This window comes from Clostridium sp. NSJ-145 (assembly GCF_021044725.1).
Classification (GTDB): domain Bacteria; phylum Bacillota; class Clostridia; order Clostridiales; family Clostridiaceae; genus Clostridium; species Clostridium disporicum_B.
On record NZ_JAJNOS010000010.1, the window covers coordinates 115,343 to 164,030 of the forward strand.

A 48,688-nucleotide genomic window follows, 5' to 3' on the forward strand; every position below is an offset into this window, starting at 1 on the left:
AAACCCCTTTCTTTATTAACACTGGAAACTATACTACTGGGGAACAATTAAGTAAGCTTGGTGATTTTTATGCTGAAGCTATAAAGAAACATTTTAATAATGATGTAGATGTTTTATTTGGACCTGCATACAAAGGAATTCCACTAACAGTAGTTACTGCAGTATCAATGAATAAGCTTTACGGAGCAAATGTTCAATATTGTTCAAATAGAAAAGAAGTAAAGGATCACGGTGAAGGTGGAATATTACTAGGAGCTAAGATTGACTCTGATAAGAAAGTTGTAATAGTAGAAGATGTAATGACTGCTGGAACTTCAATATATGAAACTGCACCAATATTAAAAGCGCAAGGAAATCCACAAATACAAGGATTAATAATTTCTGTTGATAGAATGGAAAAAGGTAGAGGTGAAAAGTCAGCTCAAGAAGAAATTAAAGAGGTGTTTGGAATTCAAACTTACTCAATAGTTACAATGAAAGAAGTTGTAGAGTACTTATATAACAGAGAATTGAACGGAAAAGTATATATAGACGACAAAATCAAAGTTGCAATAGAAAAATATTATGAAAAATATGGTGTATAAAAAAATTACAACCGAAACTCTCTAAAAATATTGACAGCATTAAAAAAAAATGGTATCTTAGATTAAAATAAAGAACCTTTAATGAAATCCAGAGAGATTTAAAAGGAAGTGTAATTTTTATTAGACAACGGGATTATTATGTCTTCCTTTAGATAAAGGAAGACATTTTTTTATTATTTCTTTAAATTTAGCCCAGAGAGGTTAAGAAGGAGAGGAAAATTATATGATGAATAAACATTTAATAAATCCAATGGACTTTACGATAGAAGAATTAAATGAAATCTTTGAATTAGCACATCGAATTATATCAAATCCAGAAGAGTATTCACACGTATGTGAAGGAAAAATACTAGCTACTCTGTTTTATGAACCAAGTACCAGAACAAAATTTAGCTTCGAAGCTGCCATGATGAGATTGGGCGGAAAGATATTAGGGTTTTCAGAACCAAATTCAAGCTCAGCAGCAAAAGGTGAAACTTTAGCAGACACTATAAAAATGGTATCTATATACTCAGATATTATAGCAATGAGACATCCTAAAGAAGGATCAGCTAAGGTCGCAAGTATGTACTCATCAGTACCTGTTATAAATGCAGGGGATGGAGGGCACCAACACCCAACTCAAACACTAACAGACCTTTTAACGATAAAGACTTTAAAAGGTAGATTAGACAATCATGTTATTGGTATTTGTGGAGACTTAAAATATGGTAGAACAGTTCAATCTTTAATAACAGCCATGTCAAGATATAAAAATATCAAGTTTGTTTTAATATCACCAAAAGAATTAGGAATACCTCAATATATAAGAGAAGAGGTTTTAAATAAAAATAATATAGAATTCAGAGAAGTAGAAAAGATAGAGGATGTAATAGAAGAATTAGATATCCTTTATATGACTAGAATTCAAAAAGAAAGATTTTTTAATGAAGATGAATATATGAGATTAAAAGATAGCTACATTTTAGATGCAGAAAAGATGAAATTAGCTAAAGAAGATATGATAATAATGCATCCACTTCCAAGAGTAAATGAAATAGATGTTGAAGTTGATAAAGATAAAAGAGCAGCATACTTTAAGCAAGCAGAGTTTGGTATGTATGTAAGAATGGCTTTAATGGCTAAGTTATTGGGGGTAGCGTAATGTTAGAGATTACAAGTATAAAAAATGGATTTGTATTAGATCATATTAGAGCTGGGGTAGGAGTTAAGATATTTAAATATCTTAAACTTGAAGATGGAGAAAATGAAGTTGCATTAATAATAAATGCAAAAAGTATGAAGAATGGTAGAAAAGATATAATAAAGATAGAAAATGCTACAGAAATAGATTTTACAGTTTTAGCGTTATTATCGCCAGGAATAACTATAAATCAAGTTAAAAATGAAGAGATAATAGCAAAGATAAAACCAGAATTACCAAAGCAAATTAAAGGAATAATTACATGTAACAATCCAAGATGTATAACAAGTGATGAAAAATACTTAGAGCATGTTTTTGATCTTGTTAACGAAGATAAAGGATCTTACAAATGTCAGTATTGCGATACAATAATTAATCCAAGTGAGGTATAAAAATGAGCAACTTATTGATAAAAAACGTTAATGTAGTAGATGCGTTTCAAAACTTCCATGGAGATGTATATATAGAGAACGGAATAATAAAGGAAGTTGGACAAGATATAAAAAAGGATAATGTTGAAATTATAGATGGAAACAGCCTAACTTTAATGCCAAGCTTCATAGATACTCATGCACACTTTAGAGAACCAGGATTCACTCAAAAGGAAGATATTGAAACTGGATCTAAAGCAGCAGTAAAAGGTGGATATACAGGAGTTTGTTTAATGGCTAATACTTGGCCAGTATGTTCAAACTATGAAGTATTAAATCATGTAAGAAATAGAGCAAAAGAAGTTGGATTAACAGATATACACCAATGTGTTTCAATAACTGAAAACTTCAAAGGTAGCAATATAGAACATTTAAATATGTTTAAAGATGATAAAGAAGTAAAAGCTATATCAGATGATGGTGTAGGAGTTATGGATTCAAGCGTAATGATGAAGGCTATGGAAGTAGCTAGAGAAAATAACTGGATAGTTATGTCACATGCTGAAGATAAGACATTTTCAAAGATAGATATGAGAATGGCAGAAGATTTAATGACAATAAGAGATTTATATCTAGCAAAAGTAACTAAAGCACATCTTCATATGGCTCATGTAAGTACAGTAGAATCAATAAATGCTATAGAGAGAGCTAAAGAAGAAGGTGTAAATGTAACTTGTGAAGTAACACCTCATCACTTAGCTTTAGATAGTAGCATAAGTAATTATAGAGTAAATCCTCCAATAAGAGAAAAAGAGGATGTAGAAACTTTAATAAGAGCTATAAGAAAAGGTGTTGTAGATTGCATAGGAACAGACCACGCTCCACATACTGAAGAAGATAAGAAAAATGGAGCGCCAGGAATGGTTGGATTAGAAACTGCTTTTTCAATATGCTACACGACGCTAGTTAAAGAAAATAATATCTCATTAAATAAATTAAGCGAATTAATGTCTAGAAATTCAGCTAATATTTTAGGAATGAATAAGGGATTAATAAGTGTTGGAAAAGATGGAGATATGGTACTTGTAGATTTAAATCAAAAGGTTACTGTAGATAGAGATAAATTTGTATCAAGAGGTAAGAATACACCTTTCCACGGAAGAGAATATTACGGTGAAGTTAAGATGACAATAAAAGGTGGAAATGTAGTTTATAAAGCTTAAGTAAGGAGAATTTTAAATGGATAAATTAATAATAGATAAATTATATGAAAGAGTAGAAGAAAGAGGAGTAGTTTGTTTAGGGTTAGATACAGCTGTTGAGTATCTTCCAAGCCACGTATTAGAAGGAAGAACTTTAAGTGAAGCATTATTCCACTTCAATAAGGAAATAATAGATGCAACTTTAGATGTTGTAGCTTGCTTTAAAGTTCAAATAGCTTACTATGAAGCTTTAGGAATTGAAGGATTAATAGCTTACAAAAATACACTTCAATATTTAAGAGAAAAAGATGCAATAATAATTGCAGATATAAAAAGAGGAGATATAGCTGCGACAGCTTCACAATATGCAAAGGCGCACTTTACAGGAGATTTTGAAGCGGATTTTATAACTCTAAGTCCATACATGGGAATGGATAGTATCGAACCATACCTACCTTACATGAAAGAAGGAATAAAGGGAGTATTCGTACTAGTTAGAACTTCAAATCCAGGTGCAGAAGATTTTGAAAATCTTGATATAGTAGGTGGCAAAAAGTTATACAACGCTGTTGGTGATAGATTAACTGAAATGGGTCAAGAAGTTAAAGGTAAGTACGGATATACTCAAATCGGTGGAGTAATAGGATGTACTCATGTTGAAGAAGGTAAGGAAATAAGAAGCAGATATAATGATATATTCTTCTTAATACCAGGATATGGAGCACAAGGTGGAAAAGCTGAAGATGTAGCTCTTTACTTAAAGAATGGAAATGGTGGAGTAGTAAATTCATCAAGAGGAATATTATTAGCGTATAAAAAGGAAAATAGAGAAATGGAATTTGCAGCTTGTGCAAGAGAAGAAGCTATAAAGATGAGAGATGAAATAAGAAGAGCTGTAGAATCTAAGTAATGGGGGACAATATCATGAAGTATACGAAAGCAAAGATATTATCTAATACAGAAATAGTAGATGGAATATATAAAATGGTGGTTGAAGACCATAATAAAGTAAATGCAGGTCAATTTTATATGTTAAAGCATCAAGGTGCAACACTACTTCCAAGACCTATAAGTGTTTCTGAAAAGGAAGAAGGAACAGTAACATTTTTATATGCTACTGTAGGTAAAGGTACAAAAGAGTTTGCGAACCTTAGAGAAGGGGAAACTATAGAATTAACAGGTCCTCTTGGAAATGGATTCGATATAGATAAGAAATATGGTAATGTTGCTTTAGTTGCTGGAGGTATTGGAATAGCACCTATGGTGGAACTTGCCAAGAAGCTAAGAGAAAAGAATAAAGGTATGAAGATGGATCTTTATGCTGGATTTAGAGATGACATATATTTAACTGATGAATTATGTAAGTACATAAATGATGGATATGTTTCAACTAATACTGGAAAGTATGGTCATAAGGGATTTGTAACAGATTTATTAGAAGTTGATAAATATGATACAGTATTATGCTGCGGGCCAGAAGTTATGATGAAAAAAGTAGTTGAAATGTGTAAAGAAAAGGGAGTTCAAGTATATGTTTCAATGGAAAAACATATGGCTTGTGGGGTTGGAGCATGTTTAGTATGTACATGCAAAACTAAAGATGGAAATAAAAGAACATGTAAAGACGGTCCAGTTTTTGATGGAAACTATGTTGAACTATAGGAACTAAGGAGTACGTGATATGTTGAAGGTTAATATAAATGGAGTAGATTTTAAAAATCCTGTAATAGCAGCATCTGGAACATTTGGCTTCGGAAGTGAATACAATGAGTTTTACGATGTTGGGATGCTTGGAGGAATATCATCAAAGGGATTAACATTAAATCCTAAGGATGGTAATAATGGAATAAGAGTTTTTGAAACACCATCAGGAATGATGAATTCAGTTGGACTTCAAAACCCAGGTATAGAAAGATTTATATCAGAAGAACTTCCAAAGATGAGAAAGTTAAACACTAACATTATAGCTAATGTTGGTGGAGGTTGTATCGAAGATTACGAAACGGCAGTTGAAAAGCTAAGAGGAACAGATATAGATATGATAGAACTTAACATTTCTTGTCCTAATGTTAAATCAGGGGGAATGGCTTTTGGAATTAAATCAGAAGTAGCTTATGATGTTGTATCAAAGATAAAGAAAATAGCAGATAAGCCATTAATGGTTAAGCTATCACCTAATGCTGAAAATATAGTAGAGATGGCATTAGAATGTGAGAGAGCTGGAGCGGATTCAATTTCATTAATAAATACACTTAAAGGATTAGCAATAGATCCATATAAGAGAAAGCCAGTATTCGATAATGTTTATGCAGGGGTTTCAGGGCCAGCAGTTAAACCAGTAGCACTTAGAATGGTTCATGAAGTAGCAAAGGCTGTAAGCGTACCAGTAATAGGGCTAGGTGGTATAGTTTCAGGAATTGATGCTATAGAGTTTATGATGGCTGGAGCAAGTGCAGTTCAAATAGGAACAGTTAATTTCTTTAATCCTAATGCAGGTAAAGAGATTATAGAGCAAATGGAACAGTTCTGTAAGGAACAAGGTATAAAAGATATAAATGAAATAATAGGAATTATATAAATATTAGATAGAGAAATATGGTACACCTATTGAAGTTAATTTAGTAGGATTACTTAAAGCGTATTATTTACGTGAATAAAGTAAAGAAAAATCTGACTAAATTAGGATAAGGGGTAAGGAAGCACCTACTAACATATGTTGGTAGGTGTAAAACATATATAGGTTAGATTTCTAAAATTAGAGACTTAGAATCTTACTTAACGTCACCTAGCTAAATTAAAATTTAGAGGTTCGCTTATGGGAGGAAACATAAATATGAAAGCAAGACTTATACTTGAAAATGGGATGATATTCGAAGGAAATGCATTTGGACACTTAAAAGATAGTGTAGGAGAAGTAGTATTCACTACTGGGATGACAGGATACCAAGAGGTATTAACAGATCCATCTTATTACGGACAAATAGTAACTATGACATATCCACTAATAGGGAACTATGGAATCAACTTAGAAGATAATGAATCTGAGACTCCAAATGTAAAAGGATTTATAGTAAGAGAGAAGTGTAACTTCCCGAATAACTTCAGATGTGAAATCGGATTAGAAGATTACTTAAAGCAAAACAAGATAATTGGGTTAGAAGGAATAGATACAAGAGCTTTAACTAAGGTATTAAGAAATAATGGTACAATGAGAGGAATAATATCTTTAGAAGCAGAAACATTACAAGATGTTGAAGGAAAGATTAAGGCTTTCTCAAATAAAGAAGCTGTTAGTATAGTTTCAACAGAAAAACCTTATACAATAGAAGGAACTGGTAAGCACGTTGCAATAATGGACTTTGGAATAAAAACAAACATTATAAGAAATTTCAAAAAAAGAGGTTGCAAAATTACAGTATTCCCAATGAACACAAGGGCAGAAGAAATATTAGCAGTTAACCCTGACTTAGTATTCTTATCAAATGGACCTGGAGATCCAGAAGATTTAGGAAGCGTAATAGAAAATATTAAGAAGATAGTTGGAGTTAAGCCGATAGTTGGAATATGTTTAGGACATCAATTATTAGGGTTAACACTAGGTGGGAAAACTACTAAGTTAAAGTTCGGACACAGAGGATGTAACCATCCAGTAAAAGACTTAGAAAGAAATAAGGTACACATAACTTCTCAAAACCACGGATATGTAGTTCATGAATTACCAGAAGGTGTAGTTGCAACTCATATAAATATAAACGATGGAACAATAGAGGGAATGAAACATACTACTTTACCGATATACTCAGTTCAATTCCATCCGGAGGCTGCAGCAGGTCCAAAGGATAGCGAATATATATTTGATAGATTTATGGAATATGCACTATAGGAGGAATTAGAGAATGCCATTAAATAAAGATATTAAAAAAGTTTTAGTTATAGGGTCAGGACCAATCATTATAGGACAAGCGGCTGAGTTTGACTACTCAGGAACTCAAGCATGTCAAGCTTTAAAAGAAGAAGGTGTAGAAGTTGTATTAGTTAACTCTAATCCAGCTACTATAATGACAGATAAAGAAGTAGCAGATAAAATTTACATAGAGCCATTAACAGTAGAGTTTGTTGAAAAGGTAATAGCCAAAGAAAGACCAGATAGTCTTTTAACAGGTATGGGAGGTCAAACAGGACTTAACCTTGCGGTAGATTTAGCTGATGCTGGAATTTTAGATAAATATAATGTTAAAGTTATAGGTACTTCAATAGCATCTATTAAAGAAGGGGAAGATAGAGAATTATTTAGAGATATGATGAACAGAATAAACGAGCCTGTTATCACATCTGAAATAATAACTGATATGGAATCAGGAATATCTTTTGCTAACAAGATAGGATATCCAGTTATAGTAAGACCTGCTTATACATTAGGAGGAACTGGTGGTGGAATAGCTGAGAATGAAGAGGAGTTAAGAACTATTCTTGCATCAGGATTACAATTAAGCACAATTGGACAAGTTTTATTAGAAAAATCAGTTAAAGGTTGGAAAGAGATAGAGTACGAAGTAATGAGGGACTCTTACGGAAACTGTATAACTGTATGTAACATGGAAAACATTGACCCAGTTGGTATTCATACTGGAGATAGTATAGTTGTAGCCCCATCTCAAACATTATCAGATAAAGAATACCAAATGCTTAGAACTTCAGCTATAAACATAATAAATGCTGTAGGAATCGAAGGTGGATGTAACGTACAATTTGCTTTAAATCCAAACTCATTTGAATATGCAGTTATCGAAATTAACCCAAGAGTTTCAAGATCTTCTGCACTTGCATCAAAAGCTACAGGATACCCAATAGCTAAGCTTGCAGCTAAAATAGCTTTAGGATATGGATTAGATGAAATCAAAAATGCAGTAACTCAAAAGACATATGCATGCTTTGAACCAACATTAGACTACGTAGTAGTTAAGATTCCAAAATGGCCATTTGATAAGTTCTTTACAGCAGATAGAGCTTTAGGAACAAAGATGATGGCAACTGGAGAAATAATGGCTATAGGTGCTAACTTAGAAGCAGCATTATTAAAAGGTATAAGAAGCTTAGAAATAGGAAAATATTCTTTAGATCATCCAAAGTTTAAAGAAATGAGTATACAAGAATTAAAAGAAGCTGTAATGAAGCCAGATGATGAAAGATTATTTGCTCTTACAGAAATGATAAGAAGAGACTACAGAATTGAAAGTATCGCTAAGATAACTGGAATTGATATATTCTTCTTAGAAAAATTCAAGTGGATAGTTCAGGAAGAAACAAGATTAAAATTAAGCAAGATAGATGATTTAGATAAAGAATGGTTATTAAATCTTAAGAAGAAAGGTTTCTCAGATAAGGCTATAGCTGATATGTTAAAAGTTAAGCCAGACGATATCTACAGATTAAGAGACATATGGAACATAAAGCCAGCTTATAAGATGGTTGATACTTGTGGAGGAGAATTCGAAGCATTATCACCATACTACTACTCAACTTATGAGCAATATGATGAAGTAGAAGTATCAGACAAGAAGAAGGTTATAGTTATAGGTTCAGGACCAATCAGAATAGGACAAGGTATTGAATTCGACTATGCTTCAGTTCACTGTGTAATGGCATTAAAGAAGATGGGAATAGAAACTATAATAGTTAACAACAACCCAGAAACAGTAAGTACAGACTTCAATATTTCAGATAAGCTTTATTTTGAGCCATTAACTGAAGAAGATGTATTAAACATAATAGAAAAAGAAAATCCAGATGGAGTAATTCTTCAATTCGGTGGTCAAACTGCAATCAAGCTTGCTAATTTCTTAAAGGAAAAAGGAATTAAGACTTTAGGAACTACAGCAGACCAAATTGATATGGCTGAAGATAGAGAAAAGTTTGAAGAGTTATTAGAAAAGTTTGACATAGCTAGACCTAAGGGGAAAGGTGTTTGGACTTTAGAAGACGGTATAGAAGAAGCTAGAAGATTAAGATTCCCTGTACTTGTGAGACCGTCATACGTTCTTGGAGGACAAGGTATGGAAATAACTCATGATGAAGAAGAGTTAACATACTACTTAAAGAATGCATTTATGAAGGATAAGAAAAATCCAATACTTATAGATAAATACTTAATGGGTAGAGAAATCGAAGTTGATGCTATATCTGATGGAGAAAACATATTAATCCCAGGTATAATGGAACACTTAGAAAGAGCTGGAGTTCACTCAGGAGATTCAGTTACTATGTACCCAAGCCAAAACATCTGTGATGAAATTAAGGCTAAAGTATTAGATTACACTAAGAAGTTAGCATTAGCTATAGGAATAAAGGGAATGATAAACATTCAGTTCATTGAATTTGAAGGAAATCTTTATGTAATAGAAGTTAATCCAAGAGCTTCAAGAACAGTTCCATATATCAGTAAGGTAAGTGGGGTTCCAATAGTTGATTTAGCTACTAAGGTTATGCTTGGAGAAAAGCTTGTTGATTTAGGATACGGGGTGGATGTATATCCAGAGCCAGAATTAGTTTCAGTTAAGGTTCCAGTATTCTCAACTCAAAAGTTACCAAAAGTTGAAGTGTCTTTAGGTCCTGAAATGAAATCTACAGGAGAAGTTTTAGGTGTAGGTAGGGATGTTAAAGAAGCTTTATACAAAGGATTTGTTGGTGGAAGTATGTATCCTTCAATGGAAAAAGGAAAGATATTAGCTACAATCAATAAGCACGATAAAGCTGAATTCTTACCAATAGCAAAAGATTTAGCTAAAGTAGGATATAAATTTATTGCTACAGAAGGAACTTGTGAACTATTAAGAAAAGCAGGAATAGACTGTGAAATAGTTAGAAGACTTAATGAAGAGGAACCAAACATATTAGATGTAGTTAAGAATAAAGAAGTAGATTTAGTTGTAAATACTCCAACTAAGGGTAACGATTCTAAGAGAGATGGATTCTTAATTAGAAGAGCTGCTATAGAAAGAAATATAGGAGTTATAACAGCTCTAGATACATTAAGAGCTATAGCTGATGTTAAGGTAAATGAAATAGATAAGAAAAACTTAGAAGTATTTGATATAGCTAATATTTAGTTGAAACTTAGAGTGCAAATCAGGAATGGTTTGCACTCTTTTTAGGTTATTTATAATGATGTATAGCAAATATTTTTATATAGAATTTAATGATAATAATGAATAAAAGGCTGCGTAATTGCATCATTTTATTTTTTTAGATGTTAGTATGGAACCTTTTTACATATATAATCGTCTATTATACGAATCGATTCGGAGAGGGGAGTTATAAGTGGTTAACGAACTATTATTCAAAAAAGCAGTTGAAGGTGATATGGAGAGCTTTGTTAAATTAATAGAGCCAATTAAAGAAAATTTATATAAAGTATCTTTTATGTATTTAAAAAATGAAAATGATGCTTTAGATTGTATTCACGAAGCAATCATAAAAGCTATAAAATCATTAAAAAACTTAAAAGAGCCACAATATTTTAATACTTGGATTACTAGAATCACTATAAATGTTTGTAAGGATTATATAAAGAAAAATAGTAAAGTTACTTTGGTAAATATAAATGATTATGAAAATAATTTAATTATAGAAAATACTAAAAGTGATTTTGAGGAAGATATTGCAATTGCTTTAGATAAGTTATCACCAAAAGAAAGAGAACTAATAGTAATGAGGTATTTAGAAGATAAATCATTAAAAGACATATCACATAAAACTAATGTACCATTAGGAACAGTAAAAAGTAGATTAAATAGAACTTTAAAAAAGTTAAAAATATATATGGAGGTATAAATTATGAAAGATATAAATATTGATGATATAAAAGTTTCTTCAAAATTAGATGAAGTTATTAAAAATGCTGCAACTGAAGGATATAAGGATATAAAATATAAAAATACGAAACGAATTAGAAAAAGTGCAATAGCTGCAACTATAGCTGCGTCTTTTTGTATAGCTATAGTTGGAACAGTTTTCTCTAATGAGATAAGTGCAACAGTTAAATTAGCAATGTTTGATATTAGAAATTATTTAGGTATTAATAGAAATTTAGATGATTACAAAACAGTAGTAAATAGTGCAATAAGTAAGGATGGAGTAACAGTTCAGTTAAATGAAGTTATTTTAGATAAGGATGAGATTATTGTATCAACAACAATAAAGTCAGATGAGAATCTAGATAATAATGGGCATATATCTTTACATGGAAATGTGTACATTAATGGCAATAGAATATCTAGTGCAGCAGGTGGTTCAAGTAAACAAATTGATGAATATACTGAAGAAGTTGTTTTAACATATAAATTAGATAAGGAACTACAAGCTGGTGATTTAGATATAGAAATAAAATATGATTCAGCATATTTATATATTAATGATAGAGAAAATAAGGTTAACGGACCATGGAAATTTGAATTTACAGCTAATGGAGATACTTTAGCAGCGAATAGTAAGAGTATAAAAATAGGTAATTCATTTGTTTTAGAAAATGGACAAAAGATAACTCTTAACGAATATAGAAGTAATGATATAGGACAAAAAATTTATTACTCAATCGAAAATAAGGATAAGAATAATGTATATGATTTGGTATTAAAAGGTCATGATGACTTAGGAAATGAAGTAGAGTTTTATAGTTCTTATGAAGAAATCACTAGTGGTGTGATGAAAAATCAAATAGAAATTTCTTCAGAGGCAAAAATATTAACATTAACTCCATATGCAGTGGCATACCCAAAAGAAAGTGGTAAAATGAGCCATGATTATAAAATAACTGGGGAAGAATTTACTATAATAATAAAATAATATTAGTTTTGATATTTGATGATAAATATAAATTTGAAAATTAGATTTACATGAACAGATTTAACATATTATGTAGCATTAAGGGTAGGCAAGTGCCTACCTTTAATTTTATTTATCTAATCCAGCTTAATGCGAATAATATACATAGAACTTGGTTTTCATTTGCTTTGTCGATAATATCAACTAAATAAGTACCTCCTGATTCTTCTTTTTGCACATTAACCGAAGCCAATACTTTTTCATTTTTGGAAATATTAAATTGTGGACCATCCCAATTACCGCTAATCGAAAAATTACTTCCTTTAATCTCATAAAATTCTTTCAATTCTTTCATATCTTTTTGTATTTCAATTTTATCATTATTTACAGATATAATTATTTGAGGTAAATCAACTAACCCAAAATTATATCTCCTTTTTTCTATCCTTCCTATTTTTTCATGATTAGCGTTAACAATAGAATAGCATGCACGTGTAGGTAATGCTTTTACTTTTTCAAAATTAATAATTTCTTTTCCGTTAGCATCTGTTACTTTTGAATCATTAAAACCTTTAAAATTTTTAAAGTTGATTCTAATCATTTAAAATTCTCCTTTATTAAATAATTGGATATAATACTATCTTATACATTACAAGATATTAATAGAACAGAAGGCTTGGGAAATTGGATTAAGATTAGAAATAAATTAAAGATAATAATATAATAAGAGCTAACTAAAAAAATATTTAGTTAGCTTGCTTACGATTATGTTTTTTTACTTCCAAAGTATGTCTTGAGGCATAACTTCAAGGATATTATTTAAAAGAGGCACTAAAGTTTCTCTTTTTACATTTGATGAAGAAATTAATTGTTTAAATTTTCTACTACCAGGTTGACCTTGGAATAAGCTTTGAAGTGGAGCAGCTAGTGAGTGAACATTACTTCCTCTTTCAAGCTCTTCTTCTACATAAGGAATATAAGATTTAATTATATCACCTCTAGAAATAGGCTTTATATTTTCATCATTAAGTTTATTTAAGTTAGCTAAAAGATAGCAATCTTCGTATGAGGCCCTACCTATCATAACTCCATCAATCTTAGTAAGTGCATCTTTAATTGAATCTAATGTCTTAAAGCCGCCGTTAATTTCAATATTTAAATAATTAAAGTCATTTTTAAGTTTATATACCATCTCATAATCTAGAGGAGGAATCTCTCTATTATCTTTTGGGCTTAAGCCTTTCAATATAGCAGAACGAGCATGAACTGTATATCTATCTGGTTTTGCTTTAGAAACTGTATCTAAGAAGTCTAATAAATCTTCATAGCCTTCCATTATTATTTTGCTATTATTATCAGTAATAACTCCAGTTCCATCAATACCAATTCTATGTTTAATAGTTACAGGTTTATTTGTTGCTTCCTTCATAGCAGAAAGAATTTCATATACTAAATTTTTGTCAGACATTAAAGCAGCACCCATTAGGTTTCCTGAAACTCTATCAGATGGACAGCCACAATTTAAATTTATCTCAGTATAATTAAAACCTTCCGCAAGCTTTAAAGCTTTATAGGCATCTTCAGCATTAGATGCTGCTATTTGTAAAGCTATAGGACCTTCTTCTTTTCTAAAATATAATATTTTATCTAAGTCACCATTTATTATTGCTTGAGCTGTAACCATTTCAGTATAAAGTAGAGCTTCTTTATTCATGATTCTGCAAAAATATCTAAAATGCCTATGAGACTTATCAACCATAGGAGCAATACTAATTTTAGGGGTAGGTATATTTGAAGTATATTTTTCCATCTTTTGTTTCCTTTCTTTTATCAGATTATTTATGATTTATTATATCACATTAAAATATTCATAATAATAAATTAAGCTTTCGCAATAATTACCATTATATATATTGAAAGAAAGGGATAATTAGTAGCAAAGTGACAATATCAAAGTTAGTGTATATAATTATAAGTGACAAAATGAAAGGTAAGGAGTCTTAATATGGGTGAGAGAAAAAATAAAGCAATAGAATTACACAGCAATAGATACACTTGCTCACAAGCTGTAGCATGTGCCTTTTGTGATTTAGTAGATGTTGATGATGAAACTATGAAAAGTATAGTTAGAAAGTATAGTGGTGGGGCGTACAATGTATGTGGAGCCGTTATGGGAGCTTATGTTATAGTGAATTATTTAAAAGGTAATATAAATCCTGATAATCCAGCAGAGTGGATTAAAGAAGATGAGGAACTTTTACATGAGATTGAGAGAAGATTTAAGGAGAAAAATACTTCTGTAATGTGCAAGGACTTAAAGGGTATTACAACAGGAAATGTATTACGTTCTTGCAGAGGGTGTGTAGAAGATGCAGCTGAAATACTAGAAGAACTTTTAGCAGAATAGAAATAAAGTGCGAAGCACTTTGGACAAAAGTTTGACTTCGTCAAAGTCCAAGATATCGCTTTGTGATGGCCAAGAGATTTACAATATCCATGAGTAATAATTTAGAATTAAAGGAGCCATTGGATATTTACGAAGTAAATCTCTTGGACTGCCGTAGGCACTCTTGGACTCGACGAAGTCGACTTTGGGACTGTGCACTTAGTATGCAATTTATTTATTCTGCTACTGGTATAAATTTGAATTTTTCAACATCAAATATACCTTTATCAGTAATTTTTAGTGAAGGAATTACTGGAAGTGCTAGGAATGATAAAGTTAAAAATGGATTAAAATCTATATCTGGAGAGATTATGTCTATAGCATCATGAAGCTTAGCTAAGTCTTGAATAACTTCTTCAGCTTTTCTACCTGTAATTACTCCACCAATTTCAAGTTTTATAGAAGATAGTACGTTCCCATTTTGAACTACAATTATTCCTCCACCTAATTTCTTTAATTCTTCTACTGCAAAGATCATATCTGAATCATTAGTTCCAGCAACTATTAAATTATGAGAGTCATGAGTAATAGTTGTTGCAATAGCTCCAGAGTTTAATTTAAGGCCTTTTAATACTCCTAGACCAATATTTCCAGTGTTATTATGTCTTTCCATTACAGAAACCTTTAATAGGTCATTTTCATCTACTAGCGGAGTAAACTCATCTTTTAAATTTAAACTATCTATTTTAATCTTTAAATGATTGCTCTCTAATTTATTAGGAATTAGCTCTATTACATTTATAAAGTCTTTATTACTTATATCTATTTTTAAGTCTTCAGATGCTAACTCTTTTATATTCATTGCTGTTGGAAGATTTACTTCTTCAACAATTTCATCAGGCATATTAAATAATTCGTTGTTTTTAACAACAAGAGTTCCATTCTTATAAACTGATTCTATTGAGAAATCTTCTAAGCTATCTAATATCAAGAAATCAGCAACATAACCAGGGGCTATAGCACCTTTATTTCTTAAGTTGTAGCATTCTGAAGGATTTAGAGTAGCCATTTGAATCGCTATTTCAGATTTTAAACCATTGTTTACACAAAGCTTTATTGAATTATCAATACTTCCATTCATAACTAAATCATCTATATGCTTATCATCAGTGCAAAGGCAAAGACGTCTACTATTAAAAATTGAAGCTCCGTGAACTAAGTCCTTTAAATTTTTAGCAACAGTACCTTCTCTTATAAGCACGTACATTCCACGTCTAACCTTTTCTATTAATTCCTCATAAGTAACACTTTCGTGGTCAGTTCTAATATTAGCAGTAGCATAGATATTAACCATGTCATTATTAAAACCAGCACAGTGACCATCTATTACACCATTATTCTCCTTAGCATCCCAAAGCTTTTGAATCATATCTTCTTCACAGTTTAAAACTGCAGGATAATTCATAACTTCTGCTAATCCAAGAATGTTTTTATTTTTATAGTATGGCTTTAAATCTGAACTATTTAATATAGCACCAGAGTTTTCAAAAGATGTAGCTGGTACACAGGATGAAAGCATAAAGTAAAAGTCAAAAGGTATATCCTTGCTAGAGTTAATCATAAAATCAATACCTTTTTTGCCAAATACATTTGCAATTTCATGAGGGTCTATAACCATAGAAGTAATACCATGACGTAATGCACATTTATAATATTCCTTTGGAGTAAGTAGTGATGATTCGATATGAGCATGACTATCTATAAGGCTTGGACATATATATTTACCTGTACCATCAATCTCAGTAGTACCAGAGTATTCTCCTAATCCAACTATATATCCATTAGATATTCCAACATCAGAAATGAAAGTAGAACATTGAAAAACATCTACAACAGTAATATTTTTAATAACTAAATCGCAAGGTCTTCTTTTAGCTGAAGACTCAATCGTTTTTACAAATAAATCTTTATTCATTAAATCCACCTCGTAAATTATTCTTAACCTTCGTGGATCCAGAGACTTCATAGTTATATCATTTACGGTGATATAGTAGAGACGCTTAAACCTTATTATTAAGCTTATACGAAGGTTATTGTTAACCATTATATTCAGATAAGAAATTAATGTCAAAGAAAAATTTTAAAAAAATATCCACGATTAATAATATATATTCAAAAAAATGTGAATATATAATAAGTTAAACGGTTTCTTAAAAGAATATTTTAAATTAAGAAAAATAATAGGAAATGTCTAACTTTGAAAAAGTATCATAAAAGTTATATTATAAAATATGTGCGAAAAAATATAGGGGATATAAATAGCACAGATAAAATTTAGTAAGAGGTGCGGATATGTATTCAAAGGAAATTGATAATTTAGCTCATTCTGCAGAAGTGAAAATTGGACTGTATAAAGACAGTAAGTTAAAGTACATAGTAGCAGCAATGATGGGAAGTTTCTTAGTAAGCTTAGGAATTATGCTAATTTATTCTATAGGTGGAATTATGCATCATGCTGGAAATGAAACTTATAAGATATTAATGGGAGCTTCATTTGGTGTTGCTTTAAGTCTTGTATTCATGGCTGGTGGAGATCTTTTTACAAGTAATGCAATGATTATGACTGTGGGAGCATTAAAAAAGAAAGTTACATGGTTAGATGCAGTTAGAATATGGATTGCAGTTTGGATTGGTAATCTTTTAGGCGGGATTATGGGGGCATTCTTATATGTACAAGCTGGTCTTGCTACAGGGAAAAGTGAATATATTGGAGAGTTTATAGTAAGCAATGTTTCTGCTAAAATGGCAACTCCAGGAATGCAATTATTTTTAAGAGGATTATTATGTAACGTTTTAGTATGTCTTGCAACTTGGATGTGTTACAAGTTAAAAGAGGAAACTGCTAAGATTTTAATGATATTTTGGTGTTTATTTACGTTCATAACAGCAGGATTTGAACATAGTGTTGCTAATATGGGATTCCTAGCTATGGGGTTAATGTTACCTCATGGAGTTGATGTTAACATTATGGGATATATACATAATATAGGTTGGGTTTCACTTGGAAACTTTGTTGGTGGAATATTGTTTGTAGGATTACCATATTACTTTATAAGTATGAAGAAAAAAGAAAAATAAAATAAATATAAAAGAAAATGACTGTATGCAATAAAAGCAACAGTCATTTTCTTTTATATTTATCTTCTTGTGTTATCGAAGCTTGGTGGTGTAGGATTAGGGTTATCAAAATGTCTTCCAGGAGATGAAAGATCAAAATATAATTTAGAATCTTCTGTAACACCAAAATCACGGTTAGATCCAGTATCTTTAACTTTATTTAATGCCTCTCTAAATAAAGCATTATGAGCTTCTTCTCTATTTAAAAGGAAGTCTATAGTTTCTCTTACATGTTTATCATAAATTTGTCTATATAAGTACTCATAAACTGTTTTAGCTCTTTGTTCAGAAGCGATATTAGAAAGTAAATCAGCTACTAAATCACCAGTTACAGTAACGTAGTTTGCAGTCCAAGGAGCTCCAGATGAATTAACTAGTCCTGGAGTTAAACCAAACATAACATGAGTTTGAATTTCTCCAACGTCTACTCTTTTATAATCAACATCATGACCGTTTAGCAGATTGATAGTTTGAGCAACCATTTCCATGTGACTTAACTCTTCTGCGCCGATGTCTAAAAATAAATCTTTAATTGCAGGGTCTTTAATTCTAAAGCTTTGAGATATATATTGCATAGCAGCTTTAAGCTCACCATTACCTCCACCAAGTTGTTCTTGCATAAGAACAGCATATTGAGGATTGGGTTTTTCAATTTTTACTTCATGTAATAATTTTTTTTCATGTTTAAACATAAGATTATCAGCTCCTAAATTTATATTTTATATATCAATAATTAGTATCCTCATAAGAAATATTTTTATGTAGAAGCATCTCATAATAGATGAGCTGCAAAATGATTCATAAAAAATAAAGTTGACTAAAATAGTATGGATTGATATTGACAAATAATCATTATTAATAGATAATTATTATGAAAATAGAATTTAATAGGAGGACTTAAAAAATGAGAGCATTTGTAGATGAAAATACTTGCATAAGCTGTGGTTTATGTGAAGGACTATGCAGTGATGTATTCTCACTAGATACTGGAGTTGCAGTAGCTATAGAAGGTGAAGTAGAATCAGGATTAGAAGATTCAGTTAGAGAAGCTTGTGATGGATGTCCTGTACAAGCTATATCAATAGAAGAATAAGATTTGGAGGTATTATAAATGTCAAAAGTATGTCTATGTAGAGGAATAACAGAAGAACAAATCGTTGAAGCGGTAAAGAATGGAGCTACTTCTTTTGAAGAAGTTAAAGAAGCTACTGGTGCAGGTGCTGGTGGATGCCGTGGTGGAAGATGTAAAGGTAAGATTGAATTAATAATCGAAAATAATAAATAGTAATTTACATAAAGACTAATTTAACTTTTAAAGAAAGTTAAATTAGTCTTTTTTCTATAAGAATAGATAAGCTACTAATTGTATAAAAGATATAATTTCTCCAAAATATTTATAAATTATGAATATGATATTAATAATAGTTAACTTCATTGTAGAAGGAAAATAAGTATTGTATACTTAAATATGTCGTATGATAAAGTTATGCATGGAGGGGAAACTTATGAGTAATTACATTGAATTTAAAGATGTAAAAAAGGTATATAAAATGGGTGAGGTTGAAATTGAAGCGTTAAGTGGTGTAAACTTTTCCGTTGATAAAGGTGAATTTGTTGTAGTTGCAGGTGCTAGTGGAGCTGGTAAGAGTACTATACTAAATATTTTAGGGGGAATGGATACTGTATCATCTGGTAAGGTAATAGTAGATAACAATGAGGTAAGTAAATATTCTCAAAAAGAACTAGTTACTTATAGAAGAGATGATATAGGATTCGTGTTTCAATTTTATAATCTAGTTCAAAATTTAACTGTAAGAGAAAATGTTGAACTTGCAATTCAAATTTGTAAGAACCCTCTTGATATAGATAAAGTTCTAGATGCAGTTGGATTAAGTGAGAGAAAAAATAACTTTCCATCTCAGCTATCTGGTGGAGAACAACAAAGAGTTGCTATAGCTAGAGCATTAGCTAAAAATCCTAAATTGTTACTTTGTGATGAGCCAACAGGAGCATTAGATTACAATACAGGAAAAGCGATATTAAAGCTTCTTCAAGATACTTGTAGAGAACAAGGAATGACGGTTATTATAATTACTCATAATTTAGCCTTAACGCCGATGGGAGATAAAATCATCGAAATTAAGAGTGGTAAAGTAAAAAGAATGAGTATAAATGAAAATCCTGTCCCAGTGGAAAGGATTGAGTGGTAAAAATGAAAAATGCATTATGGAAAGATATATTTAGAGATATCAAGAAGACTAAAGGTAGATTTATTTCTATTGTATCTATTATTGCATTAGGAGTAATGCTTTTTACAGGAGTTAAGATAGCTCCATTAGATATGAAAGGATCTGCTGACAAATATTATGATGATTATAACTTAATGGATTTAAGAATAATATCAACATTAGGATTAACAGATGAAGATGTAAAAGATATAAAGAAAATAGATGGTGTATTAGGAGCATATCCTGAATATACAATGGATGCTTTAACAAAGGTAGGAAATGATGAATTTGTTATTAGAGTTCAAAGTATGCCTATATCTAATTTAAGTGATAGTAATGATGACTATATTAATAGATTAAATGTAGTTGAGGGAAGATTGCCAGAAAAATCAGGAGAGTGTGTTGTTGCTAAGGGAAAGTTTAAAGATGGAAAAATTAATATTGGAGATACGCTATCTTTAAAGTCAGGAAAAGAAGAAGATATAACTAATTCTTTAAATGTCAAAGAGTATAAAGTAGTAGGTATTATAGAAACACCATATTATTTATCTGACCAAATTGGTAGTACAACTATTGGTAGTGGAAGTGTTAGTACATTTATGTATATTCCAGAATCAGATTTTAATATGGAGGTATATACAGATATATACGTCACTGTAAGAGATGCAAAGGAGCTTAATTCATATAAAGATGAATATTTTGATGTAGTAGATAAAGTTAAAGAAGCTATTGAAGATAAATCAGACGTAATAGTTGATAGAAGATACAACGAGATAAAAGATGTAGCTATTGAAGAATTAAATAAAGGTAAAAAAGAATATGAAGAAAAGAAGGCTGAAGTAGAAAAGCAGTTAAGTGATGCTAAATCTCAAATTGAAGATACAAAGATTCAATTATTAAATGCAGAAACTGAAATAGATAATAAAGAGGAAGAGTTAAATACAATGATAGCTAATGGTGAATCTCAATTAGCTAGTGGAGAATCCCAATTAATTAAGAAAGAAGCGGAGTATGAAGCTGGATTAAAAGTGTTCAATGATGCTAAAGCAGCAGCGGAAGAAGGCTTCAATCAAGCTGAAGCAGCTTTAGTAGAAGCTGAAAATAAAATAGCGATTTTGGTTGAAAAAAAATCTGAAATTGAGAATAAGTTGAATGATCCTAACATTAGTGAAGTAGAAAAAATAATGTTAGAAACTGCATTATCAGCTATAGACCTTATTGTTACAAATTCTTTAGATAAAATAAATACAGGTAGAGCAGAGCTAGAAAGTAAAAAGGCAGAGTTTTATAATCAAGAACAGGCATTAGCAGATGCAAAGATTCAGTTAGATACTGCAAGAGCTACATTAGATGCAACAAGAGCAACACTTCAAAGTGCAAAGAGCGAAGGTGTAATCCAGCTGTCAAATGCTAGAGTAGAAGTAGAAAATGGTAAAGTTCAATTGGCAGAGGGGGAAGCTGAGTACGAGAAAAATAAAGCGCTTGCAGACGAAGAACTCTTAAAAGCAGAAGAAAAGCTTAAAGATGCAGAAAATCAAATAAATAAAATAGAAAAACCAAGTCTTTATATATTAGATAGAAATTCTCATTATTCATATGTTGATTATGAAAATAGTGCAAATAGTATAGATAAGGTATCAAATGTATTTCCTGTATTCTTTTTAGTAGTAGCTGCATTAGTATGTTTAACTACTATGACAAGAATGGTAGATGAACAAAGAATAAATATTGGTACTATGAAAGCTCTTGGATACAGTAATGGAAATATAGCAAAGAAATTTATTGTATATGCTTTATTAGCAAGTTTAATAGGATCAGTTTTAGGTATCATAGTAGGCTTTACATTTTTACCAAAAGTAATATATGATGCGTATAATATTATGTATATAATGCCTTCTATGACTTTCTTTACAGATATTCCGCTAGCAATTATAACAGCAGTTGTTGCAGTTGGATTAACTACATTAGTTACTTATTCTGCATGTAGGATTGAACTTAGAGAGACACCTTCAGTTCTTATGAGGCCAAAAGCTCCTAAGGAAGGAAAAAGAATATTACTAGAAAGAATACCTTTTATATGGAATAGATTTAATTTTACTGGAAAGGTTACAATCAGAAATATATTTAGATATAAAAAGAGATTTTTGATGACTGTAATAGGTATTGCAGGAAGCACAGCTTTATTACTTGCAGGACTTGGATTAAAAGATTCCATAAAAACTGTAGTAGAAAAGCAATTTGGAGTAATAAATAAGTATGACATATCAGTTAATTTAGAAAATAATATAAATACTCTTAAGAAAAATGATTTAACATCTTATATTAATAATCAAAAGGATATTAAAGATTTATTATTTGTTAAAGGTGAGATGTGTAAGATTGAAGCTAATGATGTAAGTAAAGATTTAGATGTTATAGTCCCAGAAGATATAAATGCATTTGATAAATTTGTTCATCTTCAAAATAGAACTTCTGGAGAAGCAATAGAGTTAAATGATGATGGAATAGCTATTACAGAAAAGATTGCAAAGACGCTTGGTGTAAAAGTTGGAGATAAAATAACTATAACTAACAGTAATGATGTAACAGGAACTGCTAAGGTAGCATCAATAGTAGAAAACTATATACAACACTATATTTATATGACTCCTGATTATTATGAAAAAGTATTTGATAGAAAAGCTACTCCAGATGAAGTTTATATTATATTAAATAACTCTACTAGTGAAGTGGCTGATGCTGTATCTAGTGGATTAGTAAATCAGGATGGTGTATCAGGAGTTGTAAGTAATACTGGAGTAAGAGACAATTTTAATAACACTATAGAATCTTTAGATTTTATTGTATTAATAATGATTATATTTGCTGGTGCATTATCATTTATAGTTCTATATAATCTTACAAATGTTAATATTTCAGAGCGTATTAGGGAAATAGCTACAATAAAAGTTTTAGGGTTCTATGATAAAGAAGTAGCAGCTTATATATTCAGAGAAAATGTATTATTAACAATAGTTGGAATGTTTGCAGGACTAGTACTTGGTGTAGTATTGCATCAATTTATTATGGTTACTGTAGAAATGGATTATGTAATGTTCGGTAGAAGTATTAATACAATCAGCTATGTATATGCAGGATTACTAACAGTAGGATTTGCTTTATTAGTAAACTGGGCAATGTACTTTAAGCTTAAAAAGGTACAAATGGTAGAATCATTAAAATCAGTAGACTAAAATAAAAAAAGTTGCTTTAATAGCAACTTTTTTATTTTAACTTTTAAACTTCAAAAATCCAGCCTTCCGGTCCTTCAATATCACCAAATTGTATTCCAGAAAGGATTCTATAAAGTTCTTTTATTACAGGACCAACTTCTGTTTCACTATAGAATACGTGAAGGTGACCATTATATTCAATACCACCAATTGGAGTTATTACAGCAGCAGTTCCACAAGCGCCAGCTTCTTTAAATTCATCTAGATTATCTATTGGAACGTTCCTTTCATAAACCTTCATACCTAAGTAATGTTCGGCAATATGCATTAATGAATACTTGGTTATACTTGGAAGTATAGAAGATGACTTTGGAGTAACAAATTTATTGTTTCTAGTTATTCCAAAGAAGTTAGCAGCCCCAACTTCATCAATATTTTTTCTAGTTGCAGGGTCTAGATATATACAATCTGCAAAACCCCTATCAACAGCTACTTTATGAGGCTGAAGAGATGCAGCATAGTTTCCACCTACTTTGTTAGCTCCAGTACCATGTGGAGCAGCTCTATCATAGTCAGCAATCATAAAGTTACATGGAGTCATACCACCCTTAAAATAATTACCTACAGGTAAGCAGAATACAACGAATATATATTCCGTTGCAGGTTTAACACCTATATTATCACCTACTCCGATTACGAAAGGTCTTAAGTATAAGGTCCCACCAGTACCATAAGGTGGTACAAAGTGCTCATTTGCTTTTACTACTTGCTTACAAGCATCTATAAACTTATCTACAGGTATTTCAGGCATAAGTAACTTACTTAAGCTGTTATTCATTCTTTTAGCATTTTCATCAGGTCTAAACAATTGTATTTTTCCTGATTTTGTTCTGTAGGCTTTTAGTCCTTCAAAACATTGTTGTCCATAGTGTAATGCAGTTGATGCTTCGCTTATTGTTAACATATTATCTTCTATAAGATTGCCGTCATCCCATTTTCCATCCTTCCAATATGAAATGTAACGATAGTCAGTTTTAATATAATTAAATCCAAGATTGCCCCAATCAATGTTTACAGTTTTATTCATTTAAATCGCCCCTTTATTTATTTTATTCATCATTTTATCATTAATAACGAATAAGCGAAATATTAACATAAAAGTATTTATTTATACAAAATTATACTGACTATATGATAAAAAATACTATATTAATTGAAAAAATATTAAGGGTTTAATATTAGTATATAAAGAATAGAGAAATAGAATAACTATATGAGAATTTTATTGAAGAATATGGTACAATAATAAGTGTAAATATGATTTATATCATGGAGGTAAAATTTATGAAGAGAGAAATTATTTCAACAGCAAAAGCCCCATCTGCTATAGGACCTTACTCACAAGGAGTTAAAATTGGTGAGCTAGTTTATACATCAGGTCAAATACCAGTTAATCCTGCAACAGGAGAAATGGAAACAGATATTAAAAAAGCAACTGAAAGATCAATGAATAATGTTAAAGCTATTTTAGAAGAAGCTGGTACATCTTTAAAAAATATAATTAAGACAACTATATTTTTAAAGGATATAAATGACTTTGCAGCAGTAAATGAAGTATATGCAACATTCTTTAATGCAAATCCTCCAGCAAGAAGCTGCGTAGAAGTTGGAAAGCTTCCAAAGGATGCATTAATAGAAATAGAAGCAATAGCACATTTATAAAAAACAAAGCTATATTTATATAGTTAAAGTTTAAATGATAAACTCATTCTCATATTGTAGGATGAGTTTAATTAATAATTAAGAGGGGGTGGAGAAATGGACATATTAGAAATTTACAGTGCTTTAGATGCTTTAGGGATATTTTTAGGAATAGTTTTCATATTTTTATTAGGATTCCTATTATTTGGAGTAATAGTTTATATTTTTACGGGTATAGCTTATTATAAAGCTGCTGAAGTTGAGAGTATACCTAATAATTGGTTAGCTTGGATACCAGTAGGTAATAGTTATATAATGTTAAGATTAGCTGAAAAGAATATGAATTTTTTATTTGTTTTTATTGCATCAATGGCAAGTACTGTTATCAGAAACTTTTTTGATACAGGAGTAATATTTAACCTAATATCATTTGCTATAAGTATAGTATCAATTATTATATCTATACAATGCTATTTAGTTATAGGTAAAAAGTATGAAATAAGTCCAGCTTGGTTCATTGTTGGGTGTTTTATAATACCAGTAATGATTGTTCCAATGGTAATGCTATATAAGAAAGCAAAAAAGATATCTAGAGGTGAAGCTACATTAAATAGCATAGAAAATGATGCAGATAATGAATTTTGATAAAAAAGCCGTATAGGCTTTTTTATTTTTAAAAAATATAGTAAATTATAAAGTTGTATAATATTATATTAATAAGTTTTAAAAAATAAGATACAAATGGAAGGGAAGAAAAATGAAGAAAAGAAAAATTAAATTACTATCAATTTGTGCTACTGCTATACTTTCAGTAGGGCTATTTGCTGGATGTGGCTCTTCAGGATCTAAGCAAGAAATAAATGTTTTAAACTACGGAGCAAATGCAGCAGAAGGTGTATTTGAAGAGTTTGAAAAAGAAACAGGTATAAAAGTTAATGAGACTACTTTTGATGATATGCAGTATATGTATCAAGAGGTGTCTAGTGGTAAGGTAAACTATGATGTAATATTAGTTTCAGATGATATGGCTGAAAAAATGATAAAGGAAGATATGCTTCAAAAAATTAATAAAGATAATATTCCAAACATAGTAAATATGAATGAGGGGGATATGGGTAAACCATATGATCCTAATAATGATTACACAGTACCATATATGAATGGAACAATAGGTTTAATATATAACACTGAAACTGTTGATGAAGATATAACTAGCTGGCAAGCATTATTTGATCCTAAATATAAGGATGAAATATTTATGTTTGATAATATAAGAGATACTATTGGAGTTGCATTAAAGACTTTAGGGTACTCATTAAACTCAACAGATCCTGCTCAATTAGAAGAAGCAAAGGAATTATTAATTAAGCAAAAGCAAGAAGTAAATCCTATTTATGGGGCGGATGAAGTTTTAGACCTAATGAGAAGTGGTGAAAAGAAAATAGCTATGATATGGTCAGGTGAAGGATTAAACTTAGAAGCTGAAGATGGAAAGTTCAAATATGTTATCCCAGTTGAAGGTGCAGACTATTGGCTAGATTCATGGGCTATACCAAAAGATGCAAAGAATGTTGAAGGTGCAGAAAAGTTTATAAACTTTATGTGTGATAAAGATATAGCATTTAGAACTGCTGATGAAATTGGATATACATCTCCACAAAAGCAAGCTATTGATGAACAAGAAGATGAAGTTAAGAATAATCCAAATGCATATATGCCACAAGAGATATTAGATAAATGTGAAGGGTATAAGTATTTAAATCAAGATGAATTAAAATTATATCAAGATGTGTGGATGGAAGTTAAAAACTAACTGCTTATAGCAAAGGGAAAAGGTCAGTATAGAAATTATTCTTAAAAAGTATAATAATAAATGTGAATAAAGTGTTATATATATAGTAGAAATAAATATTTTAGTATATAATATGTATTAAAATTGATTCACTAAGGAGGTTATTATGGATAGGGTAATTGATTTTAATGAATTAAAAAATAAAGTTAACGATAAAGATATAGATAAATTTGAAAGCTATATTTATGATTTATATTATAGAATGGCTGAAGGTAAAATAAATATGGCTGACTTCAATAGAGAGATTTCATCTTATATGGAGAAAAATAATATATCTCAAGATAAATTTATGAAGATACAAGCGAAACTTATGGAGAGATATGGTTTTGATTCAGCAGCATTAGAAGAGCAAATGAAATCATTAGGATTAAATAATATTACTCCTGATGATTATGAAAAAGGCAGAAGAATGATGAGCTTCCAAGAGAAGTATAAATCAAGAATAAAAGTTAGAGCTGCTAGTGAATATTATATTAAAAATGAAAAAAATAATATAAATATTTGGCTTGAAGATGTAGATGTAATTATAAGAAGTGAAGGTAAAATTGATTTAACTGATGTTGAGTTAAATGAATTCCTATGCTCATATAAAAAAGTTGTAGATGAAAGAAGTTTAAAAATATCTATTTGTGAAAACACAAAGGAATATGATTACTAAAACTTACAACAACTTTCTATTTATTTTAAAATAATTTAAGGTATAATAAATAAGGTGTGATTATAAATCACTCCTTATTTTTAATTAGAGATGAATAAGTTAAATATACTGGGGGATGAAAGATGAGCGTTTTAACAGTTAAAAATATAAGTCATGGATTCGGTGACAGAGCTATTTTTGAAGATGTATCATTTAGATTACTTAAAGGTGAGCACGTAGGACTTATAGGTGCAAACGGAGAAGGTAAATCTACGTTTATGAATATAATAACAAGTAAGTTAATGCCAGATGAAGGACAAGTTATTTGGAGTAACAGAGTTAGAGTTGGTTATATGGATCAACATGCAGAGCTTGAAAAGGGACTTACAATAAGAGATGTATTAAGAAGTGCATTCCAATACCTATTTGATATGGAAGCTGAAATGAATGAGCTTTATGGAAGAATGGGAGAAATGGATGAAGATGAAATGAATAAAGCTCTTGAAAGAACAGCTGTTATTCAAGATATGTTAGATAATAATGGATTTTATGTTATAGATGCCAAAGCTGAAGAAGTTGCTAAAGGGTTAGGTCTTTTAGATGTTGGTTTAGATAGAGATGTAACTGAACTTAGTGGTGGTCAAAGAACTAAAGTATTATTAGGGAAATTATTACTTGAAACTCCTGATATATTACTTCTTGACGAGCCTACAAACTACTTAGATGAAGCTCATATTGAATGGTTAAAGAGGTTTTTACAAAACTATGATAATGCATTTATCCTTATATCACATGATATTCCATTCTTAAATTCAGTAATTAACTTAATTTATCATGTGGAAAATAGAAAACTTACTAGATATGTTGGAGATTACTATGAATTCCAAAGAATATACGAAGCTAACAAAGCTCAATTAGAAGCTGCATATGAAAGACAACAACAAGAAGTTGCTCAACTTAAAGATTTCGTTGCTAGAAATAAAGCAAGAGTTGCAACAAGTGGTATGGCTAAGGCTAGACAAAAGAAACTTGATAAGATGGAAATGATTGAGCTTGCAGCAGAAAAACCAAAGCCAGAGTTTAACTTTAAACAAGGAAGAACTTCAGGAAAGGTTATCTTCGAAACTAAAGATTTAGTAATTGGATATAACGATCCATTAACTAAGCCATTAAATCTTTATATGGAAAGAGGACAAAAAATTGCTCTTGTAGGAGCTAATGGTCTTGGTAAGACAACATTACTTAAGAGCTTAATGGGTAAAATACCAGCATTAAGCGGTGATGTACATTTAGGAGATTATCAACAAATAGGTTACTTCGAGCAAGAAATTAAAGAAGCTAACTATAACACATGTATTGAAGAAGTATGGGAACAATTCCCTTCAAAAACTCAATACGAAATAAGATCAGCACTTGCAAAGTGTGGATTAACTACTAAACATATTGAAAGTAAAGTATGTGTATTAAGTGGGGGAGAGCAAGCTAAGGTTAGACTTTGTAAGCTTATAAATGAAGAAACAAATATACTAATCCTTGACGAGCCTACTAACCATTTAGATGTAGAAGCTAAAGAAGAATTAAAGAGAGCTCTAAGAGAATATAAAGGAAGTATATTACTAGTATGCCACGAACCAGAATTCTATAGAGATGTTGTAACAGATATATGGAACTGTGAGGAGTGGACAACAAAAGTTGTATAGTAGAACTAAAAAAGAGTCAATTAATTGGCTCTTTTTTTAGTATAAAAATTTATAAAGTATATTGATGTTTTTTAGTTGCATTATATGAACAAAAATTACTGATTTGGAGTATAATATAATAAAATTTTTATTGGAGAGAAATATGTTAAGTAGTCAAAGATATATTACTTTATCATTAGAATTACATTTGTTTTTTGCACGAATAATGAAGGAGCATTCTATTTTCTTGGAGGCAGGATTTACACCTAAGAATACTAAACTTTCTAAGGAAGCAGATGAGTACAAAATAAAGTTTGAGAAGTTACTATTAGATACAGTTAAGGTAAGTGAAGGAGTAAATATAGAATCCGTAATAAATTCTGGAGAAATATTTACTAAATATACTTTAAGTGCGGAAAAAAAGACACAGTATTATACGGCAATAAATATAAATTTTAAGATAACCTCAATGGAACAAGAGTTAAAGTGCAAAAATAAAATTGATTTTGATAATAAAACAGTTAAGTATGTGAAACAACTTAATAATAGAGGGATAAAATTGCTAGATGGGCTCATAGATTTAAAAAAGAGAATTTTAGATGGAATGTTATGTTGTGAATTATTTACATTAAATTATCCTTTACTAATTAAACATATAATACGTGAGGCTGAATTATATCGTTCATATATAAAATTACTTGAGAATGGTGATGATATTGAGGATTTTAATAATTCAGAGGTTAGAAAGAGTGAATTATTTTGGGATCAAATTATGATGGAACATACTTTATTTATTCGAGGATTACTTGATCCTAGCGAAAATGAATTAATAGATACTTCAGAAAAGTTTGCAGATGATTATAGTGAGTTAATTAAAAAAGCAAGTGATATGACTGATATGACAATGTCTAGTATTACAAATGATACATTAGTAGAGACAACTAAGTTAAAAGAGTTTAAGGAAGCTGGTGCAGGAGGAATACTTGATTGTAAAATAAAATCTATAATATTACCACTTCTTGCTGACCATGTATTAAGGGAAGCTAATCATTATATAAGACTGTTAAATAATTATAAAAAATAATCAATTACATTATGGAATATGATATGCTATACCACATTTGGTGACAAAAGATATAGAGTTTTATATTATTTTGAATTTTATAATAATTATATATTTAATAAAGAAATAGCTAGCAAATTTGCTAGCTATTATTTATATATAGGATAATCATTAAATTTGTACATTTCTTTTCTCCATGTATGTAGTCTTTCCCATGTTGGCTCTACCCCTAATGCTTTACATACTTTTATGAAATCACCTAAAATATATATACTCATTTAAAAACTCTCCTTTACAATTAAGCATTTTATTTATATATCTATAGTTATGTTTACTAGAAAGAAAATATGATTATTTAATATAAAAAATAATAATTAAATAAAATAAATTAATTTATGAGAAAAATAGCTATTTGAATTTTATATAGTTATATAAATTAGGGGTAAATAATACAGGGGATAATTACCTTTAACATGATTTATAAAAGTTGTTATAATAATGTCTAAACAAAAGATAGGATATAAGTTGTTTCTATTTGAAAAGATACATTATAAATTATAGTATGGAGATGGTAATATGGAACATTATAAGATTTTAGGCGTTGATGAAAATGCCACTATGGAAGAAATAAAAGAGGCATATGATAATAAGGTAAAGCAATTTAAAGAAGAAATTAAAGATGAAAGAAGAGCAAGGAAATTTATAGAAGTATTTGATAAAGCTTATGAAGAAATAAAATTAGAAAGAGAAAAAAATCAGAATCAACAAACTATGATTATAGATTTTAAAGGTACTGATTCAATACAGGAGTTAAAAGATGATTTAGATAAAAGTGAAGAAAATTTTCAGTGTAGTATTGAGGGGGAGGAATTTGATGAGAGTGAAGAAAGAAGTATAGTAACTAAAGAAAAAAGGAAATCAAACTCAAAAATATCATCAGCAAAAAAGGGGAAAAGTAATAATAAGAAGTCGTCAAAGACTAAAGACAAAGATGTAGAGCATGAGAAAACTATGAAAAAAGCTAATAAGAAGGTAGTAGTTAAGAATAGAAAAGAATCGTCTACGGTAGCTAAAGCAATTAAATTACCATTTAAACTATTAGCAATACCAGTAATAGTTGTATTAACAATAATTTTATTCTTATGTAAAATATTAAACTTAATATCTTGGATTGCATCTAAGGTTATAATAATAGCTTCAATAGCAGGTGCTTCTATTCATGGATATCAAATTTACATTGGACATGCTGTGCAGTATAAGATATTTATTTTATGTGCTATAGGTTTTATAGTTTCTTTATTTTTACCTTCTATATTAAGAGTTCTTCCAAGAATTTTAGAAGGAATAAACAATAGATTAAAAAGGTTTGTTTTTTAGGTAGAATATAACTAATAATGTATTTGGATGTTTAATATAATAAAGTGAAAGAATTAATTTAAAATTGGAGTTAATATGGTCATTACACCTGGGATTAAGAACTTAGATTATGAGTATGTAGATGGAGTTAAACATTTTACTTTAATTGCTGAAGAAGTTACTCTTGAACTTATTAAAGGGTTATATGTAAAAGCATGGGGATATAATGGATCTGTGCCAGGTCCTACTATAATAGTAAATCAAGGAGATAATGTATGTATAAGGGTAATGAATAAATTACCAGAAAGGACAAGCGTACATTGGCATGGATTAGATGTACCTAATGATATGGATGGAGTACCTCCAATAGAGCCATCACCTTTTATTGAGCCTAACGAATATTTTGATTATAATTTTAAGATTACAAATCCACCAGGAACATATATGTATCATTCTCATGTTAATGTAATGGTTCAAGATAATGCAGGATTATTAGGTGGAATTATTGTTAATGATCCAAAAGATTTAAAAAAGAAGCATTATAAGGATTATTTAATTTTGTTACAGGAGTGGGCGGTGGATAAATTGCCTTGGGCTGATATTGACCCAGGAACTTACAATTTAACTTTTAAAGCGCCTGAATTTAATTTCTTTACCATGAATGGTAAGTGTTATCCTTTAACCGAACCTCTTCCTGTAAATTTTGGAGATACGGTAAAAGTTAGATTTGGAAATATACAAATGCATCATCATCCGATACATTTGCATGGACATCAGTTTAAAGTAGTAGGAGCAGATGGATTTCCTATAAGAAAAGAAACACAAATTTATAAAAATACAATATTGGTAGCATCAGGTGAAACATGGGATATTGAGTTTATAGCTAAGAATCCTGGTATATGGCCAATGCATTGCCATATGCCACATCACGTTACTAATAATGGAGCACCAGGAGTTGGAGGAATGTTTACCACAGTTAACTATGTAAAATAAATTTTTTAATATAATGGCTAGCTTATTGGCTAGCTATTTTTATATGTAAATTTAATTGTTTAATGTTATTAAGGAGTATTAAAGATTAATTTTCAAAAATTAAAAATCTATTGACTTAGAGTATAGCCTAAGTAGTAATATGGATAAGAATAGAAGAATTTGAAAGGTTGATTAGAAGTAATTAAGAGTATATGAAGAGGGGGATGAGAGGTTAATGTTTAAATTTAAAGTAGATTTAATTAGAGATAAAAATATATTGAAAGCTTTAGTATTATTTGCAGTTCCAATATTTATTTCTAACGTATTCCAACAGATGTATAACACAATGGATACGATGATAATAGGTAATGTATTAGGTGATACTTCATTGGCAGCTATAGGTGCTTGTGGAGCAGTTTATGAGTTGCTTATAGGGTTTGCTTTAGGGATTGGAAATGGATTAAGTATAGTAGTTGCTAGATCTTATGGATCTAAGGATGAGAGGTTACTTAAAAAATCAGTTGCAGGATCTTTAGTTATTGGAGCTATTGTAACAGTAGTTATCATGATTATATCAGGATTATTTTTATATCCGTTATTAGAGTTATTGAATACACCAGCCAATATTATAAATGAATCATATTCATATATTTCAGTTATTACTTTATTTGTTGGAGTAATGTTTGCATATAACTTATTTGCAGGTTTATTAAGAGCTATAGGTAATAGCGTAATGCCATTAGTATTTTTAATTATTTCATCAGTGATAAATGTAGTTTTAGATTTAATATTTATTACTCAATTTAATATGGGGATTGCTGGAGCAGCAGTGGCTACAGTTATTGCTCAAGGTATATCAGCAATTCTTTGTTTGATTTATATAATAAAGAAATGTCCAATACTTATTCCTAGTAAAGAATGTTTCAAAGTTGAAAAAGATTTATATAAAGAGTTAGCAGGTCAAGGTTTATCAATGGGATTAATGTTATCTATTGTATCAACAGGAACAGTTATATTACAAACTGCAATTAATGGTTTAGGATATTTAACTATAGCAGGGCATACTGCTGCAAGAAAGCTTAATAGCTTCTGTACTATGCCTGTTGCGACTATGAGTTTAGCATTATCTACTTTTGTTTCTCAAAATAAAGGAGCAGAAAAGTATGAAAGAATTCGTAAAGGTGTAAAAGTTGCAAATATAATGGCTATTTGTTGGGGTGCAATAATAACTGTAGCTTTATTATTTAGTGCATCTACTTTAGTAAAAGTGTTATCAGGATCAACTGAACCAACTGTAATTAATAATGGAGCTTTATACTTGATAATTAATGCACCATTTTATGCGATATTAGGTATGCTTTTAAATTTAAGAAATTCTCTTCAAGGATTAGGAAAAAAAGTTGTTCCTTTAGCATCTAGCATAATTGAATTTTTAGGAAAATGTTTATTTGTAGCATTATTTATACCAAGCCTAAAATATCTTGGAGTTATTATTTGTGAACCAATTATTTGGTGCTTTATGTTATTACAATTATCATATTCATTTTATAAGAATCCATTAATACAAGGTTATAAAAATGGATTAAATACATTAGAACAGGTTAGATAAATAATTATAGAGTTAAGGATATAAGGTGTAGGTAGAGATATCTACACTTTTTTGTTGATTACAGAGAATTAAATAAAAGAGAGATAAATGCACAAATTTATAATTTTATTGATATGTTAATTTTAAAATCTAATTAACTGATAAAAGATAAGCACTTAGAACTAATAATTTATATGCCTAATGAGTTTAGTATTTATACGTAAGAAGGATGCGAAAGAGAAGAGTAATATTAATAAGAAGCTATTAAATATGAATATTATCTCTGTGTATTTGGAATAAATTAACTAGTAATTTTTTAACTTTATAATTATAATTATTATGGTTTTTAGAGAATTTTTATATAATTATAATATATTTAAACAAAAGTTAAAACTAATAGATATATGGAGGATATTTAAATGAACAAAAGAAAAATAGCACTTCCTCCGATAGGAATGCGAATTATTAAATCTTCGATAGGAGTATTGCTAGGATTCATTATTTATTTTTTAAGAGGGAAGCAAGGGACACCTTTTTATACAGCATTGTCTGTATTGTGGTGTATGCAACCTTATAGTAGCAATGCAAAGGCTAACGCTATACAAAGAACTATAGGAACTTTTATAGGAGCTGCTTATGGATTGATAATGATATTAGTTGAGTTATATGTTATACCCTTTGATAATGAGCTTTTTAGATATATAACAATATCATTACTAATAATTCCAATTATTTATACCACAGTTATATTTAATAAGAAAAATGCTTCGTATTTTTCCTGTGTCGTATTTTTAAGTATAGTAGTTAACCATCTTAAAGATAAAAATCCATATTTATTTGTATTTAATAGAATGATGGATACTATGATTGGTATTGGTTTAGCACTTATCATAAATACATTTGAGCTACCGAGGAAAAGAAGGAATGATTTACTTTTTGTAGCCGAATTAGATAAAGTATTATTAAATATGAAAGAAACTTTAACTTCATATAGTAAGATTGAGTTAAATAAAATGCTTGATGATGGAGTTAAGTTAACAATTGCAACTATGAAAACTCCAGGAGCATTAGTTACATCATTACAAGATATAAGATTAAATTTACCTGTTATAGCTATGGATGGAGCTATATTATTTGATATGAAAGAAAATAAATACTTAAAAGTGTATGAAATGACTCATGAAGAAACTAAGAAACTTGTAGATTTAATTCAGGCTAGAAATATGCATTGCTTTATAAATACAGTAGTAGAAGATTCTGTTATGATTTATTATGGGGATTTTAAAAATCCGGTGGAAAGTGATATATATAATAACTTAAGGTCGTCTCCTTACCGTAATTATATAAAAGAGGAATTACCAGATAGATATGGAGCGGTTTATTTAATGCTTATTGATGAGACTGAAAAAATAGAATCTTTATATGAAGAATTAGAAAGGTTAGGATATACAAAAGAGTTTAAAGTTTTAAAATATGATTCTGATGATTATCCAGGATATACTTATATTAAGATTTATAATAAAAAAGCTATTAAGGAAAATATGATTAAGTATGTTCAAAGCTTAACAGATGCAAAAAGTACACTAGTCTTTGAAAAAGATAATGAAGTTTTTCAAAATTATATAAGTAAAAATGATCCTAATGAAGTAGTTAAAAAGCTAAGAAAAATTTATAGACCTTATTTTTGGCACAAGTATTAAAAGAAGGAGGCAAATTTATGCCTCCATTAATTATATAATTATTTTTTATAACCGTTACCTGCACCAGTTTCTTCTTTTATTTCATGAAGATTTAATTTCTTATCATGTTTATGGACTACTTCATGAATCTTTTCGCTTTTATGTTTTGTCATAGGAATGCCTCCTTAAAAATATTAATTATTGATGCTTATAACCACTTCCAGCACCAGTTTTTTGTTTGATTTGATGAAGATTTAATTTTCTATCATTAGCATGGATAACTGCATGAATATGGTTACTCTTGTGAGTAGTTCCGTAAAGGGGTTCAGGATTTTTAGAATCGCAAGATGGAGTATTTATATTATCTTTTAAATCTTCTTGGGTAATATAACCATTACCAGCACCAGTTTGAGCCTTTATTTTATGTAAGTTTGCTTTACCTTCGATATTACTTACAACATGGTGAATCTTATGAAACTTATTAGTGTTAACAAATGTGTCTTTAATTGGTGAAATTTCAGAAGCACGTTCAGTATTGTTATAACCATTACCAGCACCAGTTTGAGCCTTTATAGTATGTAAATTAATTTTCCCTTTAGAATTAGACATTGCTTCTTGAATTTTTTCGCTTTTACTACTTGCTTCATAAGTATCTTGTATAGGAACCTTAGATTGTTCGCCTGAAGATTTGAATCCATTACCAGCTCCGGTTTCAGCTTTTATTTCATGTAAATTAAGTTTTCTATCATTATCATGAACTACTTGGTGTATCTTTTCACTCTTATGCTTTTTCATATTAACCTCCTAAAAAATAGTATTAGATAAAATATCTATTATTGTTATGTGTTAAACAAGAAAAATGATACCTTGAATTTTATTGTAACCAACTAACAAGCTTTTGAAGTTCATATAAAAAAGAGGTAATAATCAAATATTAAGAATTAGGATTAATATAATTATCTCAATAAAATCATAAAAAAGGATTTATTTTCATGGTATTAATACTTAGACTTTGTAGATAATAGTACTGTACCAAGAGGGCATCAGGTTTTAGGAGGGAATTAATATGAGTGAAAAACACGATTGTTCATGTGCAAGCCAACAAGAAAAAGAGAAGAAAGCCAATAATTGTGGATGTAAACATAATAAAAAAGTCAAGAAAAATGATTAGATAAAATTAAAAGCTTTTTTAAAAAAACTTATATTTGAGTTTATAAAAGGACAGGTTTAGCAAAAATTAGCTAATTAAAAGTTAAAGTAACGATTGGGAAAGTGCGAAGCTGCAAATTTGCTTCGCACTTTTTAATTATATAAAAAATTAACGTTTTAATATTTGTAATTTTTAATATTTGTAATGATGATAGTAAATCATATAATAATACTATAAATAACCATAGTCTATATAAGTTTAAAATAAGAATAATAATTATGGTTATTTAGGAAAAGTAATTTGCTAAAGAATGGTTTTACAATTTAATATAAGCTTATAAGTTATATCAACTAAAAATAAAACAACCCTTATAGTAAGAATAAGGGTTGTTTTTGGTTGCGGGGGCAGGACTTGAACCTACGACCTTTGGGTTATGAGCCCAACGAGCTGCCAACTGCTCCACCCCGCGATATTAAATTGTATGCATTTCATTGATTAACTTATGACCTAAGTATAATGTAGCAAAGCACTAAAGTCAAAGTGATATTATGGCGTATTAAGCCTTAAGATGATAAGAGATACCTTAGAGTCTAAAATACGATAGAATGGTAGAATATAATATTATTATGAAAATATAAGTTTGCATCACACTATATTCCATATATGATAATGATTTATTTACAAGGGTAATTTAATCTTAATTACAAGTAGTCCACTATAATAATTTTAGAATTTATGTGTTACTATGAAGTGGACAAGTTGGTAAAGACGTAAAAGTACATTAGAACTAAAAATGAACTATACATAATAGTTCAAATTATAGGAGGAATGGAAATGAAATCTAAAATAATCGCGCTAGTAATAGCTGGAACTACAATGTTAGGAACTGTATCAGCAAGTGCTGCTACAAGATATTATGACTCAAATAATGGTGGAGCATATAGACATCATTGTAAGCATAAATATCAAAGACCTTGTAAGCCAAGTCAAGATGAAAAACCATCAACAGGAGATGATAATGTAGTAACACCACCAACAGTAGGAGATGATACTACAGTTACGCCACCAACATCAGATGACAATACAGTTGTAACACCACCAGCAGGAGAGGAGAATACAGAAGTTACTCCACCTACAACAGGAGATGATACAACAGTTACACCTCCAACAAATGAAGGAGATGCAGTAACAGATGATACAAATGCATCTGATAAATTTATGGCACAAGTCGAACAAGCTATCTTTAATAAAGTTAATGAAGAAAGAGTGAAGGCTGGTGTAGCACCATTGAGTTATAACACTACAATGGAGAAATATGCAAGAATTAAATCTCAGGATATGGGAGATAATAATTACTTCAGTCATACTGATTTAAATGGTAATTATATAACAGCTCAAATGAAAGCTGATGGGGTCTCATATAATTCATGGGGTGAAAATATAGCATACCTAGGGGGTTATGGTACTGATCCAACAGTATTAGCTAACCAATTTATGACTAACTGGATGAATTCATCAGGTCATAGAAAGAATATACTATCTACAGACTTTACAAGCATTGGAGTAGGAGTATATCAAATTGGAAATAAAGTCTATGCAACTCAAGAGTTTTATAGATAATATTTTAAATTAATTAAGCGTTCTAGATACCAATTTAACATAAATGTACTTTTAAATAGAGCCTATATTAAGTATAGGCTCTATTTTTTTGTTTTAAGAAAGTATATTTTTTAAGAATAATACCTACCAGTAATTTCAGAAACGGTAACTTTAAAGAATTTTATATTAGAAGTATCTATACATGAAAAATTTGTTATGCAATTATATTTATTTTCGAATTTTTCAATTATAGATATTTTTTCTTTAATATCATTAATAACAGTTGTAGTTCCATTTGCTATTATGGTTTTATAACTTTCTACTTTTCTACAGCGATGATGTTGTAATAAAGTGATACCTGCAATGCCAGTATAATAAATGTTATCAATTTTTTGACTAGTATTGTTACTTATAAAGTAGAATATTAAATTATCATCTGAATAGTCAAAAACATACCACATAGGTACAGATGAGATATTTGTTGTATCAGTTGTAGCTAAATAGCACATTTTCTCTTCGTTTAAAATTGCAATAATATCTTTAGTTGAAAGATTTTTATAATTACAAATATCCATACATGGAATGCTCCTTTTTTATTAAGATAATATGCTATAGTATATGAAAGAAATGCTGAAATTGTATAATAATTATGTAAATAAAAGCAAGTAATATAAGAAATTTTATACTACTTGCTTTTAAAATTATAAAAATAAAGCATCTTTATATTTTCTATTATAGATATAGTACTCCTTAAGTAAGGTAATAAAAACTTTCTTTAGTTCTAATAATTTATGCATACTATCAATTATATAAATTAATAGATTTTCCCACATAGGATTTTTTAAATAATTATCATCATCTATATATATAGTGAATAATTTATATATTATATTAGCTAAATCATTGTTTATATGTTCTAAGGATTGGGCATTTTGAAGTTCATTGATTGATTCTTTTAATAAAGTTTTATTATTTAATGAAAAATATATTAAAGATTTAGTTATACTATCAGGAACTAACATTCTATGGTCAACAAGTCCAGTATTATTTTTTAAATAATTTAATGAAGTAGAGTATTCTTTTAATCTATAGTATGCCCATGAAATTATTGAATTTAAATGTTCAATAAAATATCTATTCTTAAGCTTTTCAGCGATACTTAATGATATTTTTAAGTAAGTAATGGCATCACTATAGTTATCTAGCATAAAATGAACTTCAGCAATTTTTTCATAGCAAGACATAATACTTATAATGTTTCCTTCTGTTACATAAAAGTCTAAAGCTTTCTTTATGCAATCGTATGACTTTATTGGATTATTTTCTATTCTGTAAGCATAAGATAGCCAGTAATAACAATGACCATTATCTTTATAAGTTAAAGCTTCTTCTATAAATTCTTTTCCAATAGATTTATTATCTGAAAGATTTAAAGTATCTACACCTACGTAAAAGTTATATAGAAACTTTTGTTGTGGAGATAGTAATTCAAAGGATGAATGAAGTAACTCTTTTGAACTTTCAAATTTTTCTCTATTTGGAGTGGAACAGTATCTTGCAAGCTTAGCTAAAAAATAATCTATAACAAGAGGGGATGTAATATAATCATTTTCCTGAGACTCTAATTCGTTAAAAATCTCATTTGTCAAATCAAATTCATTAAAATGAAGACTTTCAAAAAAAAGTTTTAAACGATTAATCCCTTTTTCCAGAAATTCTTTGGAATCATTAAATGTTAATCCAAGCCTATTAAATATAATAGATATTACTTCTTCACTTGGAATTAAATCACCATTTTCTATACGACTTAAATAAGAAGCAACACAAACTCCTTTTGATAAAGTTTTTTGACTTATATTTTGATTTAGTCTATTAAGCTTAATTATAGAGCCAATTATTTTTTTATTATCTTTATATTTGTAAAAGTCCATAGTAAAACTCCTTTAATATGTTGTCGTATAATAATTATAAATTAAAATGGTAAAAATTTAAAGCGAAGAGAGGAGTTTAAAATGTAAAAAAAGTATATATTTTCATAAAAAGTGTGAAATTTGACGTTGAAAAAGTTTGCTTAAACTAAAAAAAATAACCACAATTTTACACAATTATTATCTGTACAATCTATTGACTAAAATTGCCAGACTGATATAATAAAAGTGTAACCAAAAACATGATAAAGTTTACATTAAGGTTACATATTATTTTTCGACAAAAATGGAAACGGTACCGTAAAATTTTTAGGGTGAATTTTAACGGTATTAAATATAGGACAGGCCGTTTGTATTAATTCCTAAAAACGATTTAGTAAGTATTAAAAAAGTATTTAAGTTTTACAACTTTAAATAAATTAGTAATTAAAAGTGGAGGAGAATTAATTATGAAGAAATTATTAGTTACTTTACTTGTAGCAGCTACTACATTAAATTTAGTAGCATGTGGTTCAAGTAATAAAGGTGGACAAACATCAGAAGGTGGAACTAACGAAACTACTGGTAACGATGCCAAAGTTGAATTAACTGTTCAAGTAGAAGAAGGATGGGTACCTTACTATGAACAAGTTAAAGAAACGGTTATAGGAAAATATCCAAATGCTGATATTAAGTTTATAACAACAGGATCTTTTGATCACTTAGATGTATTAGACCAATCAGATCCAACAAATCCAGACGTTGCTGACGTATTTGCTTTACCAGCAGATAGATTATATGGACTAGCTAACAATAACGCTTTAGCTGCTATAGATGCTGAAACTATGGCTAACAATGTAGGTGGATTTAAAGATTTCAAAGGTGGACTAGGTGGAAACTTCAACGTTGATGGAGAATATTTAGCTTTCCCTTATAACATAGAAACATTAATAGGATATGTAAATGTTGCCAATGCAGAAGCAGCTGGAATAGATTTTAGCAAATCTATAGAATTAACTTCTGTAGAAGCTGATCAAATATTAACAACTGTACATGATTGTTGGTTTGGAGTTGCTTTTGCTAACTCAGCTGAATTAGAATTATTAGGACATAATGATGCTGGTGAGTTATATTCAGATGCTACTAAAGAATGGTCTGAATTAACTGAAGATCAACAAAAATTATTCACAGCTTTATATGATTATTGGAAATTCCATGATACAAACAAAACTGACCTTTGGGATAAAGAAGCAGCTGGTGGATATATTGAAGAGCAATTCAAAACTGGTGGAACTGACGTTATAAAAATCGATGGACCTTGGGCAACTACAAGTGTTAAAGATTTAGTTGGAGATGCTTCAAACTTAGAAGTTATTCCTCTAACAAATATAACTGTTAACGGAAATCCATTAACTCACTGGAAAGGTGGATGGGGACTTGGTGTAAATGCAAGAGTTGAAGAAGATGATGATAAGATGGCAGTAGCTCAAGCATTTATTGAAGAAATAGTTAACCCTGCAAATGCTCAAGAATTATTCAAGTATACTGGTAAGATATTAGAAAATGTTGAACCTTCTGCTTATGAAGGAATCGATGAATTAGAAAAGAAAGTTATTGATGCAACTTATGCTGGATATGAAAAAGCTGAAAACAGACCTCTATTCACTGAATGGGGTAGCGTATGGGATTCTTGGCAAAATGCTTTATTATCATGGTCATCAACTCAACCAAAAGATGCTGAAGCAGCATATAACGAAGTTAAAGCTTCATTCGAAGCAATGATGTCAAGCTTCTAAGTGAAGCTCTAAATCTTAGATTTAGTTAGCTGAACTTACTCATTCGAACGGATGTGAGGAGGAGTTTCCTTAAGAAAGTCTTTAAATCTGTGATTTACCAGCATGAACCTCATTCATTCGAACGTAAATGAGAAGGAGTTTGCGATATCAAATTTTATAATTATAAATAATAACTAGAAGTGTAGGGGACATAGTCCCCTTTTCTTGTAAAAAGGAGGCCACATGAGAGATCAAATAGAGATGACGAGGGGTGTATTTTATTCATTAGTGGGAATATGTGCACTAATTATATTTTCAATCTCATTAGAAGCAATATTTAAAGTAAAAGACACAGCATTTTTTGATATGTGGTTATCGAATCCAAACTTAAATACGGCTATGATAGGAGAAACTAGTGAAGAGTTATATCAAACATATTTAACTATGTGTATGTCTTCGTTTTTTGTTAAGATAATAACTCCAATAGGACTAGCTATACATAGTTACATTACACTGACAAAGTTAAGGGTAAATAAGTTATATGTAGTAATATGGACCGTATTATTAATAGGATCCTTTGGATTCTCAATTATAGGTGAATCTTGGTATTCAATGTTTTTTATAGTAAGTAGCATAGGCTATATTGCTTTAATTTTAATGATGATTTATTTAGGCAAATGTATTTATAACGTAAGAGGACTCTAAAATTAGAGGTAATTGAGAAATCATTAAAGGAGGGGAAAAAGCTTGAAAAAGTTTGATATGTATTTATATGATCATTTAGACCGTGAATATGATAGAAAAAACTTATACTTGTACGAAGTTGCATCTCTTCAATATGAGATAGAAGGTGCGAAGGGTAATGAAAAAGAAGAATTAAAAAAGAAATTGAATGAGTTAGTAAAAGGAAAAGCGGAGCATCCATATATTAAAAAATTAAATGAATATAAAAGTAGAGAAAAATCTTTCTTAGAAGAAACTAATAAGAAAGTTGCTGAATATAGAGGAAAGGTAGATAGCTCTCTACCAAAAAAAGTACAAAATTTAGAGGTAAGATTATTTAAAGCTAAACAATTGGTTACTTTTTATGAAAAGTATGTAGATTTAACATATGATGCTGAACTTTTATACGAACAAAATAAAATGGAGATTGCACAAATACCTCATATATTAGATTTTGCAAAAGAAACTTATAAAGAGTTAGTTGAAGCTCAGGCTAAGAAAGCTAATATAAATTCAGAAAAAGATTCTAAATTTCAAAAAGAATTTAAGAATTTCAAAATTGAAGAAAAGAAAAACTTACATGATAGAATTAGTGAGGTAAAAGCAAAACAAAAAGAAGGTTTAATATCAAAACAAGCAAAAGAAAATACTATAAAGGAACTTAAAAGAAAATATAGAGAATCTGTTATGGTAAAATCTTTTGAATGTGAAAAAACTTATAATGAAGAAGTTATAAAAAATAAAAGATATGAACTTAGTAAAACATTAAAACAAAAAATTAATACTGTAAATGTGAATGTATCTGATCTTAGAAGAGTTTATCCAATAGAGATAGAAAAGAAGATTCCATGGAAATCATATGTAACTATTTTATTCCCAGGATTGGGACAATTACTTAATAAGCAGTATATAAAATCGATAATAATGTTCTTAGGTAGCATTTATATATACACAATGGCTATTCCATATGCATTAGGTTATGGTAACTATAAAGGAGAGGGAATTGCAGGATTAATAACATTAGCGGAAGGTGCAGGAAAGCTTGATAGATCAATAATCTTTATGATTGAAGGTATACTTGCAATAACTTTAATCGTATTAGCATTAGTATTACTATTATTATCTTTTAAAGATGTTAATAAAGTTGAAAAAGAAGAAATAAAGGGAATAAGAACAAGGACTTGGATAGAAACTAAGCAAAGTTTACTTGAAGATGGATTCCCATATATGGTATCAGCACCAGCGTTAGTTGTTACAATATTTATGGTATTTATACCAGTAGCAACTACAATACTTTTATCATTTACAGGAATGGATCCAAAGCATCAAGCTAAATTTGGATGGGAAGGTCTAAGTAACTATAAGATGATTGCTTTAGGACAAGGACTAGCAGGGTCAGTATTCTGGAAGATTCTTGGATGGACAATAATTTGGACTTTAGTTGCTACTACATTAGCAATAGCTTTAGGATTCATTCTAGCTATAGTTCTTAACAATGATAGAATAAAAGGTAAAACATTATTTAGAACAATATATCTACTACCTTGGGCTGTACCAGCATTTATAACAATAACATTCTTTAGTATATTATCATCTCCAAATGGAGCATTAACACAGGCTCTACAAAGTATTTTTGGAGAAGGATTATCAATAAAAAATAACACATTTGTAGCTAGGTCAGTACTTATTTGTATACAAGCATGGCTTGGAAGTGCTTATGTTTTCTTATTATCAACAGGAGTTCTTCAATCTATAAATAAAGAACTTTATGAGGCTGCTGATATAGATGGAGCTACAAGCTTTAAGAAATTATCAAAGATTACGATACCATTAGTATTATTCCAAACAGCTCCACTTTTAGTTGGGCAATATACATTTAACTTTAACAACTTCTCAATCATATGGTTATTTAATAATGGTGGACCATTTAATCCATCGGTATATGGAAACTTAGCAGGTTCTACAGACCTTCTAATTTCATACATCTATAAGCTGACTTTAGAAAATCAATATCAAGCTTTAGGTGCTGCTATAACTATGATAGTTTCTATAGCTCTTATAATAATAGCTTATATTGGATATAGAAATACGGAAGTATTTAAAAAGGAGTAAGGGGGTAACGGTATGTTAGAAACAAACAATGTTAAACAGAAAAGTTCATTAAAGAAGAAAAAGAAAAGCAATCTTTATCTTTCAGATAAACAACCTCTTACTTTAGGAGGGAAAATTGCTCTAGGAATATCTTACGTATTCTTAATAGGTTGGGCATTAGCTGTAATATGGCCAATATTGCAAATTATAATATCTTCATTTAATGGTGAGCAAGGAAAAAGGTTAAATCTTAATGCTGGATTTAGTTTTTCTCTAAAACACTTCCAACATCTATTTGAAAATACAATGTATTTAAAATGGATGGGTAATACAATATTTATAAGTGTTGTAACTGCTATATTAGTAGTATTAATTGTTTCATTTACAGGATACGCTTATTCAAGATATAGATTTAAGGGTAAGAAAGTATCTCTTATGACAATAATGCTTATACAAACAATACCACAATTCGTTGGTATAACAGCATACTTTACTATGTACTCAATCGCATCTGATATGGTTCCAGCCTTTACTAGACAGATGATGCTTATACTTATATATGCAGGTACAGGGATTGCAGGGAATACAATTATATTAAAGGGATATCTAGATTCTATTTCAACTGAATTAGATGACGCAGCAAAAATTGATGGATGTTCTAGTATGAAAATATATAGACTTATAATAATGCCTATAGCAAGACCAATGTTAGCAATTATTGCATTATGGTCATTTATAGGACCATTTATGGATGTTCTACTATCAAAAGTTTTATTAACTACACCTGCAGATTATACATTGTCAGTAGGATTATATACGTTAGTAAACGATGAGCGTACAATTAACCAACCAGCCTTTGCAGCAGGAGCTCTTTTAGCGGCTGTGCCAATAGTAATACTGTTTATTGTATTACAAAAACAACTAGTATCAGGTCTTTCAAATGGTGCTACAAAAGGATAGGATAGGAGTGAGTAGATATGAAGGTAACATTAAATAATATAGGTAAAAAATACGAAAGCAGGGAAGATTTTACTTTAAGAAATATAAATTTAGAAATTGAAGATAAGGATTTCTGTGTAATCTTAGGACCATCAGGATGTGGTAAGACTACATTATTAAGAATGATTGCAGGACTTAACTCTATTACAGAAGGAGATCTTTTATTTGGAGAAAAAAGAGTTAATAAATTAGCATCTAAAGATAGAGATATAGCAATGGTTTTCCAAAGCTATGCATTATATCCTCACATGACTGTTTATGATAATATGGCATTTTCTTTATCAATGAGAAAAGAAAGAAAAAATGTAATAAATGAACGTGTTATGGAAGCGGCAAAATTATTACAAATAGAAAATTATTTATATTCAAAGCCTTCCGATATATCTGGTGGTCAAAGACAAAGAGTTGCATTAGGAAGAGCTATAGTTAGAAAACCAAGCGTATTCTTAATGGATGAGCCTCTTTCTAACTTAGATGCTAAGTTAAGAGAGCATATGAGAATTGAGCTTGTTAGAATTCACAAGCAATTAGGAACTACAAGTATCTACGTTACTCATGACCAAGTTGAAGCTATGACAATGGCAACTAAGATAGTTCTTATGAATGATGGTAAGATTCAACAAGTTGGTAAGCCATATGAATTCTATGAAAAGCCACAAAATATGTTCGTAGCTAGATTTATTGGTTCTCCAACAATAAATATGATAAAAGGTAAGATGGATGGTAAGAAATTTATTTCAGAAGATGGTCTTATATCTGTAACTCCATCAGAAAAGGATTTAAAAGCTTTAGCTAACCATATAGGTAAAGAAGTTTATTTAGGAATTCGTTCAGAAAGATTTGTAAGCGGAGAGGCTAAAGATAAATTTGAAGGAACAATAGATGTAATAGAAGTATTAGGAAAAGAAAAGACTTTATTTGTTAAATTAAAGAGTGGAAAAGATATGGTTATAACAGTTCCAGGACATTATCAATATGAAGCTGGAGAAAATCATACATTTGGATTTGACTTAGAAGCTTTACATTTCTTTGACGCTGAAACTGAAGAAAGAATTAACTAAAAGTGCGAGCTTAGCTCGCACTTTATTTATATTTCATATATAATATTAAGCCCTAATTTTTTAGCATATTCATACGCTTGATCCATACATGAATCCCACATAAATTTAGGGTCGTGGCAGTCAGAGTTTATTATAACTTTCAAATTAGTTTTAGCAACTTTTTCCCAAAACTTATTATGTGGATAAGGATATCTATCTATATCAGGAAATGACATTATTCCTTTTCTGAAGCCATTTGCATTAAGTTCAAGTATAGTATCATGCTTTATTGCACTTTCTATGATTATTTCACATGCTCTATCACAATTTTCATCCCATGGTAGATTATTTATAAATATAAGATCAGGATGGGCTAAGAATTTAAAAAAGTTAGTTTCTAATGCTTTAGAAATTGATAGTGCATAGTCGACATAGGAATCAGTAGAATTTAATGAGAAAGTATGTAATAATTCACCTTTAGATAAGAATACATGCTGTCCTAAGATTAAGTAATCAAGGCTTAAGTAATTTAAGAGATAATTGTAGTAACTATAGACTGATTCATCATATTCTATTTCTAAACCTATTAGAATTTTAATTTTATTTCTATATTTTATTTGCAAATATCTAATAGTATCGATATAGTCTTGAAGTTCTGAATAATCCATTCTAGTATCTTTAGTTAAATTTAATCTATCATCAGGATATGGAGCATGATCGCTAAATCCCAGTATATTTAATTTATTTTCTAAAGCAGAATTTAAGTAATCTAATTCAGTTCCAATAGCATGTCCACATCTATATGTGTGAGTATGATAATTTACTTTATGCATAATATAAATCTCCTAAAAATAATTTATTATAATATAATTTTATAAATATATTATATAAAAGTAAATAAAATAAACCTCACATAATAATGTAAGGTTTATGGTTGCGGGGGAAGGACTTGAACCTCCGACCTTCGGGTTATGAGCCCGGCGAGCTACCTACTGCTCCACCCCGCGATATTAAATATTACGATTTTAAAAATAAGAATTTGAAATCTTTATATTATAGTATACTCATAAAACGTAATAATATTCCATACAATCTAAAATTTATTTATAATTTGATTAAAAAAATATGTTAGTAATTTTAATAGAAATTAAACTAGAAAGTAATTATAGCAATAAATATAGAATATATATATTGTAAAGGTATACAAAAAAGGAGTTGGAGGGGTCAAAATGAAAATAAAAATTGAATCACTATTAATAGATAAGGATAATAGCATAGCAGAAAGAATAGGAAGTGACAATGCTTTTTGGGTGAGAGATTTAAAATTTAACGTAGATCCAAAAAGTTTAGAAGTAACTAATGAAGATCCTGAAATATTAAAATGCCTTAAGTACTATATTAATGAAAATAAGAATTTAATAGATTATTTAGAAGTAAGAGAACTCATAGACACAAGTAATATTATATGTACTAACTTCTGGAATGAAGAAGAATTTAATCGTACATGCAAATTTGAATTTAGAGATTACTTTAATTTAGAAGAGTGTAAATATGTTTATATAAATTAGAAGGAAAGGGGCTGTATCAAAAAAAAATTGATATTTGCCGATAAAGAAAAGGAAGTTCGAATTTGAACTTCCTTTTTTGCGCATAGTAATAATATGAAAAACTTCACAAAAAATGTGATTCCTATGCAACAAATAGGATTTGCATT

Annotated in this window: 44 protein-coding genes, 2 tRNA genes and 1 riboswitch (1 of these 47 only partly in view); of the genes, 34 read left to right on the forward strand and 12 right to left on the reverse strand. The window is 29.5% G+C overall.

The features are described 5' to 3' along the window. From pyrE to LQE93_RS10535, 11 genes are all read left to right on the forward strand, one after another. Positions 1-584, forward strand: partial view of an orotate phosphoribosyltransferase gene (gene pyrE / locus LQE93_RS10485; RefSeq protein WP_055267702.1) — the 3' portion only. 88 nt of this gene lie to the left of the window's left edge; the window shows 584 of its 672 coding nt (coding positions 89-672); its start codon lies beyond the left edge, outside the window; it ends in the stop codon at positions 582-584. Between the two features lie 223 nt (positions 585-807). Continuing rightward, positions 808-1,728, forward strand: a complete 921-nt coding sequence (gene pyrB / locus LQE93_RS10490; protein ID WP_055267704.1) for an aspartate carbamoyltransferase — start codon at positions 808-810, stop codon at positions 1,726-1,728. Beyond that, positions 1,728-2,159: an aspartate carbamoyltransferase regulatory subunit gene (locus LQE93_RS10495; protein ID WP_186838360.1), complete on the forward strand. Its 432-nt coding sequence runs from the start codon at positions 1,728-1,730 to the stop codon at positions 2,157-2,159. Before pyrB ends, LQE93_RS10495 begins: the two co-directional genes overlap by 1 nt. A 2-nt stretch (positions 2,160-2,161) precedes the next feature. Beyond that, positions 2,162-3,361, forward strand: a complete 1,200-nt coding sequence (locus LQE93_RS10500) for a dihydroorotase (protein WP_186838361.1) — start codon at positions 2,162-2,164, stop codon at positions 3,359-3,361. A 16-nt stretch (positions 3,362-3,377) separates the two neighbouring features. Further along, a complete protein-coding gene (gene pyrF, locus LQE93_RS10505) occupies positions 3,378-4,250 on the forward strand; it encodes an orotidine-5'-phosphate decarboxylase (RefSeq protein WP_231073511.1) in 873 nt (290 codons plus the stop codon). A gap of 14 nt (positions 4,251-4,264) precedes the next feature. Next, positions 4,265-5,002 (forward strand): dihydroorotate dehydrogenase electron transfer subunit, encoded by a 738-nt coding sequence (locus tag LQE93_RS10510; RefSeq protein WP_231073513.1) that lies wholly within the window; start codon positions 4,265-4,267, stop codon positions 5,000-5,002. Between the two features lie 19 nt (positions 5,003-5,021). Next, positions 5,022-5,918, forward strand: coding sequence for a dihydroorotate dehydrogenase (locus LQE93_RS10515; protein WP_231073514.1), 897 nt, complete (start codon positions 5,022-5,024; stop codon positions 5,916-5,918). Between the two features lie 255 nt (positions 5,919-6,173). Further along, positions 6,174-7,223, forward strand: a complete 1,050-nt coding sequence (locus LQE93_RS10520) for a carbamoyl phosphate synthase small subunit (RefSeq protein WP_055267785.1) — start codon at positions 6,174-6,176, stop codon at positions 7,221-7,223. A 13-nt stretch (positions 7,224-7,236) separates the two neighbouring features. Then, positions 7,237-10,446 (forward strand): carbamoyl-phosphate synthase large subunit, encoded by a 3,210-nt coding sequence (carB, locus tag LQE93_RS10525; protein ID WP_231073516.1) that lies wholly within the window; start codon positions 7,237-7,239, stop codon positions 10,444-10,446. A gap of 211 nt (positions 10,447-10,657) precedes the next feature. Beyond that, positions 10,658-11,170: a sigma-70 family RNA polymerase sigma factor gene (locus tag LQE93_RS10530; protein WP_055267719.1), complete on the forward strand. Its 513-nt coding sequence runs from the start codon at positions 10,658-10,660 to the stop codon at positions 11,168-11,170. Between the two features lie 3 nt (positions 11,171-11,173). Then, entirely contained in the window at positions 11,174-12,181 is a 1,008-nt protein-coding gene (locus LQE93_RS10535; RefSeq protein ID WP_186838365.1) for a DUF4179 domain-containing protein, read from the forward strand. 112 nt (positions 12,182-12,293) lie between these two features. On the opposite strand, the gene LQE93_RS10540 is transcribed toward LQE93_RS10535, so the two are convergent. Next, positions 12,294-12,761 (reverse strand): hypothetical protein, encoded by a 468-nt coding sequence (locus LQE93_RS10540; RefSeq protein WP_055267722.1) that lies wholly within the window; start codon positions 12,759-12,761, stop codon positions 12,294-12,296. A gap of 174 nt (positions 12,762-12,935) precedes the next feature. Continuing rightward, positions 12,936-13,970, reverse strand: a complete 1,035-nt coding sequence (dusA, locus tag LQE93_RS10545; RefSeq protein WP_231073518.1) for a tRNA dihydrouridine(20/20a) synthase DusA — start codon at positions 13,968-13,970, stop codon at positions 12,936-12,938. A gap of 195 nt (positions 13,971-14,165) precedes the next feature. Here dusA and LQE93_RS10550 point away from each other — a divergent pair, with 195 nt between their 5' ends. Further along, on the forward strand, positions 14,166-14,567 hold the full coding sequence (locus LQE93_RS10550; protein WP_231073520.1) for a C-GCAxxG-C-C family protein: 402 nt from the start codon (positions 14,166-14,168) through the stop codon (positions 14,565-14,567). A 214-nt stretch (positions 14,568-14,781) separates the two neighbouring features. Here the strand turns inward: LQE93_RS10550 and ade are convergent, their stop codons facing one another. Then, entirely contained in the window at positions 14,782-16,521 is a 1,740-nt protein-coding gene (gene ade, locus LQE93_RS10555) for an adenine deaminase (protein ID WP_231073522.1), read from the reverse strand. Between the two features lie 30 nt (positions 16,522-16,551). Beyond that, positions 16,552-16,653, reverse strand: a riboswitch (purine riboswitch). Between the two features lie 245 nt (positions 16,654-16,898). Between ade and LQE93_RS10560 the strand changes: the two genes are divergently transcribed. Continuing rightward, positions 16,899-17,684 (forward strand): formate/nitrite transporter family protein, encoded by a 786-nt coding sequence (locus LQE93_RS10560; protein ID WP_055267730.1) that lies wholly within the window; start codon positions 16,899-16,901, stop codon positions 17,682-17,684. A 59-nt stretch (positions 17,685-17,743) separates the two neighbouring features. Here LQE93_RS10560 and LQE93_RS10565 read toward each other — a convergent pair whose 3' ends face one another. Then, the gene (locus LQE93_RS10565) at positions 17,744-18,415 is read right to left on the reverse strand and encodes a manganese catalase family protein (RefSeq protein WP_231073524.1); all 672 of its coding nucleotides are present in this window, start codon (positions 18,413-18,415) and stop codon (positions 17,744-17,746) included. A gap of 212 nt (positions 18,416-18,627) precedes the next feature. Here LQE93_RS10565 and LQE93_RS10570 point away from each other — a divergent pair, with 212 nt between their 5' ends. The 4 genes from LQE93_RS10570 to LQE93_RS10585 all read left to right on the forward strand — a co-directional run bounded on the left by LQE93_RS10570 (position 18,628) and on the right by LQE93_RS10585 (position 23,184). Next, the gene (locus LQE93_RS10570) at positions 18,628-18,816 is read left to right on the forward strand and encodes a ferredoxin (RefSeq protein WP_055267734.1); all 189 of its coding nucleotides are present in this window, start codon (positions 18,628-18,630) and stop codon (positions 18,814-18,816) included. 18 nt (positions 18,817-18,834) lie between these two features. Continuing rightward, complete coding sequence (locus LQE93_RS10575; protein WP_055267735.1) at positions 18,835-19,008, forward strand: (2Fe-2S)-binding protein; 174 nt, start codon at positions 18,835-18,837, stop codon at positions 19,006-19,008. A gap of 220 nt (positions 19,009-19,228) precedes the next feature. Beyond that, positions 19,229-19,933 carry an ABC transporter ATP-binding protein gene (locus LQE93_RS10580; RefSeq protein ID WP_055267737.1) on the forward strand — a complete coding sequence of 235 codons (705 nt, stop codon included), beginning with the start codon at positions 19,229-19,231 and terminating at the stop codon, positions 19,931-19,933. 2 nt (positions 19,934-19,935) lie between these two features. After that, positions 19,936-23,184, forward strand: a complete 3,249-nt coding sequence (locus tag LQE93_RS10585; protein WP_231073526.1) for an ABC transporter permease — start codon at positions 19,936-19,938, stop codon at positions 23,182-23,184. A 43-nt stretch (positions 23,185-23,227) separates the two neighbouring features. Here LQE93_RS10585 and LQE93_RS10590 read toward each other — a convergent pair whose 3' ends face one another. Continuing rightward, on the reverse strand, positions 23,228-24,250 hold the full coding sequence (locus LQE93_RS10590) for a branched-chain amino acid aminotransferase (RefSeq protein ID WP_231073528.1): 1,023 nt from the start codon (positions 24,248-24,250) through the stop codon (positions 23,228-23,230). A 257-nt stretch (positions 24,251-24,507) separates the two neighbouring features. Between LQE93_RS10590 and LQE93_RS10595 the strand changes: the two genes are divergently transcribed. The 6 genes from LQE93_RS10595 to LQE93_RS10620 all read left to right on the forward strand — a co-directional run bounded on the left by LQE93_RS10595 (position 24,508) and on the right by LQE93_RS10620 (position 30,116). Beyond that, complete coding sequence (locus tag LQE93_RS10595; RefSeq protein ID WP_231073529.1) at positions 24,508-24,885, forward strand: RidA family protein; 378 nt, start codon at positions 24,508-24,510, stop codon at positions 24,883-24,885. A gap of 96 nt (positions 24,886-24,981) precedes the next feature. Then, the gene (locus tag LQE93_RS10600) at positions 24,982-25,509 is read left to right on the forward strand and encodes a hypothetical protein (RefSeq protein WP_186839458.1); all 528 of its coding nucleotides are present in this window, start codon (positions 24,982-24,984) and stop codon (positions 25,507-25,509) included. A gap of 112 nt (positions 25,510-25,621) precedes the next feature. Next, complete coding sequence (locus LQE93_RS10605) at positions 25,622-26,677, forward strand: ABC transporter substrate-binding protein (protein WP_231073531.1); 1,056 nt, start codon at positions 25,622-25,624, stop codon at positions 26,675-26,677. A gap of 142 nt (positions 26,678-26,819) precedes the next feature. Next, positions 26,820-27,374 (forward strand): DUF3867 domain-containing protein, encoded by a 555-nt coding sequence (locus LQE93_RS10610; protein ID WP_055267751.1) that lies wholly within the window; start codon positions 26,820-26,822, stop codon positions 27,372-27,374. A gap of 122 nt (positions 27,375-27,496) precedes the next feature. Beyond that, entirely contained in the window at positions 27,497-29,053 is a 1,557-nt protein-coding gene (locus LQE93_RS10615) for an ABC-F family ATP-binding cassette domain-containing protein (protein WP_231073533.1), read from the forward strand. Between the two features lie 142 nt (positions 29,054-29,195). After that, a complete protein-coding gene (locus tag LQE93_RS10620; protein WP_231073535.1) occupies positions 29,196-30,116 on the forward strand; it encodes a DUF2935 domain-containing protein in 921 nt (306 codons plus the stop codon). 128 nt (positions 30,117-30,244) lie between these two features. On the opposite strand, the gene LQE93_RS16815 is transcribed toward LQE93_RS10620, so the two are convergent. Further along, positions 30,245-30,373 (reverse strand): hypothetical protein, encoded by a 129-nt coding sequence (locus LQE93_RS16815; protein WP_269144370.1) that lies wholly within the window; start codon positions 30,371-30,373, stop codon positions 30,245-30,247. Between the two features lie 298 nt (positions 30,374-30,671). On the opposite strand from LQE93_RS16815, the gene LQE93_RS10625 reads away from it, so the two are divergent. The 4 genes from LQE93_RS10625 to LQE93_RS10640 all read left to right on the forward strand — a co-directional run bounded on the left by LQE93_RS10625 (position 30,672) and on the right by LQE93_RS10640 (position 35,711). Then, positions 30,672-31,472, forward strand: a complete 801-nt coding sequence (locus tag LQE93_RS10625) for a J domain-containing protein (protein WP_231073537.1) — start codon at positions 30,672-30,674, stop codon at positions 31,470-31,472. 75 nt (positions 31,473-31,547) lie between these two features. After that, complete coding sequence (locus LQE93_RS10630; RefSeq protein ID WP_231073539.1) at positions 31,548-32,444, forward strand: multicopper oxidase domain-containing protein; 897 nt, start codon at positions 31,548-31,550, stop codon at positions 32,442-32,444. Positions 32,445-32,658: 214 nt separating this feature from the next. Beyond that, entirely contained in the window at positions 32,659-34,032 is a 1,374-nt protein-coding gene (locus LQE93_RS10635) for an MATE family efflux transporter (protein ID WP_055267758.1), read from the forward strand. Between the two features lie 398 nt (positions 34,033-34,430). Next, positions 34,431-35,711, forward strand: a complete 1,281-nt coding sequence (locus tag LQE93_RS10640; protein WP_055267760.1) for an HAD hydrolase family protein — start codon at positions 34,431-34,433, stop codon at positions 35,709-35,711. A 177-nt stretch (positions 35,712-35,888) separates the two neighbouring features. Here the strand turns inward: LQE93_RS10640 and LQE93_RS10645 are convergent, their stop codons facing one another. Both LQE93_RS10645 and LQE93_RS10650 read right to left on the reverse strand, forming a co-directional pair. Then, positions 35,889-36,485: a hypothetical protein gene (locus LQE93_RS10645; protein WP_231073540.1), complete on the reverse strand. Its 597-nt coding sequence runs from the start codon at positions 36,483-36,485 to the stop codon at positions 35,889-35,891. A 748-nt stretch (positions 36,486-37,233) separates the two neighbouring features. Continuing rightward, a tRNA-Met gene (locus LQE93_RS10650) sits at positions 37,234-37,309 on the reverse strand. A gap of 365 nt (positions 37,310-37,674) precedes the next feature. Between LQE93_RS10650 and LQE93_RS10655 the strand changes: the two genes are divergently transcribed. Further along, the gene (locus LQE93_RS10655; protein WP_231073542.1) at positions 37,675-38,460 is read left to right on the forward strand and encodes a CAP domain-containing protein; all 786 of its coding nucleotides are present in this window, start codon (positions 37,675-37,677) and stop codon (positions 38,458-38,460) included. A 110-nt stretch (positions 38,461-38,570) separates the two neighbouring features. On the opposite strand, the gene LQE93_RS10660 is transcribed toward LQE93_RS10655, so the two are convergent. Both LQE93_RS10660 and LQE93_RS10665 read right to left on the reverse strand, forming a co-directional pair. Next, on the reverse strand, positions 38,571-39,014 hold the full coding sequence (locus LQE93_RS10660) for a pyridoxamine 5'-phosphate oxidase family protein (protein ID WP_231073544.1): 444 nt from the start codon (positions 39,012-39,014) through the stop codon (positions 38,571-38,573). A gap of 126 nt (positions 39,015-39,140) precedes the next feature. Next, positions 39,141-40,370, reverse strand: coding sequence for a helix-turn-helix transcriptional regulator (locus LQE93_RS10665; RefSeq protein ID WP_231073545.1), 1,230 nt, complete (start codon positions 40,368-40,370; stop codon positions 39,141-39,143). 446 nt (positions 40,371-40,816) lie between these two features. On the opposite strand from LQE93_RS10665, the gene LQE93_RS10670 reads away from it, so the two are divergent. From LQE93_RS10670 to LQE93_RS10690, 5 genes are all read left to right on the forward strand, one after another. Next, complete coding sequence (locus LQE93_RS10670; protein ID WP_231073546.1) at positions 40,817-42,142, forward strand: sugar ABC transporter substrate-binding protein; 1,326 nt, start codon at positions 40,817-40,819, stop codon at positions 42,140-42,142. 222 nt (positions 42,143-42,364) lie between these two features. Beyond that, the gene (locus LQE93_RS10675; RefSeq protein ID WP_186839518.1) at positions 42,365-42,826 is read left to right on the forward strand and encodes a hypothetical protein; all 462 of its coding nucleotides are present in this window, start codon (positions 42,365-42,367) and stop codon (positions 42,824-42,826) included. 42 nt (positions 42,827-42,868) lie between these two features. After that, positions 42,869-44,956: an ABC transporter permease subunit gene (locus LQE93_RS10680; protein ID WP_231073548.1), complete on the forward strand. Its 2,088-nt coding sequence runs from the start codon at positions 42,869-42,871 to the stop codon at positions 44,954-44,956. A 12-nt stretch (positions 44,957-44,968) separates the two neighbouring features. Further along, positions 44,969-45,895 carry a sugar ABC transporter permease gene (locus LQE93_RS10685; RefSeq protein WP_231073549.1) on the forward strand — a complete coding sequence of 309 codons (927 nt, stop codon included), beginning with the start codon at positions 44,969-44,971 and terminating at the stop codon, positions 45,893-45,895. A 17-nt stretch (positions 45,896-45,912) separates the two neighbouring features. Further along, a complete protein-coding gene (locus LQE93_RS10690) occupies positions 45,913-46,995 on the forward strand; it encodes an ABC transporter ATP-binding protein (RefSeq protein WP_186839520.1) in 1,083 nt (360 codons plus the stop codon). Between the two features lie 26 nt (positions 46,996-47,021). Here the strand turns inward: LQE93_RS10690 and LQE93_RS10695 are convergent, their stop codons facing one another. Both LQE93_RS10695 and LQE93_RS10700 read right to left on the reverse strand, forming a co-directional pair. Beyond that, positions 47,022-47,807, reverse strand: a complete 786-nt coding sequence (locus tag LQE93_RS10695) for a histidinol-phosphatase (RefSeq protein WP_231073551.1) — start codon at positions 47,805-47,807, stop codon at positions 47,022-47,024. A 98-nt stretch (positions 47,808-47,905) separates the two neighbouring features. Beyond that, positions 47,906-47,981 (reverse strand) — tRNA-Met (locus tag LQE93_RS10700). Between the two features lie 222 nt (positions 47,982-48,203). On the opposite strand from LQE93_RS10700, the gene LQE93_RS10705 reads away from it, so the two are divergent. Next, a complete protein-coding gene (locus LQE93_RS10705) occupies positions 48,204-48,542 on the forward strand; it encodes a hypothetical protein (RefSeq protein WP_055267781.1) in 339 nt (112 codons plus the stop codon). Positions 48,543-48,688: the final 146 nt, after the last annotated feature.

What these genes read in the sequence shown, in the direction of transcription:
- LQE93_RS10560 (WP_055267730.1), top strand. Translation starts at nt 16,899, where the DNA reads ATGTATTCAAAGGAAATTGATAATTTAGCTCATTCTGCAGAAGTGAAA.
- LQE93_RS10660 (WP_231073544.1), bottom strand. Translation starts at nt 39,014, where the DNA reads ATGGATATTTGTAATTATAAAAATCTTTCAACTAAAGATATTATTGCA.
- LQE93_RS10535 (WP_186838365.1), top strand. Translation starts at nt 11,174, where the DNA reads ATGAAAGATATAAATATTGATGATATAAAAGTTTCTTCAAAATTAGAT.
- LQE93_RS10565 (WP_231073524.1), bottom strand. Translation starts at nt 18,415, where the DNA reads ATGTTTAAACATGAAAAAAAATTATTACATGAAGTAAAAATTGAAAAA.
- LQE93_RS10495 (WP_186838360.1), top strand. Translation starts at nt 1,728, where the DNA reads ATGTTAGAGATTACAAGTATAAAAAATGGATTTGTATTAGATCATATT.
- LQE93_RS10580 (WP_055267737.1), top strand. Translation starts at nt 19,229, where the DNA reads ATGAGTAATTACATTGAATTTAAAGATGTAAAAAAGGTATATAAAATG.
- LQE93_RS10590 (WP_231073528.1), bottom strand. Translation starts at nt 24,250, where the DNA reads ATGAATAAAACTGTAAACATTGATTGGGGCAATCTTGGATTTAATTAT.
- LQE93_RS10665 (WP_231073545.1), bottom strand. Translation starts at nt 40,370, where the DNA reads ATGGACTTTTACAAATATAAAGATAATAAAAAAATAATTGGCTCTATA.
- carB (WP_231073516.1), top strand. Translation starts at nt 7,237, where the DNA reads ATGCCATTAAATAAAGATATTAAAAAAGTTTTAGTTATAGGGTCAGGA.
- LQE93_RS10675 (WP_186839518.1), top strand. Translation starts at nt 42,365, where the DNA reads ATGAGAGATCAAATAGAGATGACGAGGGGTGTATTTTATTCATTAGTG.
- LQE93_RS10570 (WP_055267734.1), top strand. Translation starts at nt 18,628, where the DNA reads ATGAGAGCATTTGTAGATGAAAATACTTGCATAAGCTGTGGTTTATGT.
- LQE93_RS10645 (WP_231073540.1), bottom strand. Translation starts at nt 36,485, where the DNA reads ATGAAAAAGCATAAGAGTGAAAAGATACACCAAGTAGTTCATGATAAT.
- LQE93_RS10635 (WP_055267758.1), top strand. Translation starts at nt 32,659, where the DNA reads ATGTTTAAATTTAAAGTAGATTTAATTAGAGATAAAAATATATTGAAA.
- LQE93_RS10600 (WP_186839458.1), top strand. Translation starts at nt 24,982, where the DNA reads ATGGACATATTAGAAATTTACAGTGCTTTAGATGCTTTAGGGATATTT.
- pyrB (WP_055267704.1), top strand. Translation starts at nt 808, where the DNA reads ATGATGAATAAACATTTAATAAATCCAATGGACTTTACGATAGAAGAA.
- LQE93_RS10520 (WP_055267785.1), top strand. Translation starts at nt 6,174, where the DNA reads ATGAAAGCAAGACTTATACTTGAAAATGGGATGATATTCGAAGGAAAT.
- LQE93_RS10685 (WP_231073549.1), top strand. Translation starts at nt 44,969, where the DNA reads ATGTTAGAAACAAACAATGTTAAACAGAAAAGTTCATTAAAGAAGAAA.
- LQE93_RS10605 (WP_231073531.1), top strand. Translation starts at nt 25,622, where the DNA reads ATGAAGAAAAGAAAAATTAAATTACTATCAATTTGTGCTACTGCTATA.
- LQE93_RS10550 (WP_231073520.1), top strand. Translation starts at nt 14,166, where the DNA reads ATGGGTGAGAGAAAAAATAAAGCAATAGAATTACACAGCAATAGATAC.
- LQE93_RS10655 (WP_231073542.1), top strand. Translation starts at nt 37,675, where the DNA reads ATGAAATCTAAAATAATCGCGCTAGTAATAGCTGGAACTACAATGTTA.
- LQE93_RS10500 (WP_186838361.1), top strand. Translation starts at nt 2,162, where the DNA reads ATGAGCAACTTATTGATAAAAAACGTTAATGTAGTAGATGCGTTTCAA.
- LQE93_RS10575 (WP_055267735.1), top strand. Translation starts at nt 18,835, where the DNA reads ATGTCAAAAGTATGTCTATGTAGAGGAATAACAGAAGAACAAATCGTT.
- LQE93_RS10515 (WP_231073514.1), top strand. Translation starts at nt 5,022, where the DNA reads ATGTTGAAGGTTAATATAAATGGAGTAGATTTTAAAAATCCTGTAATA.
- LQE93_RS10695 (WP_231073551.1), bottom strand. Translation starts at nt 47,807, where the DNA reads ATGCATAAAGTAAATTATCATACTCACACATATAGATGTGGACATGCT.
- LQE93_RS10640 (WP_055267760.1), top strand. Translation starts at nt 34,431, where the DNA reads ATGAACAAAAGAAAAATAGCACTTCCTCCGATAGGAATGCGAATTATT.
- LQE93_RS10705 (WP_055267781.1), top strand. Translation starts at nt 48,204, where the DNA reads ATGAAAATAAAAATTGAATCACTATTAATAGATAAGGATAATAGCATA.
- LQE93_RS10540 (WP_055267722.1), bottom strand. Translation starts at nt 12,761, where the DNA reads ATGATTAGAATCAACTTTAAAAATTTTAAAGGTTTTAATGATTCAAAA.
- LQE93_RS10595 (WP_231073529.1), top strand. Translation starts at nt 24,508, where the DNA reads ATGAAGAGAGAAATTATTTCAACAGCAAAAGCCCCATCTGCTATAGGA.
- dusA (WP_231073518.1), bottom strand. Translation starts at nt 13,970, where the DNA reads ATGGAAAAATATACTTCAAATATACCTACCCCTAAAATTAGTATTGCT.
- LQE93_RS10690 (WP_186839520.1), top strand. Translation starts at nt 45,913, where the DNA reads ATGAAGGTAACATTAAATAATATAGGTAAAAAATACGAAAGCAGGGAA.
- LQE93_RS10625 (WP_231073537.1), top strand. Translation starts at nt 30,672, where the DNA reads ATGGAACATTATAAGATTTTAGGCGTTGATGAAAATGCCACTATGGAA.
- LQE93_RS10585 (WP_231073526.1), top strand. Translation starts at nt 19,936, where the DNA reads ATGAAAAATGCATTATGGAAAGATATATTTAGAGATATCAAGAAGACT.
- LQE93_RS10630 (WP_231073539.1), top strand. Translation starts at nt 31,548, where the DNA reads ATGGTCATTACACCTGGGATTAAGAACTTAGATTATGAGTATGTAGAT.
- LQE93_RS10615 (WP_231073533.1), top strand. Translation starts at nt 27,497, where the DNA reads ATGAGCGTTTTAACAGTTAAAAATATAAGTCATGGATTCGGTGACAGA.
- pyrF (WP_231073511.1), top strand. Translation starts at nt 3,378, where the DNA reads ATGGATAAATTAATAATAGATAAATTATATGAAAGAGTAGAAGAAAGA.
- LQE93_RS10620 (WP_231073535.1), top strand. Translation starts at nt 29,196, where the DNA reads ATGTTAAGTAGTCAAAGATATATTACTTTATCATTAGAATTACATTTG.
- LQE93_RS10510 (WP_231073513.1), top strand. Translation starts at nt 4,265, where the DNA reads ATGAAGTATACGAAAGCAAAGATATTATCTAATACAGAAATAGTAGAT.
- LQE93_RS10670 (WP_231073546.1), top strand. Translation starts at nt 40,817, where the DNA reads ATGAAGAAATTATTAGTTACTTTACTTGTAGCAGCTACTACATTAAAT.
- LQE93_RS16815 (WP_269144370.1), bottom strand. Translation starts at nt 30,373, where the DNA reads ATGAGTATATATATTTTAGGTGATTTCATAAAAGTATGTAAAGCATTA.
- ade (WP_231073522.1), bottom strand. Translation starts at nt 16,521, where the DNA reads ATGAATAAAGATTTATTTGTAAAAACGATTGAGTCTTCAGCTAAAAGA.